Raw genomic sequence first — 55,711 nt, 5'->3', positions numbered from 1 at the left:
GCGGGTGGTCGCGATCTGCTGATCGGCGGCGCCACGCTCGTCGGCGGCCCGGGATCCGCCTTCGCCGCCGCCCGCGGCTGCTCGGTGGCCGTCACGCAGGCGCGCAGCGTGCTCGACCTGGGTGCGGCCGATTGGGACGGACTCGCCCGCATGATGCCCGAGTCCGGCGGCTACCTGCTGGAGCGCTGGACGGGCCCGGCCGGCGACGACCTGCTGCCCGCGCTGGCGGCGGTGCTCGACGGCATGAACGACGCGCCGCGCGACGCGGGCGTGGAGCCCAAGCGGCTGCCGGTCGGCCGGATACGCGCCACCGAGGAGCGGATGCGGCGGGACGGCGAAGACTGTTACAGCATGCTCGCCCGGCGTGCCTCCGACGGCGCGCCCGCCGGGATCACCCGCATTTACCTGGACGCCGGCCGCGCGAGCCGCTGGGGTCACCAGGGCGACACGACGGTGCTCAAGGAGCACCGCGGCCACCGGCTCGGCCTGCTGCTCAAGCTGTCCAACCTGTTCTGGCTGCGCGAGAGCGAGCCGCAGGTGGACCGGATCGTCACCTGGAACGCCACCACGAACCGGCACATGCTGGCGATCAACGAGGCCATGGGCTTCGAGGTGCTCGACGAGTGGTACGAGTGGCGGCTTCCGCTATGACCGGGCCTGTCCGCGGGCGCGGCAGAATGGGTGATGTGACGGAACGGACGGCGCTTCTTCGCATCGCCCCGGAGCTGCTGCTGTTCCTGCCCGCGAGCCGGCGGGAGCCGCAGCGGCCGATCGTCACCGACGGGTCGTCGACGCTGGGTCACCACGTGGAGTCCGCCGGCGTCCCGCTGACCGAGGTGGGGCCGCTGACGGCCGGCGGGCGCGCGGTGACGCCGGCGTACGTGCCGCGGCCGGGGGACGTGCTGGAGGTCGCGGCCGTGCCGCGGCCGCAGGCGCTGCCGGAGGAGCGGTTCCTGCTGGACGTGCACCTGGGGACTCTGGCCAGGCGGTTGCGGCTGCTCGGGCTCGATACCGCCTACCACAACGACATGGACGACCCGTCCCTGGTGGCGCAGGCGAACGCGGAGCGGCGGGTGCTGCTCACCCAGGACCGCGGGCTGCTGCGCCGCCGGGCGCTGTGGCTGGGCGCGTACGTGCGCGGGTCCCGTCCTGACGACCAGCTGCGTGACCTGCTGGAACGGTTCGCGCCGCCGCTGCGTCCGTGGACCCGGTGCACGGCCTGCAACGGTGAGCTGGTGGCGGTGTCCAAGGGCGAGGTGGCGCCGCTGCTGGAGGCGGGCACGCAGCGCAACTACGACGCGTACGGGCGGTGCCGCGAGTGCGGCCAGGTCTACTGGCACGGCGCCCACGGCGGGCGGCTGGACGAGATCGTCGAGTCGGCCCGCCGGTGGGCGGCGGGGTGACGGTCACACCGCGAGGAGCCGGTGGACGTCCTCGCCGTGCAGGTCCCCGGCGTCGCCGGTGCGCACGACCTGGCCGGCGTCGAGGATGACGAACCGGTCGGCCAGCCGGACCGCTATGTCGAGATACTGCTCGACGAGGAGCACGGCGAGCCCGGAGGCGTGCAGGCGTTCGATGGCCTCCTCGATCTCCAGGATGATCGACGGCTGGATGCCCTCGGTGGGCTCGTCGAGGATGAGCAGCCGGGGCCGGGTGACGAGCACGCGGGCGATGGCGAGCTGCTGCTGCTGGCCGCCGGACAGGTGCCCGGCCCGGCGTTTGAGCAGCGGCTTGAGCCCGGGGAAGAGGTCCAGCGCCGAGTCGACGGACTCCTTGCCGGTCCTGGCCGCCTCCATGGTCACCAGCAGGTTGCCCAGCACGGACAGCTGGGGGAAGCACTGGTGGCCCTGCGGCACGTACCCCATGCCGAGCCGGGCCCGCTCGTGGGTGGGCAGCCGGGTGACGTCGCGGCCGTCGAAGGTGACGGCGCCGGACGTCGCGGGCAGCACGCCCATGATGGTGTTGAGCAGCGTCGTCTTGCCGACGCCGTTGCGTCCCATGACGCAGACGAGCTGCCCGGGGCCGACGTCGAGCGAGACGCCGAACAGCACCCGGGCCCTGCCGTAGCCGGATTCGAGCTCATTTGCCGACAGCATCGCTGGGCCTCCTCCCCAGGTAGACCTCCTGCACCCGCGGGTCGGCGCTGACCTGCTCCACCGACCCCTCGACGAGCACCCTGCCCTCGTGCAGCACCGTCACGGCCGAGGCGTGCCGGCGCAGGAACTCCATGTCGTGCTCCACCACGATCACCGTGTGGTCGTCGGCGATCTCGGTGAGCAACTGCCCCGTACGGTCCCGTTCATCCTTGGACATGCCGGCGACGGGCTCGTCCAGGAGGAGCAGGCGGGGCCGCTGTGCCAGCAGCATGCCTATCTCCAGCCACTGGCGCTGGCCGTGGGAGAGAACACCGGCTGAACGGCCGGCGAGCGGTTCGAGTCCGGTCCTGGCCAGCGCCTCCGCGACGGCGTCCGACACGCCTCGCCGCCGCCCGGCCAGCGACCACAGTGGTTTCCTGAAGCAGGCGGCCAGGTCGAGGTTCTCCAGGACGGTGAGCTCCTCGAAGACGACCGAGGTCTGGAAGGTGCGGCCGACGCCGAGCCGGACGATCTGGTGCTCCTTCCGGCCGACCAGGTCGTACCCGCCGAACCTGACCCGCCCGGCGGCGGGCCTCGTCAGACCGGTGATCACGTCGATGAGCGTGGTCTTGCCGGCGCCGTTGGGGCCGATGAGGAAGCGCAGCTCGCCGTCGGCGACGGTGAGGTCCACGCCGTCGAGGGCGTGGAAGCCGTCGAAGACCACCCGCACGTCACGCAGTTCGAGCACGGCGCAACCTCCCCAGAATGCCGGCGATGCCCTTCGGCGCCAGGGTCATGACCAGGATGAACAGCGCGCCCTGGAGGTAGAGCCAGCCGTTGGCGAACTGCTCGCTGAACGTGGTCTGGGCGTAGCCCATGACGACCGCGCCGAGCACCGCCCCGGCCAGGACCTGCCGGCCGCCGACGGCGACCGCGACGACCAGCTCCAGGGACGGGACGACGCCGAGCAGGGCGGGCGAGATGATGCCGACGACCGGGACGAACAGGGCTCCGGCGAGCCCGGCCAGCCCGGCGGAGACGGCGAAGGTGACGGTCTTGACCAGGGCCGGGTCGTACCCGAGGAAGCGCACCCGGTCCTCGCCGTCGCGCACGGCGACCAGCAGCCTGCCGAACCTGCTGTTCACGAGCTGCCGGGTGGCCAGGTAGAGCACCCCGAGCACGCCCGCGACCACCAGGTACAGCACCCGCTGGGTGGAGTCGTCGGCCAGGTCGGCGCCGAACAGCTCGAAGAAGTTCGTCATGCCGTTGGTGCCGCCGGTCAGCCCTTGCTGCCCGACGAGCAGGATGACCATGGCGGCGGCGAGCGCCTGGGTGAGGATCGCGAAGTACGCGCCCCGTACCCGCTGCCTGAAGACCAGCGTGCCGAGCACGACCGCGAGCAGCACCGGCCCGGCCACCGCCATGGTCAGCGCGAACACCGGATTCGCGAACGGCGCCCAGAGCGCGGGCAGCTCCTCCACGCCGCTCCACACCATGAAGTCGGGCAGGCCGCCGCCGCTCTCGCTGAGCTTGAGGTACATGGCCATCGCGTAGCCGCCGAGGCCGAAGAAGACGCCCTGGCCGAGGGTGAGCATGCCGCCCTGTCCCCAGGCCAGCCCGATGCCGAGCGCCACGATCGCGTAGCAGAGGTACTTGGCGAGCAGGCTCAGCCGGAACGGCTCCAGCAGCAGCGGGGCGGCGACCAGGGCGATCACCGCGATGGCGGCGAACGGCAGGTTCCTCTTGATCATGTCAGCGCCCTCGATCTCAGGGCGACCAGCCCTTGCGGCCGCACCTGCAGGAAGCCGATGACGGCCGCGAACACGAGCACCTTGGCCAGGCTCGCGTCGGACCAGAACTCGGCGTACGAGTTGAGCAGCCCCAGCCCGACGGCGGCGAGCACGGCCCCGCGCAGCTGCCCGAGCCCGCCCGCGACCACCACCAGGAAGGCGTCGACGATGTAGTAGGTGCCGAGCGCGGGCCCGACGGGGCCGATGAGGGTGAGCGCCACCCCGGCCAGCCCGGCCAGCCCGGAGCCGATGAAGAAGGTCAGCATGTCGACCCGGCCGGGGTCGATGCCGCTGGTGGCGGCCAGCCGCCGGTTCTGCACAACCGCCTGCGTGCGCCGTCCCAGCCTGGTACGGGTGAGGTACAGCCAGATGCCGGCCACGCCCGCGACGGCGAGTGCCATGATGAACAGGCGGTTGTACGGGAGGATGCCGATGCCGCCGGACAGCCACGACGGCGCGGGCACCTGCACGTTCGGCGCGCCGAACAGGTCGCGGGCGAGCTGCTGCAGCACCAGGCTGACGCCCCAGGTGAGCAGCAGCGTGTCGAGCGGCCTGCCGTAGAAGTGGCGGATGGCGCCGCGCTCCAGCGCCAGGCCCATGAGCCCGGCGACCACGAACGCCGCGGGCAGCGCGAGCAGCAGGTCACCGAGCAGGAAGGCGGTGTACGCGCCCGCCATGATGAACTCGCCGTGCGCCATGTTGATCACGCCCATCTGGCCGAACGTGACTGTCAGCCCGAGCGCCACCAGGAGCAGCACGGCCGCGATGGACAGCCCGATGGGGAGCTGGTTGACGACGGCCGTCATCACTCCTCCGCCAGCCCGCCGGCCCAGGAGTACCCCTTGAGGTACGGGTCGGGCTTGATCGGCTCGCCGGAGTCCCACACCTGCTCGATCAGGCCGTCGGGCCGGATGACGCCGATGCGGGCGGTCTTGTACAGGTGCTGGTTCTCGCCGTCGATGGTGACCAGGCCCTCGGGGCGTTCCAGGGCGATCCCGCCGGCCGCCTTCTTGACGGCCTCGACCTCGGTCGTGCCGGCCTTCTTGACCGCCTCGGCCCACAGGTGGACGGCGTTGTAGCCGGCCTGCATCGGGTCGCTGGTGACCTTGTCCTCGCCGTACGCGGCCTTGAACGCCTTGACGAACGCCTGGTTGGCCGGGGTGTCGGTGGTCTGGTAGTAGTTCCAGGCGACCGGGTGGCCGGCGATGTTGTCCACGCCGATGCCCTTGACCTCCTCCTCGGCGACGCTCACCGACAGCACCGGCATCGCCTCGGCGCTCACGCCGGCGCTCTTGAGCTGCTTGAAGAAGGCGACGTTGGAGTCTCCGTTGAGCGTGTTGAAGACCGCGTCGGGCCCGGCCTGGACGACCTTGTTGACGAGGGTGGAGTACTCGGTGTGGCCGAGCGGGGTGTACTCCTCGCCGAGCACCTGCATCCCGTTCGCGGCCGCGTACGCTTTGATGATCTTGTTGGCGGTGCGCGGGAAGACGTAGTCGCTGCCGACCAGGAAGATCTTCTTCTTGCCCTGCTCCTTCAGGTAGTCGAGGCCGGGGATGATCTGCTGGTTGGTGGTGGCGCCGGTGTAGAAGATGTTCGGGGAGCTCTCCAGGCCTTCGTACTGCACCGGATACCAGAGCAGCGACTTGTAACGTTCGAAGACCGGCAGCATGGCCTTGCGGCTGGCCGACGTCCAGCCGCCGAACACGGTGGCCACCTTGTCCTGCCTGATCAGCTTGGTCGCCTTCTCGGCGAAGGTCGGCCAGTCGGACGCGCCGTCCTCGACGACCGGGACCAGCTTCTTGCCGAGGACTCCGCCCGCCTGGTTGATCTCCTCGATGGCGAGCAGTTCGGCGTCCCGTACGGTGACCTCGCTGATGGCCATGGTGCCGCTGAGCGAGTGGAGGACGCCGACCTTGATCTCGTCCTGGGCGTCGGCGGAGGAGCCGGACCCGGACGGCGGCGACCCGCAGGCCGCGAGGGTGGTGAGGAGAAGCGCGGAGACGAGGGCGCGGGGGGTTCGCACCAGCAGTTCCTTCCTGCCGACCTGCCATTGGAAGAAAGGTGACTCCCTCGCGTGTCACGGATAGATCCCGCGTGTTAATTGCCGATTGCCACGCCCTCACCGGAACGCCGGTGTTCGTCATCTGGGCCGCTCGGCAACGGAAACCGGCACGACATGCCCCGGCAACACCCGGGAAACGGCCGGTTCCTATGGTCCGGGCCATGCGGCTAACCCCACACGAGCAGGAACGCCTGCTCATCCACGTCGCCGCCGGGGTGGCGCGTGACCGCCAGGCTCGCGGCCTGCGGCTCAACCACCCGGAGGCCACCGCGGTCATCGCGTCGTTCCTGATGGAAGGGGCCAGGGACGGCCGGACGGTGGCCGAGCTGATGGAGTCGGGGCGCTCGGTGCTGCGCCGGGACGAGGTCATGGAGGGCGTACCGGAGATGCTCGACAGCGTGCAGATCGAGGCCACCTTCCCCGACGGCACCAAGCTCGTCACCGTGCACAGGCCGATCCCGTGATCCCGGGCGAGTACGCGCACCCCGAGGGCGCCATCCCGCTGAACCCGGGCCGGGCGCGGGTGACGGTGCGGGTCGTGAACACCGCGGACCGGCCCGTACAGGTCGGCTCCCACTACCATTTCGCGGCCGTGAACCCGGGGCTGGACTTCGACCGGGAGGCCGCGTGGGGGATGCGGCTGGACGTGCCCGCGGGCACCGCGGTCAGGTTCGAGCCCGGCGTGGCGCGCGACGTCACGCTGGTCCCGCTGGCCGGCCGCCGGATCGTGCCGGGGCTGCGGCCCGAGCGGGCGGGGGCGCTCGATGGCTGAGCTCTCCCGCGCCCGCTACGCCGCGCTCTACGGCCCGACCACCGGCGACCGCGTGCGGCTGGCCGACACCGACCTGTTCATCGAGGTCACCGAGGACCGCTCGATGGGCCCGGCGGGGGCGGGCGACGAGGCCGTGTTCGGCGGCGGCAAGGTCATCCGCGAGTCGATGGGCCAGTCCAGGACCACCCGCGCCGAGGGCGCCGCCGACCTGGTCATCACCGGCGCGGTGATCCTCGACCACTGGGGCGTGGTCAAGGCCGACGTCGGCGTCGTCGGCGGCCGCATCACGGCCATCGGCAAGGCCGGCAACCCCGACACCATGGACGGCGTCGACATCGTCATCGGCCCGTCCACCGAGATCCTGGCCGGCAACGGCAAGATTCTCACCGCGGGCGCGGTCGACTCCCACGTGCACCTCATCTGCCCGCAGATCCTGGACGAGGCCATCGGCTCGGGCGTCACCACCGTGATCGGCGGCGGCACCGGCCCCGTCGAGGGCACCAAGGCCACCACCGTCACCCCGACCTGGTATCTGGAGCGGATGCTGGAGTCGCTCGACTCCTATCCGCTCAACTTCGCGCTGCTCGGCAAGGGCAACACGGTCAGCTCGGAAGGGCTGCTGGAGCAGCTCAAGGCGGGCGCGTCCGGCTTCAAGCTGCACGAGGACTGGGGCACCACGCCCGCCGCCATCGACGCGTGCCTCACCGTGGCCGACGCGACGGGCGTGCAGGTGACGATCCACACCGACACGCTGAACGAGGCCGGTTTCGTCGAGTCGACGCTGGCGGCGATCGGCGGCCGGGCGATCCACGCCTACCACACCGAGGGCGCGGGCGGCGGGCACGCGCCCGACATCATCCGCGTCGCCTCCCACGGCAACGTGCTGCCGTCGTCGACCAACCCGACCAGGCCGCACACCGTCAACACCCTGGACGAGCACCTCGACATGCTCATGGTGTGCCACCACCTCAACCCGGCCATCCCGGAGGACCTGGCGTTCGCCGAGTCGAGGATCAGGCCCACCACGATGGCGGCCGAGGACATCCTGCACGACCTCGGCGCGATCTCCATCATCGGCTCCGACTCGCAGGCCATGGGCCGCATCGGCGAGACCGTGATCCGCACCTGGCAGACGGCGCACGTGATGAAGGCCCGCCGGGGCAAGCTCGGCGACGGCCCCGCCGACAACCTGCGGGCCCGCCGTTACGTCGCCAAGTACACGATCTGCCCGGCGGTGGCGCACGGGCTGGACGCCGAGCTGGGCTCGGTGGAGCCGGGCAAGCTGGCCGACCTGGTGCTGTGGGACCCGGCGTTCTTCGCGGTCAAGCCGACGCTGGTGCTCAAGGGCGGGGTGGTGGCCTGGGCCCAGATGGGCGACGCGAACGCCTCGATCCCGACGCCGCAGCCGGTGCTGCCACGGCCCATGTTCGGCGCCGTCCCCGTGACGGCCGCCGCCACGTCGCTGCACTTCGTGGCGCCGCTCGCGCTGGAGACCGGGCTCGCCGACCGGCTCGCGACGCGCCGCCGGCTCGTCCCCGTGGCCGACGTACGCCGGCGCGGCAAGGACGCGATGCCGCTCAACGACGCCCTGCCGCGCATCGACGTGGCGCCGGACACGTTCGAGGTACGCATCGACGGCGAACCCGTCGAGCCCGCTCCCGCCCCGGCCCTGCCGCTGGCCCAGCGCTACTTCCTGTTCTGATGCACCCGGCGATCCTCCTCCTCACCGACTCCCGCCTCCCGGCCGGCGGCCACGCCCACTCCGGCGGGGTCGAGCAGGCGGTCGCCCTGGGGCTGGTCCACGACCTCCCGTCCCTGTCGTCGTTCCTCCGGGGCCGCCTCCACACGGCCGGCGCCCTCGCCGCCACCCTCGCCACCGCCGCCTGCACCTTCGCCGCCTCCCCCGTACGCGGTGAATTTCGCCCAGACGTACCACGCCCGCCGGACGGATCCCCTCCTGCGGGATGCCCCTCGCACCCGAGAGACCTTGTCCGCGGAGAGGCCAGCCCTCACCCCACGGTCAGCGGCCCCAGCCCTGTGCGGGGCGAAGTCCCATCGGGCGGCTCCCCTCGTTCGGGGGACGGCACCGTACGGAAGGGCCTGTCGCGGGCATCCCCTTGCTCGGCGAGCGGCACCGTACGGGGAGATGGGGTTTCGCCGGTCGGTGGGGTGCGCTTCTCCTGGGAGCTGCTGGACGCAGAGGCCGATGCACGGACGGCGTCGCCCGCGCAGCGGGAGGCCGCGCGGTTGCAGGGGAGGCTGCTACTGCGGGTGGCGCGGCGACTGTGGCCGTCACCGGTGCTCGACGAGCTGGCCCGGGAGGTCCCGAGCCCGCACCACCCGATCGCTCTCGGCGCGGCGGCGCACGCGGCGGGAGCCACACCCGGGGACGCCGCACTGGCGGCGGCCTATCACGCGATCACCGGCCCGGCCACGGCGGCGGTGCGCCTGCTCGGCCTCGACCCGGTGGCCGTGCACGGCATCCTCGCCGACCTCACACCCGACCTGACCGCCCTCACCGAACCAGCCAGAACCAAGTTCCCCAAGCCGAACGGGACCACCCATCCCAAGCCGTCTGGGACGAAGGCTCCCGAACCGACCGACACCGGGCTCCTCCGGCCGCACGACATCGCCCAGCCCGAACCAGGTGCGACAGAGATTTCCGAACCTGCGGGTTCGAGGCTCCCCCAGCCGCAGGAGACCACCCAGCCCGAACCGGCCGCGATGGAGACTCCCGAACCGGCCGATGCCAAGCTCCCCAAGCCGAACGAGATCGCTCGTCACAAACCGGACGCGGCGGGGGCTCTCCAGCAGGCCGAGGCCGGGCTTCCTGAACCGCGCGGGATCGGAACTACCCAGCTTTCCGAGGCCGGGCTTCACGAGCGGGGCGGGATCGGGACTCCCGAGCCACCCGAGGCCGGGCTTCACGAGCCGGGCGGGATCGGGACTTTCCTGCCCTCCACGGCCGGGCTTCACGAACCCGGTGGGTTCGGGGCTGCTGAGGTGGACGGGGTGGGGGTCCCTGAGGTGGATGGGTGTGCGGCGCGAGGAGGCTGTGGATGTTCCGGGCTGGCGGGATACTCCGCTGATCCGGGGGTGGAGGAGGGCGGATGGGCGGCGCTGGGGGCGCCGTCCGCGCCAGGACTGGACCTGCTGGCCGAGCGGCACGCGCACGCGACGGTCAGACTTTTCGTCTCATAAGGAGGAACCCCGCGACATGGGCGCCAACCACGACGACCACCATCACGCCCCCGACGGCCACGGCAGGGCGCTGCGGCTCGGGGTCGGCGGTCCCGTCGGCAGCGGCAAGACGGCCCTGGTGGCCGCGCTGTGCCGGGCCCTCGGTCCGTCGCTGCAGCTCGGCGTGGTGACCAACGACATCTACACCACGGAGGACGCCGACTTCCTGCGAAGGGCCGGCGTGCTCGACGAGGAGCGCATCGCCGCCGTCGAGACCGGCTGCTGCCCGCACACCGCCATCCGCGACGACATCGCCGCCAACCTGGACGCCGTGGAGACGCTCGAACACCGCTTCGGCCCGCTCGACCTGGTCATCGTGGAGAGCGGCGGTGACAACCTGACGGCGACGTTCAGCCGTGGGCTGGCCGACCGGCAGATCTTCGTCCTGGACGTGTCCGGCGGGGACAAGGTGCCGCGCAAGGGCGGTCCCGGCGTCACCGCGGCCGACCTGCTGGTGGTCAACAAGACGGACCTGGCCCCGATGGTGGGCGCGGACCTGGGCGTCATGGACCGGGACGCGGCGGCGGTGCGCGGCGGCAGGCCGGTGCTGTTCACCTCGGTCAGGCAGGAACCCGCCGTGGCCGAGGTGGCCGCCTGGGTGACGGACCAGGTCAAGTCCTGGCGCCACGAGTACGCCTGACATGCGCGCCAGAGCCGCCATCGCCACCACCCTGGCAACGAGACCGTCCGATGGCCGAGCGGCCGGCGCGGGCGCTGCGGGATCGTCCGGTGGGCGGGGCGGCGGGGTGGTGGGGGGTGGGACCGTGATCTCGTTGTTGCGTTCCGATCCTCCGCTGACGTTGCGGCAGACCGGGGAGGCGGCCGTGCATCTGGTCTCCACGGCGGCCGGGCCTCTGGGGGGTGACGACCTGGCGCTCGATCTGGTCGTCGCGGCGGGTACCACGCTGGAGGTGGGGTCGGTGGCGAGCACGCTCGTCCTGCCGGGGCGGGGCGAGTCGTCGATGCTCATCACCGCCGTGGTGGGCGAGGGGGCGACGCTCCGGTTCACGCCGGAGCCGACCGTGCTGGCCGCCGGGTGCTTCCATCGCATGTCCGTACGGCTCAAGCTCGCGCCGGGCGCGCGGGTGCTGTGGCGGGAGGAGATCGTCTTCGGGCGGTACGGGGAGCGGCCGGGACGCTGCCATACCCGCTTCGACGCCACGGTCGGCGGCCGGCCGCTGCTGAGACAGGAGTTCACCGTGGGAGAGGAGGCGCTGAACTCCTCCCCCGCCGTCTTCGGCGGCGCCTCCTGTGTGGGCACGACGCTCATCACGGGCCCGGCCGCCCCGCCGGAGGCCCTGGTGGCGGATGGCGTCGCCGTGCTGCCCCTGGCCGGGCCGGGCACGCTGGTGTCCGCACTGGCCGCCGACGCGGTCGAACTGCGCGCCAGGCTGCGCTGGGGCGAGTCCACCGTGCTCAACGGCCCACAGGCCCCCGAGGAAGGCCGACCACGATGAACACCCACGAAACATCAACAGGTACGACCCCCCCGGGAGGACCCACGAGCACACCCGCCCACGACGCCCCGCAGAGGTGACAACCCAGAAGAGCACCCACGAGCGCACCCGCCCGCGACGTCCCACGAGGGCCGGTTGTGGAGATGTTCCGGGGAAGCCCGGGAAGAGGGCGGTCGGGATGGTGCCTGACGGTGACGAGTGGGTGGCGGTGCATGGTGCGGGTGCCCGGTGCGGCTTATCGTGATCGTGTGGCCGAAGCCAGGGCGGGCAGCCGCAGTTACGCGGCGGGGATCACGCTGGCCGGGGCGGTGCTGGCGTTGTGCGCGGTGCTGCCGTGGTCGGGGGTGCGGGCCAGCAGCGCCGTCATCGGCGGCGCGATCACCAGCGACACGCGCGGCATCGACGACCTGCTCGGCGTCTACGCCCTGCTCGCCGGGGTGGCGGCGATCGGCTGCGGCATCACCGGGATGCTGGCCCGGCCGAGGCTCGCGGCCGTGGCGGCGGTGCCGGGGGCGCTGGCGATGCTGGCGCTGGTGATGTTCGTGTCCTCCCCGCGCGGCCCGGCCGACCGGGTCTCGCTCGACGTGGGCGAGCTGCTCTCGGTCGAGCCGGTGATCCGCTACGGCTGGTACGCGGCGCTGGCGTCGGCGTTCGCGGTGGTCCTGCTGGCCGTCCTGACGCTGGTCCGCCGCGTGTGAAGCCGCGGGTGACGCCGGTTCAGGCGACCTTGGTCTCGGAGATGATCGTCCGCTTGACGAGGCGGTCGCCGTCCATCCAGTGCCAGGTGCGGCACTTGTGCCTGCCGTCGCGGGACAGCTGGATGAGCTCGTACAGGTAATTGTCGGGGTCGTCCTTGTACGACCACGTCAGCACGATCGTCAGGTCGTCCACCTGGCTCATCTCGCCGGTGATCCGCTCGGTGTCGAAGTAGGCGATCTCGTTCTCCACGCGCCCGCCGAAGTCGAACACCTCCTGGCGGCCGTCGTCCCAGGTGTAGGTGTTGGTCTGGATGAAGCTGAACGAGCCGTCCTCGGGGATCCTGCAGTACAGGTGGGAGGCGTGCCGGTCGACGATCTTGCCATCGGCGTCGACGTGGATGTACTCCCCACGCCACTCTCCGAGGTGCTTGTCCATGATCGGCATTCCGGGGACTCCTGCGCGCATGATTCCTCCTGGTCACAGCGGCGGTTGACAGGTAGATGGCGGCGAGCTTAGCGTGACAACTAGCCAAAATGGAACACTGTTCCGCAAACAGGAACAGCCTCGCTCCCCGGAGGGCATGTGACCGAGAACGACCGAGAGCCACTGGTCGAGGGGATCACCGCCGCGATCGTCGGCGTCACCGACTTCGGCCCGCACCTCGAACTCTTCCGCGACGTGCTGGGCTACGGGGTGGCCGGCGAGGGCGTGGTGCCCGGGTCGGTCGCCGGCCCGCTGTGGGGGTCGGGCCCCGCGGACGTCGAGGTGATGGCGCTGGCCGCGGCCGGGGCCGGCACCGGGCGGATCCACCTGGTGCGCGTGCCGGAGCCGCTCGCCCCCGCACAGCCGCCGCACAACCTCGACGTCGGCCTGGTCGGCATCGACATGTACGCCCGCGACATCGAGGCCGCGCACGCGGGCTTCGCCGCCTCCGGCCGCGCCTGGACCACCGCGCCGACCACGTACGGCGTCAGCGTCGGGGACCGCGAGGTGCAGGTCACGCAGGGCGTCTGCCCGGCGCCGGACGGCACGGTCGTGGTGTTCGTGCAGCCGGCCGCGGTCCGCGGCACCGAGGCGTGGGCCGCCGACCCCGCGCGCCCCTACACCGAGCTGACCTCCGTCGTCTGCCATGTGTCCGACCCCGACTCCGAGGTCGCGTTCTGGGGGCCTGACGGCCTGGGCATGGCCGTCTGGTACGACGTGGTCTTCTCCGCCCCCGGCTTCGACGAGGTGGCGGGCCTGCCGCCGGGCACCGAGATGCGGCTGGCGTTCCTGGCCGGGGAGAAGACCGCCAGGATCGAGGTCACCAGCGCCGCCACCGAGCACCGCGTGGACCGGCGGGCCACCCAGCGCCCGGCCCGCTCGCTGGGCCACACCGGCTGGTCGGTGCGGACCCGGGACCTGGAGGCCGCGCTGGAGAGCGTCCGCGCGACCGGCGGCACGGTGACGGCCTCCCCCGCCGAGACCGACGACCCGCTGCACGGGCGCGCCCTGGTGGCCGCCGCCGACACCCCGAACGGCATCTCCGTCACCCTCTGGCAGCCACGCGGCTGACTTCCCCCACTCCGACGTAAGGAAGAGACCATGCCCGTCCTCCGTGGAGGCGCCCCCCTGTCGATCGCGGGCGGGGTGCGCGAGTTCGCCCGCGCCACCCCCTCGGCGACCGCGGTGATCGACGGGGAACGCACCCTCACCTACGCCGCGCTCGACGAGCGCGCCAACCGTCTGGCGTGCGCGCTGCTGGCCCGGGGCCTGACGACCGGCGACCGGGTGGCGGTGCTGCTCGGCAACCGGCTGGAGTACCCCGAGATCGCCGCGGGCGTCGCCAAGGCGGGCCTGGTGATGGTGCCGCTGAACCCGAGGCTCACGGCGGGCGAGGCCCGCTACATCCTGGAGCACTCGGGCAGCCGCGCGATCGTCCTGGACGACGCCTGCGCCGCCACGGTGGGCGACGCGATCGAGGAGCTGCGGCTGACGGCGCTGTCCATCGACGGCGCGCAGGCCGGGCGGCCGTACGAGGAGGAGCTGGCCGCGGCCCGCGCGGCCGATCCCGGGGTGCGGGTGGACGAGCTCGACCCGTTCTGCATCACCTACACCTCCGGCACGACCGGGCGGCCCAAGGGCGTGGTGATCAGTCATCGGAGCCGGTCGCTCACCTTCTACTGCTCGGCACTGGAGTGGGGGCTGGGCGCCGGCCGGGTGTCGGTGGCGGTGGCCCCGATGTACCACGGGGCCGGGTTCGCCTTCGGGTACGCGCCGGTCTACACCGGCGGCACCGTCACCATGCTCCGCAAATGGGACCCGGAGGCGCTGCTGCACCTGGTGGAGCGGGACCGGGCGCGGTCGGTGTTCCTGGTGCCGACCCACGCGCAGATGCTCCGTACGATGGACGACGGCAAGCTCGCGGGCCACGACCTGAGCAGCCTCGACACGCTCTACTTCAACGCCGCCGCGCTGCCCTGGACGCTGAAGCAGTGGGTCATGGAGACGTTCCCCGCGTGCGGCGTGCACGAGCTGTACGGGTCCACGGAGGCCGGCATCGTGACCAACCTGCGCCCGGTGGACCAGCACCGCAAGCCGGGCTCGGTGGGCCACGCCTGGTACATGACGGAGCTGCGGGTGGTGGACCCGTCGGGTGCGCCGGCCGGCCCCGGCGAGCCGGGCGAGCTGTTCAGCCGCTCCCCCTTCCTGATGAACGGCTACCACGACGACCCGGCGGCCACCGCCGCGTGCACGACCGAGGACGGCTTCCTGACCTGCGGCGACATCGTCGTCCGGGACGAGGAGGGCTACGTGCACGTCGTGGACCGCAAGAAGGACATGATCATCTCGGGCGGCCTGAACGTCTACCCGCGCGAGATCGAGGACGTGCTGGCCACGCACGGGGCGGTCGCCGAGGCGGCGGTCGTCGGTTCCCCGTCCGAGCGGTGGGGCGAGGAGGTCATGGCCTACGTCGTGCTGCGCCGCGGCGTCGAGGCCGCGCCCGAGAGCCTCTTCCCCGAGCTGGAGGCGCACTGCCGGACGGGCCTGGCGGGCTACAAGGTCCCCAGGCGGTGGCAGGTCGTCACCGAGCTGCCCAGGAACGCGGCCGGCAAGATCGTCAAGCGGGACCTGAAGGCGCAGGCGGGAGCTTCCTAGGCCCTTGACCCGCAATACATCAGACAATTACTCTCGAATCGACTGAAGAAACAACGTTTCGCATACCGGAACAATCGGCTTCACGGTCGGTGGAAGGACAACCAAGTGCGCCCGCATGTCGAGCTGATCCAAGAAGATGACTACGTCTGGCACGGCGCCGAGCTGGTCGGCGGGGAAGGACGGGCCAGCGAGCGACGCCTGTCGGTGGACGAGGAGGACGGCTCCTCGTCGCTGCGGGTCGACTTCCACACCGACTGGGGCCGCGGCCCGGGCATCCACCACGCCAACAGCGAGTACTACGTGCTCGAAGGCTCGATGACGTACGGCGGCCGTCAGATCGGCAAGGGCGGATACGTGTACGCGCCGAAGGGCGTGCCGGCCGACGCGATCACGTTCGCCGAGGGCACCCGCATCCTGCACTACCGCGAGTACGGCGACGCCGGCTTCGACGCGGTCGACTCGCTCGCCGCCCCGCGCTGGGCGGACGCCCGCGAGGACGTCATCGTCATCGACAGCGACGCCATGCAGTGGGACGCGGTGCCGAACCCCGGCCCGATGCCCGGCCTGTTCATCAAGTATCTGCACGTCGACCCGGTGACCGGCTTCTACACCCGGCTGGTGCACGCCCAGGAGGGCTGGGCCGACCACCGCCTGGCCCACCACCCGTGCTACGAGGAGGCGTACACCACCCAGGGCCACATGGAGTACAACTTCGGCACCCTGGACCTCGGCACCTACTTCTTCCGCCCGGCCCGGGTCAAGCACGGCCACTTCACCTCGATGGAGGGCGGCGCGACCTGGCTGCTGCGCTCCGACGGCGAGCTGTTCAACTGGTACACCCAGAACGAGTGGGTGCGCTGGGGCGGCGAGGGCATCAACTACGGCCCCGGCGGCGGCGCCATGCGCTGGTCACAGTCCTCCCACGAGCTCGGCGGCGAGTCCCGGCGCAGCGACGAGGACATGGAGATGCTGCGGGCGTCGCTGGAGTACGCGCGCAGCCAGGGCGCCGACGAGGGCGACGTCGTGGAGCACGGCCTCGGCACCGACGCCAGCCTGATCGCCATCGCCAAGGCCCTCGACACCGCCCGGCTGCAGGGCGGCCACGGCGACCACGACCATGACCACAGTCATGACCACGACCACGACCACGGCGACCACGACCACGGGGTCCCGGAGGCCGACTGGGGCGCGGCCCCGGCCGACCTGGAGCACCCCGACCAGCGCACCGACGAGCACGCGCACAACTGGGGCGCGGGCCGCGTCTGGAAGCAGGGCGACCCCATCCCCGCGCCGATCCTCTCCAGCCTGCCCGTGCGCAGCCGCTCGCGCGGCCGCTGGGACGGCGACGGCATGTAGTCACGCCTGACACCTCATGAATCACCGTGTTGAATCAACGTGGCCGGGTCCCGAGGGACCCGGCCACACGCACTCCTACGGAGACTCACTCATGATCCTCGCCGCGCCCATCGAACCGGTTCATGGGCTCAACGCCTACAGTTTGGCGATCTTCCTGCACATCGTCCTGTTCGTGTACTGGCTGGGCAGCGACATCGGCGTCTTCTACTCCAGCCGCTTCATCCTCAAGTCCGACCTGCCCACCCCCGCCCGGTCGGTGGCCGCCAAGATCATGCACGCGGTCGACATGGCGCCGCGCATCTGCCTGGTGCTGTTCCTGCCCAGCGGCGTGACGCTGATGGCGCTCGGGCCGTTCGCCGAGGACTACTTCCCCTGGTGGTTCGTCGCCCTCGTCTGGGTGGCCGCGCTGTGCTGGCTGGCGCTGGTCGTCTACGACTACACCAAGGGCGCCACCGCGCTCGGCCGGATCGTGCAGCGGCTCGACCTGGTCGTCCGGTACGGCCTGGTGGTCGTGCTGGTCGGCATCGGCGCGTACATGATGGTCGTGCCGGAGCCGTTCGGCGTCCAGACGAACCCGAAGTGGCTGGGCGCCAAGCTCGCCGCCTACGGGCTCTGCATCCTCGCCGGCGTGATGATCCGCTGGCGGCTGAAGCCGTTCGGGCCGGCGTTCGGCAAGCTGGTCTCCGAGGGTTCCACGCCGGAGGTCGAAGCCAGGATCCGCACGTCCGTGCAGACGTGCCTGCCGTACGTGTACGCGATCTGGTTCCTGGTGCTCCTGGCGGCCTTCCTCGGCGTCGTCAAGCCCGGCACCACCGCCTTCGGCTGACCGGACGACCGAGGCCCCCTTCCCGGCCGGGGAGGGGGCCTCGGCATGGGACCCGTACACAACAGAACGTCCGGTACGGATCCGTACCGGACGTTCCGCTGGTGGGTGTCAGGCGGACTCTCGGAGCTGTCCCAGGTAGGCGGCCTGGACGCGGGGGTCGTCGCGCAGCTCGGCCGCGGTGCCCTCCAGCCCCACCGTCCCGTGGTCGAGCACGTAGCCGCGGTCGGCGAGCCGCAGCGCGGTGCTGGCCTGCTGCTCGACGAGCAGGATGGTGAGCCCGCGCTCCTCGTGCAGCCGCTTGAGATAGCCGAACAGCTCGATGACCTTCAGCGGCGCCAGCCCCAGCGACGGCTCGTCCAGCATGAGCAGGCGCGGGTCGCCCATCAGGGCGCGGGCGACCGCGAGCATCTGCGCCTCGCCGCCCGAGAGCGTGCCGGCGAGCTGGGTGCTCCGCTCGGCCAGCCGCGGGAACAGCTCCAGCATCTCCTCACGCCGCCGCTCGGTCTCGGCGCGCTTGCGCCGCACCGGGAAGGCGCCCAGGGTGAGGTTCTCCATGACGGTGTGCTCGGGGAAGATCTGCCGGCCCTCGGGCACGTGGCCGAGCCCGAGGGCGGGCCGCTTCCAGCCGGGCACCTTGGCCAGGTCCTTGCCGGCGAACGTGATCCGTCCCGCCACGGGCTTGAGCAGCCCGGAGACGCACTTCATGGTCGTGGTCTTGCCCGACCCGTTGGGGCCGAGCAGGACGACGAACTCGCCCTCGTCGACGTGCAGGTCGAGCCCGTCGAGGGCGCGCACGCCGCCGTAGGCGGCGCCCAGCCCCGACAGTTCCAGCAGTCTGCTCACGACTCGTCTCCCATGAGGTCCGGGCGGCCGAGGTACGCCTCGAGGACCGCCGCCGAGCTGCGCACCCGTTCCGGGTTGCCCTGCTCGATCACCTTGCCGCTCTCCAGGACGGTGATCTCGTCGCAGAGGTTCATCACGAAGTCCACGTTGTGCTCGATCAGCACGACGGCCAGCCCGCGCTCGCGCAGCGCCCGGCAGAGCCTGGCCAGGGCGTCCAGCTCGCCGGTCGTCAGGCCGGTGGCGGGCTCGTCCAGGATGAGCACCTTGGGCCGGCTGGCCACCGCGCGGACGACCTCCAGCAGGCGCTTCTGGCCGTGCGAAAGGGACGAGGCGAGCCAGTCGGCGCGGGAGGCGAGCCCGGCGAAGGCCAGCAGCTCCAGCGCCTCCTTCCGCTCCACCTGGTCCTGGCGGCGGTAGGACGGCGAGCGGAGCACGGCGCCGAGCCAGCTGTAGGACTCGCGCGTCCGCATGCCGGTGAGCACGTTGTCGAGCACGCTGACCCGCTCGAACAGGTGCGGGACCTGGAAGACCCGGGTGACCCCGGCCCGCGCCACGCCGTGCGCGGTCGCGGCGGCCTCCTCGCCGAACACCTTCACGATGCCCGCGTCGATCTTGTGATAGCGGGTCAGGCAGGACACCAGCGTGGACTTGCCGGACCCGTTGGGCCCGATGATGCCGTGCACGGTGCCGGGCATGATGCGCACGTCCACGCCGTCGAGCGCGTGCACGCCGCCGAAGTGCTTGACGATGCCGGTGCCTTCCAGCGCGGGCACGTCCGGCCGGGCGTCGCGCAGCTCGGGCACCACGTCGGGCACCTGTTCGGGCAGCTCCTCGTCCCTGGCCTCGGTCACCCGGTCGCGGCCGAAGCGCGAGTTCTTCCAGGTGCCGACGATGCCGCCGGGGATCAGCATCATGGCGGCCAGCAGCAGCAGGCCGAGGACGAGGGTGGTGTAGCGGGCCTGGTCCTTGATCAGCTCGACGATCAGGGCGATGAACCCGACGCCGATGATCGGCCCTGCCAGGGTGGCGCTGCCGCCGAGGAACAGGCCGACGAAGAAGATGATGCCGTTGTCGAGCAGGCCGACGTCCGGGTTGATGAACCCGAGCTGCAGCGCGTACAGGGCTCCGGACAGGCCCGCCATGCCGCCGCAGATGCCGAACAGCAGGAGCTTGGCCCGGTTCGGCGAGATGCCCATCGCGGAGGCGGTGTCGGAGGACTCGCGCACGGCCATCGAGGCGCGGCCGACGCCGCTGCGCACGAGGTTGCGCTGCACGATGTAGGCCAGGACGAGGAAGCCCAGCACCACGTAGTAGAAGACCTCCTTGGGCATGATCTCGCCGCCGGCGCCGGGCGCGATGCCGCTGATGCCGACGATGCCGCCGGTGACCAGCTCCCATTCGCGGCCGACCTCGACCACGATGAGGTTGGCGGCCAGGGTGATCATGCCGAAGTACAGGTACGTGGCCCGCAGGCTGACCGCGAGCACCATGAGGGCGATCACGGTGCCGACGGCGGTCGAGGCCACGATGCCGAGCAGCCACGAGCCGCTCGCCTTGACCACGATGTAGCCGGTGGCGTAGCCGCCCGCCAGTTGCAGGCCGCTGTGGAGCATCGACAGCAGGCCGCCGTACCCCATGCACAGGTTGAGGGAGATCGTCAGGATCGCGCTGATGCCGGCCGAGGCGACCAGCCCGTTGTAGTACGAGGCGTTGTAGCTGTAGTAGTCGGTGATGTACGGCCAGGCGAGCAGCACGCCGACGGCCACGATCGTCAGCCCGGCCAGGGCCACGGTGCGCCATCGGTGGTAGCCCGCGGAGTCGAAGAAGGAGCCGCCGCGCCCGCCGGCGCGGGCGGGGGTCGTTTCCACCGTTGCCATCAGTGCGCCTCCATGGGCTTGCCGAAGAGTCCGGACGGGAAGATGACGAGGATCACGGCGAGGGCGGCGAAGACGGCGAAGTTGCCGATGGAGCCGCCGACCAGGCTGCGCACGATCGTGTCGAGCAGGCCGACGATCATGCCGCCGATGAGCGCGCCGCGGGGCGAGCCGACGCCGCCGATGACCGCGGCGGTGAAGCCCTTGATGGTGAACACCAGGCCGGCCGCCGGGGCCACGAAGATCACGGGAGCGGCGAGCAGGCCGGCGACGGCGCTGATCACGGCCGCGATGACGAAGGAGAGCACCACGATGCGCTGCACGGGGATGCCCATCAGCACCGAGGTGTCGGAGCTGTGGGCGGTGGCCCGGATCGCCCTGCCGTAGGCGGAGCGGCGCAGGAACTGGTCGTAGAGCCCCATGACGGCCAGCGCGGCCACGATGGTCAGCAGTTCCTGCCACTGGATGGTCATCCCGGCGACCTCGAACCCGCCGGGGATGATCGGGCTGGGTCTCAGGGCGTCGACGTCGAAGTAGCCCAGGTTGAACACCGACTGGAAGATCAGCGCCGCGGCCAGCGTCGCGATGATCCAGGCGTTGCGCGATCCGGACAGCTTGATGGGCAGGGTGATCATGCGTTCCATGAGCACGCCCATGACGCAGGCCAGCACGATGGTCAGGCCGATCGCCGCGGCCCAGCCCAGCTTCTCCAGCGCGACGATCTGGTAGGCCACGGCGGCGCCGAGGATCAGCGCCTCGCCCTGAGCGAAGTTCATGATCCGGGTCGGCTGGAAGACGATCGCCAGGGCGAGTGCGACCAGGGCGTAGATGGAACCGGCGAACAGCCCATCGATGATGGCCTCGGGGCTCATCAGCACCGCTCCTCGGGGGTGTTACGGGTAGTGCCAGAGTCGTTCCACAAAACGAAACAGCGTTTCAATGGAAAAAGCTAGGGGTCGCCCAAGAACCCTGTCAATAGGTCTGATGTTTGAGCGACCCCTGGTTAACGCAGGTCAGTGGCGTGCGTAGCGGCCGGTGGGCTCGCCGACGGTCTCGCCGTCACGGAAGCGCACCTGCCCGCCGACGGCGGTCACGACGGGCCAGCCGGTGAGCTCGACCCCCTCGAACGGGGTGTGGTCCTGGCCCGACAGGCACACCTCGTTGGTGACCGGCTGCGCCAGCTCGGGGTCGACCACGGTCAGGTCGGCGTCGAAGCCGACCATGAGGCTGCCCTTGCGGCCCCACAGGTTGTAGGCGCGGGCCGGGTTGGCCGAGGCCAGCTCGGCGATCCTGGACAGCGACAGGCCGCGCTTGCGGTGCCCCTCGGAGAACAGCACCGGGTAGAGCAGGGCGGTGCCGCCGAAGCCGGGGCGGGCCGGCCAGAGCTGGTCGCCCTTCTCGGCCTCCATGCAGCAGGCGTGGTCGGAGGCCACCCAGTCGATGGTGCCCTCGGCCGCGTGCCGCCACAGCGCCTCGTTGTCGGCCTTGGTGCGGATGGGCGGGTTGACCTTGCCGCCGAGGCTGCCGGTCGCGTCCAGGGTGTCGTGGTCCAGGCACAGGTGGTGCAGGGTCGTCTCGGCGCGCAGGTCACCGCCGAACGAGCGGCGGGCCAGCGCGACCGCGTCCACGGCCTCCGCGCTCGACAGGTGGAGCAGGTTGAGGTTGGTGCCGGTGTGCGAGGCCAGCGTGGTGGCCTCGCCGATGGCGACCCGCTCGGTCAGCGGCGGGCGGCCCTCGTGGTAGGCGCGCAGCGTCTGCGGGTCTCCGTCGGCCCGTACGCGGTCGATGAAGACCCGCATGAGCTCCGACTGCTCGCAGTGCAGCGAGACCGAGAGCCGCTTGTCGGGGTTGGCCTTCTGGACCGCGGTGATCTGCTCCATCAGCAGATAGAGGTGGCCCAGGTCGTACTCGTCGCCCATGGTGAAGGAGCGCGCGTCGCGGCTGTTGGCCGCCAGGTCGAACCCCTTGTAGAACATGTAGTACTTGAACGACGTGACCCCGTGCTCCTCCACCAGCATGGGGATCTCGGCGATCTGGTCCACCGTCATCGGCGCCAGGTGGAACGCGTAGTCGGTCCAGGTGCGGCCCGCCACCGCGTTCAGCACCTCGGGGAAGATCTCCTTGTACGGTCCCGTACGGTCGAGGTAGTGGGAGCCGGTGCGGAAGTACGACAGCACCGTGGTGGCGCCGCCGACCAGCGAGGAGCGGGTCTCCTCGAAGGCGTCGAGCGCCAGGTCCCGGTAGATGCCGAGGTGGAAGTGGGCGTCGACGGCGCCGGGGAGCACCACCTTGCCGCGGGCGTCGACCACCTCATCGGCTTCGGCGGCCGGGATGTCGTCGGCCAGGGCGGCGACCTTGCCGTTGGAGACCGCCAGGTCTGCGCGGATTTCGCCGTGGAACGGCAGGACGACGGTGCCACCCTTGACGAGAAGGTCGTATCGAGACATGGAGATGGCCGGCTCCCCGAGGCTCCGGCCGTCACCCCCTTTCGGATGCGTTCCAGCCCATCTGGGCGGACAGTCGTGCGGTTGATTCGAGAAGCCTCGCGACGCATTCCCCGACCTCGGCGCGGAAGCGCTCCACCGGCCCGCAGACGCTGACGACCGCCACCGGCCTGCCGTGGTGGTCGAGGATGGGCGCCGCCACGGAGGCCGCGCCGGACATGCGCTCGGAGAAGGACTGGGCGTAGCCGCCCTCGCGGATCGAGGCCAGCTCCCTGCGGAGCCGGGCCTTGTCGACGATGGTGTTGCCGGTCAGCGGCTCCAGCGCGCCGAGCGACAGATAGTTCTCCATCTCCTCCTCGGTGAGGAAGGCGAGGAAGGCCTTGGACGAGGCGCCCGCGTGCAGCGGGTGGGCCACGCCGAGGTTCACGCTCATGATGACCTCGCGGGCCGGGGTCACCTGGTCCACGTATATCCGGTAGTTACCGGTGCGGATCGACAGGGTGGCCGTCTCGTCGGTGCGCTGGGAGAGCGTCACCAGCTCCGGCGCGGCGATCCGCCGCACGTCGATCCGGTCGAGATAGGCCAGGCCGAGCCGCATCGCGCCGACGCCGAGCGAGTAGCGCCGGGTCGACTGGTCCAGTTCGATCAGCCCGCGCACGCGCAGCGAGGCGAGGATCCGGTGCACGGCGGCCTTGGACATGCCCAGCGCCTCGGCGATCTCGGTCACGCCCAGCGTGTTCGAGGGGGTCTCGGCGAAGTGCATGAGCACGTCCGCGGCCCGCTCGACGGTGGCGATGGCCTGGCCGGAGTTCTCCCTCGCGGGCGCCTTCCCGCTGGTCGCGGTGCCGGCGTTCTTGGTCGGCATCTGTCCTCCAAGGAAACGATCAGAATCGGCTATCTACCTTGGCGGTGAAAACCGACGCGCGCAGGAAGATCGGTGACAATTCGCGTGTCCAGGAACTCCCACCACTCGTCCTGGCTGACCCGCTGGTTCTCCCAGCCGTCGTCCGCCTTGAGGGTGGACAGCGCCCTGCGGTACTCGCCCCAGGCCGCCTCGTCGTCGAAGGCCGCCCAGTTCTCCAGCGTGTAGACGTCGCCGACGGCGCTGTAGTACCAGCGGACCTCCCTGACCATCGGCAGATCCCGGTAGAACCAGCTCTCCCGGTCTTCCAGCCACTGCCAGAAGCCCTTCATGTCCTGCCGCGCCCGGGAACGCAGTTTCATCCGGTAGACGAGGTAGATCATTGCGAAGAGCTCCAGGTTGGCACTCAGGCGGGGTTGTTCCGCACACAGTAACGCTGTTTCAATATATTGGGAAGACCCGGTGCCGGACGCTGTCCTGCGGCGATTCGCGGCCCCGGGTTCCCGCCGCACCGTGCGGCGACGCGGGCACCGACTGGCCTGACGCACATCCAGCCATCTGAGGAGGCCGATTCCGTGGAGGCAGAGCAGATCGTCCCGAGGGACCGATCAGCGACCGACGACCAGCGCACCGCGCCGCCGGGTCCCCTGGCAGGCCTGGTGGTGGTCGACGCGGCCACCCTGTTCGCGGGCCCCCTGGCGGCGACGATCCTGGGCGACTACGGCGCCGACGTCGTCAAGGTCGAACACCCCGACCGCGGCGACCCCTCCCGCACCCACGGCGCGAGCAAGGACGGGATCGGCCTGTGGTGGAAGATGCTCGGCCGCAACAAGCGGACCGTGACCGCCAACCTGGGGCGGCCCGAGGGCGCCGACCTGCTCAAACGGCTGCTCGCCCGGGCCGACGTGCTGATCGAGAACTTCCGTCCCGGCACCCTGGAGCGCTGGGGCCTGTCCCCTGACACGCTGCTGGAGCTCAACCCCCGGCTGGTGATCGCCCGGGTGACCGGCTTCGGGCAGCACGGCCCGTACTCCAGGAGGCCCGGGTTCGGCACCCTCGCCGAGTCGATGAGCGGCTTCGCCGCGGTCACCGGCGAGCCGGACGGGCCGCCGACGCTGCCGCCGTTCGGGCTGGCCGACGGCGTGGCGGCGCTGACCTGCGTGAGCGCCGTCACGATGGCGCTGCACCACCGCGACAGCCCCGGCGGCACCGGCCGCGGCCAGGTCGTCGACCTGGCCATCATCGAGCCGCTGGTCACCCTGCTCGGCCCGCAGCCCATGGTGTGGGACCAGCTCGGCCGGGTCCAGCCGCGCACCGGCAACCGCTCGGTCAACAACGCGCCGCGCAACACCTACCAGACCAGGGACGGCCGCTGGGTGGCGATCTCCACCTCGGCGAACTCCATCGCCGAGCGGGTCATGCGCCTGGTCGGGCACCCCGAGGTGATCGACGAGCCGTGGTTCGCCTCCGGGGCCGAGCGCGCGGAGCACGCCGACCTGCTCGACGCGTACGTCGGCGGCTGGATCGCCGAGCGCGACCTGGACGAGGTGGTGCGCGAGTTCGAGGCGGCCCAGGCGGCGGTCGCCCCCATCTACGACATCCGCGACGTGTTCGCGGACCCGCAGTACCAGGCCCTCGACACGATCACCACGGTCGACGACGAGGACCTCGGGCCCCTGCGGATGCAGAACGTGCTCTTCCGCCTCTCGGCGACGCCCGGCTCCATCCGCTGGAGCGGCCGCGCCAGGGGCGCCGACAACGACGACGTGTGGGGCGGGCTCGGCGTGAACGCCGAGGATCTGGCCGCCCTGCGAGACAAGGGGATCGTGTGATGACCGAGACGAGCATGCGGCCGACGCTCTGGGAGCGCCTCGACGGTGCCAGGATCGTCGACCTCGCGCAGCCCATGCGGACGGGCATGCCGCAGTCACCGAGCCATCCGCGGTTCCGGATGGTCATCGAGCGCCGGCACGGCGACATGGTGCGCGAGGACGGCGGCTCGGCCGCCAACGAGGTGATCCTCACCGGCGGCCACGTGGGCACCCACGTCGACGCGCTCGGCCACGTCTCACAGGACGGCTACCTGTACGGCGGCGTCGAGGCCGCCGGGGTCCAGTCGCACCAGGGCCTGTCCCGGCTGGGCATCGACGCCTTCCCCCCGTACGTGGGACGCGGGGTGCTGCTCGACGTGGCCGCCCTGCACGGCGCCGACGTGCTCCCGCCCGGCTACGAGGTGACCCGCGCCGACCTGGAGGCCGCGCGGGACCGGGCCGACGTGCGGATCCGGCCCGGCGACGCGGTGCTCATCGGCACCGGCTGGTCGCGCGAGTGGGACCGGCCCGGCCGGTTCATCGGCGAGGAGGGCGGCGTGCCCGGCCCCGGTCCGGACGCGGCCCGCTGGCTGGCCGAGCAGGGCGTGCGGGTGGCCGGCGGCGAGACCGTCGCCTTCGAGCAGATCCAGGCGGGCCGCGGCCACTCCGTGCTCCCCGTGCACCGGATCCTCCTGGTCGAGTCAGGGGTGAACATCGTGGAGACGATGCGGCTCACCGAGCTGCGGGAGCTGGGCGTGCCCGAGTTCCTGCTCGTGCTCAACCCGCTGCCGGTCGTCGGCGCCACCGGCGCACCGGTCCGGCCGCTCGCGGTGCTGGCGTCATGACGATCGTCTCCGCTCTCGCCGAGTTCGCCGCGGCCGCCCGCGACGGGCTGCCCGAGCCCGTCATGGCCGACGTCACGGGCCGGATGCTCGACACGTTCGGCAACTGCCTGGCCGCCCAGGAGCTGACCGGCCCGCAGGAGCCGCACGAGGCGGTGCGGCGGCTGGCCGGGCGGTGGGGCGGCGCCGGCGAGTGCTCCGTGCTCGGCCGCGCGCTCGCGCTGCCCGCCCCCTCGGCCGCCCTGGTCAACGGCACGCTCGCGCACGCGCTCGACTTCGACGACACCCACCTGCCGTCGGTGCTCCACCCGTCCGCCTCGGTCGTGCCCGCCGCGCTGGCGGTCGCGGAGTCGGTACGGGCGAGCGGCGCGGCCCTGTGCCAGGCCATCGCGGTCGGCGACGAGATCACCAACCGGCTCGGCATGGCCTCCTACCTGCCCGAGCTGCGCAACTCGCTCTTCTTCGAGAAGGGCTGGCACGCCACCTCCATCTGCGGCACGGTCGGCGCGGCCGCCGCCTCTGCCCTGCTCATGGGGCAGGACGCGGCAGGCATCGCGGACGCCATGGGCATCGCCGCCAGCATGGGCGCCGGGGTCATCGAGGCCAACCGCACCGGCGGCACCGTCAAGCGCGTCCACTGCGGCTGGGCGGCGCACTCCGGCGTGGTGGCCGCCGCCATGGCGGCCGAAGGGGTGACCGGGCCGCCGACGGTCTTCGAGGGACGTTTCGGCTTCTTCCAGGCGTTCCTCGACGGGCGCTACGACGCCGAAGCGATCACCGCCGGGCTCGGGGAGGATTGGGAGCTGCTGCGCACGGTCTACAAGCCGTACCCGTCCAACCACTTCACCCACCCGGGCATCGACGCCGCACTCGCGCTGCGCGCCGAAGGGCTGCGTCCCGAGGACGTGGACGAGATCGAGCTCGGCGTGGCCGCGGCCCCGCTGCGCACGATCGGGGAGCCGTACGAGGAGAAGATCCGCCCGCGCACCCCGTACCACGCGAAGTTCTCCGGCCCCTACACCGTGGCCAGCGCGCTGGTCGGCGGCGGCGGGCTGGGCCTGCACCTGGACGACTTCACCGAGACCGCGTTCCGCGACGAGCGCCGGCTGGCGCTGGCCGCGCGGGTCCGGGTGGTGGCCGACGAGCAGTGCTCGGAGGAGTTCCCGCGGGCGTTCTCGGCCGTGCTGCGGGTGCGCACCCGCGACGGGCGGCGGCTGGAGCACCGCGTCCACAGCTCACGCGGCGGCCCCGAGCACCCGCTCAGCATCGACGAGCTGGAGCGCAAGTACGCCCTCAACGCCGCACGCGTCCTGTCCCCGGAGGCGGTCACGGCCCTCGCCAAGGAGGTCCGCGGCCTGGCCACCCGCACAGACGTCACGGGCCTCCTGGAACCCGCGCTGATCACGACCCCGTGAGCACCCGCGCAGGGTGGCACCCACGCCACCCTGCGCGGGTGCCACGCCTCCCGGGGTCAGGCGGTGGGCCAGAAGCGGGTGAGGAGGGGGCCGGGGAGGCCCGGGACGCCGGAGCCGTACGTCCAGGTGCGGGCCGTGAGGGAGAGCACCTCCACGTCGCCGCCCGACACGAGGCCCCGCGGCTCCTGGACACCGGACGCGGAGCCGCGGGCCCGGATGACGTCGTCCTCCACCCGCAGCGCCTCGGCGACGGGCCCGTGGACCACCCGCGGCGCGGGCCCGTCCGGCAGGCCGTCCTTCCAGGCGGGCGGGCCGGAGAACCAGGCGACGGCCAGGCAGCCGCCGGGGCCCGCGACGCTCGCCGTACGGGGCGTGGACGGCGGGAGATAGGCGTAGGTCCCGGCGGGGAAGTCTGTGCCGCTGACCGAGATCAGGCCGTCCAGCACCACGAACTCCTCCGCGCACGAGTAGTGCCCGGTGTCCGGCCTGCTCCAGCCGGCGGGGAAGCGGACCAGCGACACCGACGCCTCGCCGGCCGCGTGCAGCCGCACCAGCCGGACGGGTCCCGAGCTCGCGGGCATGACGACCTCCCGCCAGTCGAGGCCGGGACCGTCGAGGTCGACCACGCGCGTCATCAGTGCCACACCTCCGCCGTCGCGCCGGGCACCCGGCGTTCCTCGATCACCGTGACGCCTTCGAGCCGGCCGTCACGGAAGCGCTGCCAGAGCCGCGCCTTGTAGTCGTCGTCCACGAAGGTGATCAGCTCGACCACCTCGGTCCCCGGGTCGGCGGTCCACCGGTACGGGAACACCAGGAAGCGCCCCTCCACCAGCACCGCCCGCTCCTCGAACGACGGGTCGTCGAAGCGCAGCTCGCCGCCCTCGAAGCGGGCGCGGAAGTCCAGCACCTCGGGGTCGTGGCCGGGCCTCCGGTAGACGATCCGCTCGTACCAGCGGTCCCCCTCCAGACGGGTCTCCTGGCGCGACGCGTACGTGTCCCGCACCTCCCCCGCCGGGGACAGGTGCGTATAGCTGCCCTCCCAGACCCCGGTGACAGCGGCGAGCCGCTCCCGCAGCCCGCACGGAACGGCCGCGCTCATCGGGCCATGCCGAGGATGCGGCGGGCCTGGCGGACCACGGCCTCGTCGACCATCCGCCCGGCCGAGTCGAGCAGCACGCCCGACCCGCTCGCCTCGAACCGCTCGACCAGGTCCCTGGCCCAGGCGACCCGCTCGGCCGACGGGGTGAACACCTCGTTGACGACCGCGATCTGCGCCGGGTGGATGCAGGCCCGGCCCGCGTACCCGAGCCGGGCGATCGCCTCCGTGGACGCCCGCAGGGCATCGAGGTCGCGGAAGTCGGTGGACACCGGCCCGACCGGCGGGGAGATCCCCGCGGCGGCCGACGCGAACACGACCTGGGAACGGGCCCAGAGCAGCTCCCGCTCGTCCGGCCCGGTGGTGACGCCGGTGTCGGCGCGCAGGTCGGCCTCGCCCACCTGCAGACGGGCCACCCGGGGCCCGCGCGCGATCTCCAGCGCCTGGAAGATCGCCGAGGCGGACTCCAGCAGCGGCACCACCGGCACCCCGTCCGCGCCCAGCGCCGTGAGCAGGGCGTCGAGCTCGGCCAGCTCGGCGGCGCTCTCGACCTTGGCCACGACCAGCCCGGCCAGCGACGGCGCGGTGGCCACGGCGCGGACGTCCGCCTCGCGCAGCGGGCCGGGGTTCACCCGGACCCACAGCTCCACCGGCCCGGGATCGGTCTCCCGCAGCCAGCCGGCCACCGCCTCCCTGGCCGCGTCCTTGCCCGCGGGCGGGACGGCGTCCTCCAGGTCGACGATGAGCGCGTCCGCGCCCCTGCCGAGCGCCCTGCCCAACTTGTCCGGCGCGTCGCCCGGCACGTACAGGTGGGATCGGGCCATGCCGCTCACCCGACCTTGACGTCGCCGCGCGACAGCGACCTGGCCACCACCGTGCGCAGCACGTCGTTGGTGCCCTCGCCGATGCTCATCAGCACCGAGTCACGGTAGAGCCGCTCGACCTCGTACTCGGTGGAGTAGCCGTACCCGCCGTGGACCTTGAGCGAGCTGATCGCGGACTCCAGCGCGACCTCCGAGCAGAAGATCTTCGCCATGCCGGTCTGCGCGTCCGCGCGGCCCTTCCTGACCTGGTCGGCGGCCCAGTACGCCATGAGCCTCGCCGCCTGCAGCGTGGTGGCCAGGGAGGCGAGCTGGATCTGCACGGCCTGGAAGTCGCCGATCGGCTGCCCGAACGCCCTGCGCTGGCGGGAGTAGGCCAGGGCCTCGTCGTAGGCGCGCTGGGCGATGCCGACGGAGCGCGCGGCGATGTTGACCCGGCCCCACTCCAGGGCGGACAGCGCCTGCTGCATGCCGCGCCCCTCGACCCCGCCGAGCAGGTTCGAGGCCGGGACGCGCACGTCGTCGAGCACGATCTCGCACGACTCGGTGCCCTTGTAGCCGAGCTTCGGGATGTCCTTGGTGACCTGGTAGCCGGGGGTGTCCGCCTCGACGAGCAGGACGCTCATGCCCTTGTGCGCGGGCGTGGTGGCCGGGTCGGTCTTCACGAGCACCGGCAGCGGGTCGGCGTAGCGGGCGTTGGTGATCCACGTCTTGGTGCCGCTGACCACGTAGTGGTCGCCCTCAAGCCGCGCGGTGGTGCGGATGCCCTGCAGGTCGGTGCCGGCGTCCGGCTCGGTCAGGCCGATGCCGGTGCGGCGCTCGCCGGTGGCCAGCCCGGGCAGGTAGCGCCGCTTCTGGTCGTCGGTGCCGTGCATGGCGATCATGCGGCAGGCCAGGGAGTGGCTGCCGAGGATGCCGGCCACGCCCATCCAGCCACGCGAGATCTCCTCGAAGACCAGCGCGAACGACACCGGGTCCAGGTCGAGGCCGCCGTACTCCTCGGGGACGGTGATGCCGAACAGGCCCATCTCCTTGAACCCGTCGACGATCTCCGTCGGGTACCGGCCGGAGTGCTCCCAGTCGCGCGCGACGGGCACGATCTCCTTGTCGACGAACGCGCGCAGCAGGGCGCGGAAGTCCCGCTGCTCCTCGTTCAGCTCGAAGTCCATGATTACCTCTCGTGCCTTTCAAGGGGGACGAACACCGGCAGGGCGCGACCGTCGGGCAGCGGGCGCCAGTCCAGCCGGAGCGGGTCGCCGATCCCGACCGCGCCGGGCTCGTCGGTGACCACGTTGGACAGCAGCAGCACGCCTTCGGCGAGCCGCACCCTGGCGACGACGTACGGGGGAGTGAAGCCGGGCATCGCCCGCTGGACCACGGTGCAGGCGTCGACCGCGGCCTCGCCGGAGGCGTCGAGCCAGCCCAGGCCCTCGGTGGCGCCGCAGGCGGTGCAGAGCGCCCTGGGCGGGTGCTGGGCGTGCCCGCAGGAGCAGCGCTGCACGAGCAGCCGCCGTTCGCGGGTGGCCTCCCACCAGGGCAGGGTGACCTCGTCGGGTTCTGGCGCGTTCACCGGTCCACCCCCAGCAGGACGGTCGCGTGCGTGGACAGGATGCCGCCGGTGCCGTGGGCGAGCGCGACCTCCGCGCCCGGCACCTGCCGCTCGCCGCACTCGCCGCGCAGCTGGCGGACGGCCTCGACGAGCAGCAGCACCCCGTACTGGCCGGGGTGGCAGTACGACAGGCCGCCGCCCGAGGTGTCGAGCGGGAAGTCGCCGCCCGGGCGGATGCGCCCGCCGGCGATCCAGTCGAGCGCCTCGCCCCTGCCGCAGAACCCGAGCGCCTCCAGGGTGAGCACGACCGTGATGGTGAACGAGTCGTACACCTCGGCCACGTCCACGTCGGCCGGGGTGAGCCCGGCGCGGGCGAACGCGTCGCGGCCCGCCTCGACGGCGCCGGTCACGGTCAGGTCGCCGACGGCGGTCATCGACGTGTTCGTGGTGCGCTCGCCGTAGCCGAGCACGCGGACCGGCGGTCTGCGCAGGTCGCGGGCCCGCTCCAGCGAGGTGAGCACGATCGCGCCGCCGCCGTCGGTCACCAGGCAGCAGTCGGCCGAGGTGAGCGGCGTGGACACCATGGGCGCGGCGAGCACCTCGGCGGCGCTGAGCGGCCCGGCCCCGTGCCGGTAGGCGGCCGGGTTGAGCAGCGCCCACTCGCGGGCCGCGACCGCGACCTCGGCGAGCTGCTCGCGGGTGCCGCCGTAGCGGTGCAGGTACTGCTGGGCGGCCATGGCGTAGTACGAGATCGGGTACAGCGGCCCGTAGGGCGTCTCGAACTGCGCCTCGGGCGTGTGCGTCTCCACCACGCCGCCGAGCGACCTGGACCGCGCCGAGCGCTGGTTGGACGCGAACGAGACGACGACCGTGGAGCACTGGCCGGCCTCGATGGCCTGGACCGCGCGGGCGACGTACATCTCGAACGCCGACCCGCCCGCGAAGGTGGAGTCGGTCCAGGAAGGGCGCAGCCCGAGATACTCGGCGAGCTGGGTGGCCGAGAACCGGGACACCCCGGTGGTGGCCACGCCGTCCACGTCGGCGAGGGTGAGCCCGGCGTCGGCCAGTGCCCTGGTCACCGCCTGGGTCTGCAGCCCGAGTATCGACCTGCCGGTGACGCCGAGGTCGCTCTCGGCGGCGCCGGCGATGGCGACGGCGGTCATGAGGCCTCCCCGCCGAGCACGATCTCCGCTCCGGCCGGCTCGACCGCCACCCGCTCCGGCAGTTCGCCGTCGATGATGAGCACCCGCTGCTCGACCTGGACGACGCCGCCCTCGACGGCGGTCACCCGGCCGACGCAGCGGACGGTCTCGCCGGCGAAGACGAGGTTCTTGAACCGGAAGTGCAGGCGGCGCACGAACGCGCGCGGCCCGAGCCAGTCCTGCACCTGCTCGGCCAGGAGCGCCCCGAACACCTGCCCGTCCACGACCGGCGCCGGCAGCCCGCGCGGCGCCAGGTAGTCGGGGTCGTAGTGGAGCCGGTGCCAGTCCCAGGTGGCGCCGGCGTAGGCGACCATGGCGCGCAGGTCGATGGTCCGCTCCAGCGGCGGCACCTCCGCGCCGGGTGTGACCCGCGGTGCTGTCACCGGTCCTCCTTCCGCGCGACGTAGATGATGGTCTCCTCGTTGGTGCAGAGCAGGTCGCCGGCCTGGTTGGTGTAGGTGGCGACGGAGGAGACGACGAGCATGTCCTGCCCTCCGGACGTGCGGCGCTCGGTGGCGCCCTCCAGCCGCCAGGTGGCGGTGATCACGTCGTCCGGGCGGACGTGCCGGTGGAAGGTGTACGCGTTGCCGCCGCGCACCTTCCTGCTGCCCGGGATGTCGATGTGCCAGTCGTGGCCCGCGTACCCGTCGGCGTCGGGCGGCACGTCGGCGTACTGGTTGGTCTCGCAGATCAGCGTCGGCGGCGCGACCACGCCCGGGAGGCCGTGCTCGCGGGCGTAGGCGTCGTCGGTGTAGAGCGGGTTGTCGTCGCCGACGGCCTTGGCGAAGTAGCGGATGGCGGCCCGGCCCAGCTCCTCCGGCGCGGTGTAGGTGACCTCCGTGCCGATCATGGCGCGGAGCTCGTCGCTCAGCAGGCTCATGGCAGCACCGCCGTGGGGAAGACCTCCAGCAGGAACTCCGGCCGCAGCAGGCCGGCGCAGAGCGCGCCGGTGGAGGCCGGCCACGGCTCGCGCAGCCGCTCCTTGCGCACCCCCGCCACGCCCCGGTAGCCGGCCAGCCCGTCCGGGCAGACGAACTCGATCGTGGAGATCAGGTGCTCCGGCCCGGCCCCGGCGGCGGCCAGCACCTGCCCGATCGCGTCGTAGGTGACCTCGGCCTGGGCGACCACGTCGCCGGGGTGCAGGACCTCCTGCGTCTCCATGTCGAGCGAGGCGAAGCCGCTCATCCACAGCATGCCGCCGGCCTTGACGCCGGGCGTGTAGGTGAGCGTGTCGTAGCGGGACCAGCCGGGGTTGACGGCCTCCAGCGGGTGGCGGGAGGCGGTGACCTCCAGCGCGACGAGCACGCCAGGCCGGTGCAGCTCGCTCATCAGGATGCCGCCCGCGCCCGGGTAGACGCCCGCGCCGCCGAGCCGCTCCTTGCGCGCCCGATGGGTGCGCCGGTAGACGTCGCGGGTGGCGGGGGTGCTGTAGTCGTACGTGGTCACGGCGGCGTCGAGCGACAGCCCGGCGCCGCGCAGCAGCCGGTCGGCCTTGTCCAGGCAGTAGGCGTACTGGCCGACCAGGTCGCCCTCGTGCACCACCGCGCCGTGCTCGTCGACGGGCAGCAGGGTCGGCAGGAACACGGCGCCGTCGGCCGTCTCGGCCACCCCGCCCTCGGAGACGGCCTTGGGCCCGCCGGGGCTCGCGTGCACCTCGATCTCGATGAACGCCGCCGGGCGCAGCAGCCGCTCGACGATCACCGTGCTGACGGCGGGCCGGTGCTCGCCGAAGACCTCCTGCCGGACGGCCTCGGCCTCCGGGTAGTGGCCGAGGCCGTGGAGGGTGACGTTCTCGGTGATCTTGGTGACGTCCTGGAAGGTGAGTCCCGCGGCCTCCAGGATCCTCTCGATCTTCGCGTACGCGGTCCTGGCCTGGTCGGTCATGCCGCCCTTGACCACCATGCGGCCGCTCTCCGGGTCGTGCTCGCTGGCCGAGTGGCCGGACAGCCAGGCGTCGGCGCCGTGCGTGAGGCCGAGCGAGAAGGAGTACCCCTCGTAGCGGAACCAGGGGAAGTGGTCGGGACGGATGGCGTTGAGTGTCATGCGTTCTCCTCCGGGGCCGCGAGCCGGTCGGCGAGCGCGGCGATGGCGGTCAGGTCGGGCTCGGCGGCCAGCGCGCGGATCCGGTGGGCCAGCTCGTCCGCCTCCGGTGACGGCCCGCCCGCGTTGGCGGTGAACTTCGCGAGCAGCGCGGCCTCGCTCAGCGGGTTGCCCGGGCCGCCGGCGCTGCTCGGCACCCTGCCCTCGACCTCCCGCCCGCCGGCCAGCCGCAGCCGCACGTGGCCGGGCGCGTCGGCGGCGACGCCGGGGAACGGGGTGACCTCGGTGCGGACGCGGGCCGCGAGCGCGGCGACGTCGTGGCGGCGCAGCCTGCCGGGCTCGTACGTGCCGAGCGTGACCTCACCGTCCAGCAGCAGCGCCGCCACACTCCAGGGCAGCGAGAACTTCGCGTCGTACGGGGTTCGCGGCGCGACCTTGCGGTCGGCGGGCTCGCACACGATGGAGGCACTGTCGGGATGCACATACGCGATCACCTCGACCACCTCCTCACCGAGCCGGGCCGCGCGGGTCTCCCCGCCGGGCCGGTCCCCACGGGCCTCGTCGCCGGGCCGGTCCACGCGAGCCTCCTCACCGGGGCGGTCCACACTGGCCTCTTCGCCAGGCCGGGCCGCGCGAGCCTCCTCACCGGGGCGCGGCGGGCGGGTCTCCCCGTCGTGCGAGGTCGTACGCGGCTGGGCGGTCCTGTCGCCCAGAGTTGCTTCGCGGAGGGCGTCGGCGGCGGCGTCCAGGGTGGCGTGCATGAGCTGGCAGGCCGGGTACGGCTTGACGGTGATGCGGGTGGTCTCCCACGTCTCGCCCAGGCCGTCGGTGATGCGGGCGATGTCCGCGGGGCGGGCCGCCAGGGCCGCGTAGAGGCCGTGCGGGCCCTCGATCACGGTGTCGGGACCGCTGGCGCCGGCCGCCGCGAGCCGGGCGGCCAGGATGCCCGACGCCGAGGCCAGGCCGGGGTGCAGCTGCTTGGTGGACGCGCCGGTCGACAGGAACTCCAGCAGGCCCCCCGCCTGGCTGCCGGCGATGCCCAGCGCGTCCACGGCGGTGGCGGGGTCGAGGCGCATCAGCCGGGCCGCCACGACGGCGGCGGCCAGCACGCCGCACGCCATGGTGGCGTGGAGGCCGCGGGCGTGGAAGGCGTGCGGCGCGGCGGCGCCGAGCCGGCACACGGTCTCGTACCCGGCGATGGCGGCGGCGAGCGTCTCGGCGCCGCTCGCGCCGGTCTGTTCACCGACGGCGAGCGCGGCGGGCAGCACCGCGGCGGTCGCGTGCACCAGCCCGCCCGCGTGTGTGTCGTCGAAGTCGAGCGCGTGCACGAGCGTCCCGGTGGCCAGCGCCGCCGCCACCGCCGACCCGCGCCCCCCGGTCCCGGGAATCCCCGACTCGGGCGGCCCCCCGAGCCCGCGGGCGACGGCGATCGCGGGCGCCGCCGCCCCGGCCCGGCCGCCCGCGACGGCGGTGCCGAACCCGTCGAGCAGATGCCTGCACGCGGCCTCCCGCACCTCCTCGGGCGCGCCCGCCGGCCCGGGCCCGAGCGCCCAGGCCACGAGAGTACGCGCGACGGTCACGACCCCACCGCCCCCACACCCTCCGAAGCCCCCCCACCGGAGGCAGCCGCCCCGCCGCCGGAAGCCGGCGCGGCGTCCCCACCGGAAGCCGGGACAGCGCCGCCGGAAGACGGCGTGGTGTCGCCGTCGGGAAGCGGGCCGAAGGCGCCGGCGCTGGTGAGGGTGTCGATCCGGGTGTCGTCGTAGCCGAGGAGGTCGCGGACGACGTGGCCGAAGTCCTCGTTGCGGCGGGGCGCGCGGCGGTAGGCGGGACGGTAGGCGCCGACCCGGACCGGGGAGGCGACCTGGCGGACGGTGCCCCAGTGCGGGTGCTCGGTCTCCACCAGCAGGTCGCGGGCGAGGGTGTGCTCCTCCTTCATGGCCGCGGGCACGTCGTTGATCGGGCCGCACGGGATGGAGGCGGCGTAGAGCGGCTTCAGCCACTCGTCGACCGTGCGCCGCCGGAAGATCGCCTCCAGCAGGGGCAGCAGCACGTCCTTGTTGCGCCGCCGGTCGGCGAAGGTGGCGAAGCGCGGGTCGCCGGCCCACTCGGGGTGACCGATCACCACGGCGAGCCGCTGCCAGAACTTCTCCTTGGCGCAGCCGACCACCAGCCACCCGTCGGCCGCCTCGAACGCCTGGAACGGCACCAGCGACGGGTGCGCGGAGTGACGGGTGCGCTCGGGGACGAACCCGGCGTTGAGGTGCCAGACCGCCGGGTAGGTCAGCAGCCCTATGGCGGTGTCGTACAGGCTGACGTCGCAGTCCATGCCGACCCCGTCCCTGCGGGCCGCGTGCAGGCCGGCCAGCAGCGAGATCGCCGCCACGAACCCGCCGGAGTAGTCGACCATCGACAGGCCGGACTTGGTCGGCGGCCCCTCCGGGTCGCCGGTGAGGTCCATCCACCCGGCCAGGCCCTGGAGCACGTAGTCGTAGCCGGGCTCCTTGCTGCGCGGCCCGGTCATGCCGAAGCCGGTCAGCGAGCAGCACACGATGGCCGGGTTGAGGTGCTTGAGGTCGTCGTAGGTGATGCCGATCTTGGCCGGCACGTCGCCGCGCAGGTTGCTGTAGACGGCGTCGCTGACCTTGACGAGGTCCTCGAAGACCGCGCGGCCCTCCGGGCTGGACAGGTCCAGGGAGAGGCTGCGCTTGTTGCGGTTGAAGGTCTCGAAGAACAGCGAGTCCTCGCCCTCGGCGTACGGGGGCACGTAGCGGCCGACGTCGCCGCCGGCCCGCGGGTCCTCGATCTTGATCACCTCGGCGCCCAGGTCGGCCAGGTGCACGCTGCCGAACGGGCCCGCGCCGTACTGCTCGACGGCGATGATCCGGACGTCTTCCAGCGGTCTCACGCTCGTCCTCCCGTGATGTCGGCGATGAGGCGGATGATGGATCGCTGCGCCGCCCTGGTCTCGGCGGCCGGCAGGCCGTGCGTGGGCGGGGTCAGCTTGACGGAGCCGGCGAGGCCCTCGTAGGCGGCGATCCGCTCCCGTACCTCGTCGCGGGTGCCGGCGAGGGTGAGCGCGTCCACCATGCGGTCGGTCACCACGTCCCCGAGGTGGTCGGCGCCGCGCCCGCCGCGGAAGGCCTCGATCACGGTCTCCTGCTCGGCGGCCAGGTCGTGGAAGGCGAAGAAGTCGGCGTAGCTGCGCACGCTCGCGTAGAAGCCGACCAGTCCGGCGGCGCGGCGGCGGGCCAGCTTCGGGTCGTCGTCGACCGAGCAGGCGGCGGAGACGACGAGGTCGAGGTCGCCGCGCCTCTTGCCGCGCTCATCGACGTGGGCCTTGGCGAGCCCGGCCTCGATCTCCGGCAGGATGCGCTCGGCCAGGTAGGAGGGCGAGCACAGCTCGTGGGAGATCCAGCCGTCGCCGATCTCGGCGGCGAGCCTGGTCATCGCCGGGCCGACGGCCGCCAGGTAGATCGGGATCCGGGTGCGGACGACCGGGAAGGGGCGCTGGTAGCCGACGATCCGCATCGGCTCGTGCTCGCCTTCGAGCACCATCGGCTCACCGGTGCCGCAGTGCTCCCAGAAGTGGCGCAGGTAGCGGACGGTCTCGCGCAGGTGGCCGACCGGCTTGCCCCAGCGGGCGTTGTGCCAGTCCTCGTTGAGCCGCTTGACCCCGGAGCCGAGCCCGAGCACGAACCGGCCGCCGGACAGCTCGTCCAGGTCGAGCGCCTCCAGCGCGGTCACCATCGGGCTGCGGGTGAACGCCAGCGCGATCGCGGTGCCGACCCGGGCGGTGCCGGTGGCCTGGGCGAGCGCCGCGGCCGACACGGTCGCGCTGCGGTGCAGCTCGGGCACCCACACGACCTCCGCGCCCGCCTCCTCGGCGGCGCGGGCGGCGGCGGCCTGCTCCTCCAGGGTCTCGCCCCACGGGCCGTAGGTGATGCGCACTCAGTCCTCCAGGGCGAGCGGCTGTTCCGCTGTCGGGAACAGGCCCTCGATCTGCTCGGCGCCGCGCCGGTAGACGTAGAAGGTCCGCTTGAACGAGCAGACCTCCTTGCCGTCCTGGTTGAGCGTCCTGGTCTTCACGGTGACGATGCCGGCGTGCGGGCGGCTGCCGGACTCGCGCTTCTCCAGCACGATCGACTCGCTCCACAGCGTGTCGCCCGCGAACACCGGGTGGGTCATCCGGATGTCGGTCCAGCCCAGGTTGGCGAAGGCGTTCTGGGTGAGGTCGGTGACGCTCTGCCCGACGGCGATGGCCACCGTGAAGGTGGAGACCACGAGGGGCTTGCCGAACTCCGACTTCGCCGCGTACTCCGCGTTGAAGTGCATCTGGTTGGTGTTCATCGTGAGGAGCGTGAACCAGGTGTTGTCCGCCTCGGAGACGGTCCTGCCGAGTGGATGCTGATACACGTCCCCGACTTCGAAGTCCTCGAAGTACCGGCCCTGCCAGCCCGGTTTGACACTCATGACATTTCCTCGCTCTGGCCTCACGCTGACAGCCAGAGCCTAAACGTCAGACCATTCGAGGGTCAAGGCGGTGTTCCGCTCTACGCAACGACGTTTCGGCTAGTCGCCGTTCTGGCGTCGCTCCCTGTCGATGCGCGTGTAGGTCTCGCGCAGGTGCTCCAGATGCTCGCGCTGGGCCCGCTCGGCGGCCTCACGGTCGCCGGACTCGACGGCCCCGAAGATCTCCCGGTGGTCGCGGTCGACCCGCTCGAAGAAGTCGGACGCCGCCTCGTCGCGGGCGAACCTGCTCTCCAGCACGCCGAACACGGGCGCGGTCACGGCGGTCAGCAGCGGGTTGCCCGCCGCGGCGAGCAGCACCTCGTGGAAGCCCCGGTTGGCGGCGAACCCGCGCCCCCGGTCACGGCGCGGCTTGACCAGGGACCGCCGCAGGGCCTCCAGCTGCTCGGGGGACCTGCGCTCGGCGGCCAGCCCGGCGGCGGGCACCTCCAGCAGGCACCGGACCTCCAGCAGGTTGGCCACCGAGCCGGCGTCGGTGAACAGCGCGAAGCTGGAGCGCAGGTAGTGCTTGATGTGCTCGGGGTCGGGGTGGACCACGAAACTGCCCCCGGCCACTCCCCTGCGGGTGACCAGCAGGCCCTCGCTGGAGAGGACGCGCAGCGCCTCGCGCACCGTGCTGCGGCTCACGCCGTACATGGCGCACAGCTCCGGCTCCACCGGGAGCCGGTCGCCGGGCTTCAACTGGCCGGCGAGAATCTGCTCCCTCAGCCGGCTCGCCAGGTCCTGGTACGCCGGAGCAGCGGCGCGGTCGGTCGGCACGGCCACAGCGTAACCCGCCATACGGGATCACCACGACTCCGGATTCCCTCTAGCGAAACGGTGTTTCAACATGAAACCCTGATACTCCACGTGAAGGGAGCCCCCATGACCAGCACCAGCCCGTCCCCGGAGAGCGTGCGCAGGATCGTCCTGGCCCGCCGGCCGGAAGGAGTGCCCGCCGAGGAGGACTTCCGGCTGGAGACCGTGCCGGTGACCTCGCCCGGCCCCGGCGAGGTGCTGGTCCGGGCCGTCCACCTGTCGCTCGACCCATGGGTCCGCGGCGCCATGACCGGCCGCAACCTGGGCCACCCGCCGATCCACCCGGGTGACCTGGTGCCCGGCAGGGCCGTCGCCCGGGTGGTGGGCACCGGCGAGTGGGTGGTGGCCGAGACCGGCTGGCAGGAGTACGCCACCGTGCCCGCGGAGTCGCTCCGGCCGGTCGCCGTACCGCCCGGCGTCCCCCGTACGGCCGTGCTCGGGGTGCTCGGCACGCCCGGCCTGACCGCGTACGCCGCGATCACCCGGCTGATCCGGCCGGCGGTCGGCGACACCGTCGTGGTCTCCTCGGCCACCGGAGCCGTCGGCGGCGTGGCCGGGCAGCTCGCCCGCCTCGCGGGCGCGCGCACCGTGGCGATCGTCGGCGGGCCGGCCAAGTGCGAGCTGGCCACGGACTTCTTCGGCTACGCGGCGGCCGTCGACCGGCACGACCCCGGCTGGGCCGGCGCGCTCGCGGAGGCCTGCCCCGACGGCGTCGACGGCTACCTGCACATGGCGGGCGGCGAGGTGCTGCGCGGGGTGGCGGACCGGCTCGCCCCGCACGCCCGGGTGGCGCTCGCCGGCCTGCCCGACCACGCGAACGAGGTGGGCGAGACGGTCCTGCCCGCCGGGGCGGTCATGCGGGCGCGGGCGTCCGTGCACGGGCTGGTCGTGTACGACCACTTCGACCTGCGCCCGCGGTTCGCCGACCGGGTGGGGAAGCTGCTCACCGAGGGGCGGCTCCGCTTCCTGGAGGACGAGCACCACGGCCTGGAGTCGACACCCGCCGCCTTCGCCCGGCTCATGTCGGGCCTGAACACCGGCAAGGCCGTGGTGCACCTTGACCGGGATACATCAGACAATTAGGGTCTTCGAAACAGCGTTCCGAGTAGCGGAATGATCGGGGAGGCGGATCCATGAGAACACCGGTCGGCACGGCGGAGGCCATGCTCACCTCCGTCATCGAGCGGCGGCTGGAGGGCGTCCTCGACACCTTCTCCCCCGCCGACGACGCGTACGTCTTCGTCGAGGGTCCCCGCTGGACCACGCACGGCGGCGACCGGATCAAGGCCGGCTGGGAGGCCTACTTCAAGGCGCCCATCCGGATCCACGGCTTCCGCTGGGTGGAGGGCCCGTTCTGCTGGGAGAGCGACACGCTGGCCCAGGTCGCGGGCGTCATCGACTACGACATCGAGGGCGACGGCAAGAAGGGCCGGCTCCGCATGCGGATGACCTGGCTGGTGCGCCGCGAGGACGACACCTGGCGCATCGTGCACGAGCACGGCTCGCAGCCGCTGGCCGACCCCTACGGCGCCGGCGACTGGTGGCCGGAGGGCGAGAACCCCCTGCGATGAGCGACGTCCCGCTGGTGGAGGAGCTGGCCTGCGTCTGGATCGAGGTTGCCGGCCTCGACGCCACCGCGGAGCGCCTGCGGAGCGTCCTCGGCCTCGAATCCCGCGCGAGCGGCACACTCGCCGCGGAGGCCGGGCCCGGCGGATGGGCCGGGCGGCCGTGGGCGCTGCTGGGACCGCCCGGCTTCCCGTACGGGATGGTCTGCCTGGTCGAGGGCGAGGCGCGGCCGGTCACGCGGGCGCTGCCGCGCGGCTGGGACTCGGTGGAGCTGGTCGTCGAGGACGTCGACGCGGCCGCCGGACGGCTGGCCGGCTGGCCCGGCGTCCGGCCCGTGGCCGAGCCGTTCACCACCGACCTGTCGGAGCTGGGCAGCAACGTGCACCGCTCCGGCGTGTGGCGGATGCCCTGGGGCACCCACCTGATCCTGACCACCGGCCTCACCCAGCCGCAGGGCCGCAGCTTCCCCAGCGCCCGCCGGGGCACCGGCCCGGTCTTCGAGGTGCACCTGCGCACCGACGACCACGACACGGCGCGGCGGCTGTACGGCGGGAGCCTCGGCATGCCGGCGCTGATGGCCGCCGACTTCACCGAAGGCCCGGTGCACCGCGCCTGGGGCATCCACGGCGGCACCCCGGTCAGGATGAGCCTGCTCAAGAGCGGCCGCGAGGGCACCGGCCGGGGCGCGATCGAGCTGCAGGGCCACCCGGCGGCGAACCTCGACCCGGCAGGGCTCCCGGGCGGCACCGGCATGGTCAGCTACGCCTGCGCCGACCTCGACGCGGCGCACGCCGCCGTGCTGGCGGGCGGGCACCGCGCCACCGACCCGGCCGTGCCGGGGACCGGGCCGCTGGCCGGACGCCGGTCGTTCGTGGCGTACGGGTCCGAAGGAGAGCCGGTGCACCTCGTGGCGCGCCGGGAGGAAGGGAACACCCCGTGATCAGCGAACTGCGGGTGACCACCGTCGCCGTGTCCGACCTGGATCGCTCCCGCGCCTTCTACGCGGACACCTTCGGGTACGTCCCGCACGCCGAGGCGGAGGTGCGCGGCCCCGCCGCCGAGGCCGCCTGGCAGATGCCGGCCGGGCTCACCGGCAGGGCCGTGGTCATGGGGCCGGAGGGGGCGACGACCGGGCTGCTGCGCCTGGTCCAGTTCGCCGCCCCCGGCCGCCCGTACTGGGGGGAGTACGCCCGCCCGCAGGACTACGGCCACTACGCGCTCAACATCAGGGTCGACGACCTCCACGCCGCCGTGGCACGGCTGGTGGCGGCGGGCGGCCGGCAGAAGTCGCAGCCGACCCGCTGGACCGTGATGGAGGACCTGTCCGCCTGGGACTCGCTCTCCTACGACCCGGACGGCGTCGTGCTCGACGTGTTCCAGCTGGAGCCGGGACCGACCAGCCCGCTCGCCGGGTACGACGGCCGGCCGAGCGAGTTGCAGACCGTCGCGATCCACGTGAGCGACGCCCGCCGCGCCGCCGCGTTCTACACCGCGCTCGGCTACGAGGTGCTGTACGACAAGCTGATCGAGAACATGGAGTCGTTCTTCCGCCTGCCGCCGGGCACCGGGCTGCACAACATCAACCTGTTCATGCCGGGCGGTACGGTCAACGGCCGGGTGGAGATCGCCCAGTACGTCGGGTTCCCCGGCAGGCAGCAGCGCGACGCGGCCGTGCCGCCCAACCTGGGCATCCTGTCGGCCTCCCTGGAGACGGACGATCTGGCGGCCACGTCCGCGCTGGTCACGGGCCTCGGCGCGGAGCCCGTCTGCCCGCCCGTCGAGGTGGACCTGCCGCCGTACGGTGCCGCGCTCGTCCAGTCCTTCTTCGGGCCGGACGGCGAGGTCCTGGAGTTCTACCAGTGCCGGTGAGACGGGTCGCGCTGGTCACCGGCGCGGGAAGCGGGCTCGGCCGGGCCGTGGCCCTGGCCCTGGGCGCCGACGGCTACGCCGTGGTCTGCGCCGGGCGGCGGGCCGGTCGGGTGGCCGAGACGGCCGGGGAGATCCGGTCCGCGGGCGGCGAGGCCGTCGGCGTGCCGCTCGACGTGACCGTGACCGAGCGGGTGGACGCCGTGGTCGCCGAGGTGGCCGCCTCGTACGGGCGGCTCGACGTGCTGGTCAACAACGCGGGCGTCTTCCGCAAGGCCGAGATCGTGGACCTGGACGACGAGGCGTGGCGGGAGACCGTCGACGCGAACCTGACCGGCGCCTTCCTGTGCGCCCGCGCCGCCGCCCGGCAGATGACCGGCCAGGAGCCGGTGGCGGGCGAGCGCGGCCACATCGTCAACGTCAACTCCGGCGCGGGCCTGCGCGGCTACCCGACGGGGGCGGCGTACTCGGCCTCCAAGTTCGGCCTGCTCGGCCTGTCCGACACCCTCCGGCAGGAACTGGCGGGCCGCCACGTGAAGGTGACCGACCTGGTGGTGGCGGCCATGGTGAAGAGCGAGCTGTCGAACCGGGCCGATCCGGACCGGCTGGAGGCGTCCGTGGTGGGCGACCTGGTGCGCGACCTGCTCCGCCTGCGCGGCGCGGCCGTGGTCACCCGGCTCGACCTGGGACAGCTCCCGGCGTCCTGATCACCCGCCGTCGCGCAGCTCCACCAGCTCGTAGGAGGAGGACAGGCGGTCGGAGCGGAGGCGGATCAGCAGCCAGTCCCCGTCCGTGCTCGTCCACAGGTGTTCCTCGGCCCCGCCGTCGCTGGTCAGCAGGAAGTGCCGGGTGGGGAAGGTGCCGGCGGGCACGGTGATCGTCTCCTCGCCGACCAGGGTGGCGGTGAGGTCGCCCAGTTCGTCCGCGTACGGCCCGGTCGCCCCGTTGGGGCGGGGCGAGGAGCGGAACCCGCCCGTCAGCGGCTGCGGGCCGCCGGCGGCGAGGTCGTACGCTGGGACGATCCAGGCGTCGCAGCACACCGCGTGCGGCACGAAGAACGGCGGCGGCCCGGCCAGCGGGACCCGCTGCGACACCCTGCCCTCGTCCCTGAGCAGCAGCTCCGACTCCAGAGTGTCCTCGCCGAAGACGAACCATCCCTCGCCCAGGAACGCGCCGCCCACCCGGTGGCTGACGAAGGACCGCAGCGGACGGAACCCGGCGGACGCGGTGTGCACGACGTCCCGCTCGATGTCCGTGTCGAACATGCGGCAGTGGGCGCGCAGCGTGCGGGTGCCGTCCTCGGCGGCGGTGAGCGTCCACTCCTCGCGGCCGCGCACCCCCACCCCGTCACCCATGTAATGGATCACTCCGTGCCGGTAGCGGCTGCTCAACGGTGCACTCTCCTTCTCGCGGACGCGCCGGCTCACCCGGCCGCGTCGTCCAGGGCTTTCAGCAGGGAGGCGACGCCGCCCGTCCCGTCGTGGCCGGGCACCGCGCGCACGGCCCCGGCCGTGAACGGATCCCAGACCGGGTCGGCGGCGACCACCGGCACCGGCGGCTCGCCGGGCCACGCGGCGGCGGCCCTGAAGGCGGCGGCGTAGGTCCGCCAGGACCTTGCGAGGTCGAGCGTCCTGCGGTGCAGCTCGGCCAGGTCCGGCCGGCCACCGGGCAGTTCGGGCGGGCCCGTGGCCAGCCCGCCGTCCCGCACCAGGTGCCAGGCCCTGAGCAGGTGCGTGCCGTGCTCGTCGGGCACCAGGTCAGGGGTACGCGCGCGTGCCTCACTCTCGGTCAGCACGGCCGGGTCAGGCAAGCCGCCCAGCGCCAGCGCCCGCACCCGCCCGTTGCCCAGCCGAGCGACAGCGACGGCCACCACCGCACCGGCTCCGATCCCGTAGATGTCGGCACCGTCGACCCCGAGCGCGTCAAGAGCATCCCCGACAGCCAGCGCAATCCCGTCGCGCAACCCGGACCCGGCTTCGGCGGCCAGATAGGACCCGCCGGTCCCCGGCAGATCATCGCGCGGGCCGGATCCAAGCCTGGCCGCCGGGCCTGAGCCGCCGGTCCCCGGCAGGCCGTCGCGCGGGCCTGATCCGGGCCAGGCGGTCAGGTCCGATCCGCCGGTTCCCGGTAGGTCGAGGGCAAAGGCCGGGCGGTGGCGGCCCGCCTCGGCGAGCAGGTCCGTGACGGCCCGGCCGGAGGCGGGGGCCGGGGGCAGGATCACCAATGGCCGCCCTGACCTGTCGGCCGGTCCGGCCGCCCTGACGAGCAACTGCCCAAGCCGGGTCGGTATGTACCGATGGCTCACGCCTTCTACGCGCCCGGCCGTACCGGGCGGGGCCGCATCGGACGGCACCGCACCGGTTGGTGCGTGGGATGTCGCGTGGGTGTGGATGCGGGACGCCAGTGCCGGGGTGCCGGAGGCGGAGGTTTCCAGCTGGAGCCGGTGTGCGGGAAGACGTGCCAGGTGGGCGTGGAGGGGGTCGGCGGGGGATGCCAGGACCAGGGTGGGGACGGTCAGGCGGGCGAGCAGCGGGACCGGGTCGCAGGTGAAGGCCGCGCGGTAGGCCAGCGGGTAGTTCGCCCCCGCCTCCAGCAGCCCCGTGGTCACCTCGTGCAGGTACGAGGCCGGCGGCGGGGCGGCGGCCAGCCGGGAGGCGGCGCGCTCGTCGTACCAGGGCCAGTACAGGAACATGTTGCGCACCTGGTGCCACGCCGCCACCAGATGGCCGCCGTCGCTCCGCGGCTCCACCGGCGGAAGGTAGTGGGCGAGCTGGTCGGCCCGCTCCTCGGGAGTGGACACCCCGACCCCGTCGAGGACGAGCGAGGCCACCAGCTCCGGCCGCGCGGCCGCGAGGGACAGGGCGATCTTGGCCCCCGTGTGCGTCCCGTACAGATGGACCCGTTCCAGCCCGAGCGCGGTCAGCGTCTCGCCGAGGGCCGCGCCGTAGCCGGCCATGTCCGGGTCCGGCGCCGGGAGCGGGTCGGAGCCGCCGTGCCCCGGCGTGTCGAGCGCGTACACCGTGAACGAGCGGGCCAGCTCGGCGGCCAGCTCGCGCAGCGGCCGCCAGTCGCCGGGAGAGGCGTGGAGGAGGACGACCGGCAGGCGGGCAGGTCCGCCATGCCCGGCGCGGGCGTAGTGGACCTGCCGGCCGTTCACCGTGACGAAACGGCGCTCCATCCGGTCACTTGCCGATTTCGACCGTGTGCCAGCCGTCGGCGTCCTTCTTCCACTGGTAGACGTGGATGTCGTCGATGCCGAAGAACTCGTGCTTGTCCGGGCTGATGGAGTTGCCGGAAGGCGTCTCCTGGTCGGAGATCTCGATCGAGTCGAGCGTGGCCGCGACCTTGTCCGGCTCGATCGACTGGGCCTGCTCGGCGGCCTTGGCGTAGGCGAGCACACAGTCCGCGGCGATCTCGGCCGCCTTGGGCGACTCGGCACCGGTCTTCGGGCCGGTGTTCTTGCCGAACCGCTTCTCGATCTCCTCGATGTGCGTGCGGTAACCGGGCTTCCAGGTGTCGCGGCCTTCCTTGCCCGGGTACGGGTAGTAGGTGGCGCTGAAGATCGCGCCGTCCGCGGCGTCACCGGCCGCCTCGACGAAGGAGATGTTGCGGGCGCCGGAGCCGCCGACGATGAGCCCCTTGTAGCCGGTCTCGCTGGCGGCGGCCATGGTCTTGGCGCCGCCGGCCGAGTTGGAGATCCAGATCGCGCCGGCGTCCTTGAGGTTCTCGACGTACGCGCGGTGCGACTGGTCGTCGTTGCGGGTCTCCTGGAAGCCCGCGAAGGTGAGCCCGGCGGCCTCGGCCTGCTTCTGGATCTCGGCCGCGGTGCCCTTGCCCGCGTCGTCCCCCTCGTACACGATGCCGACGGACGTGATGCCCTCGGTCTTCAGGTGCTCGATGATCTTCTGTACGTCCAGGGAGACGGGGTCCTGGGCCCGGTAGCCGTACTTGACCGAGGTGAAGTCGCCGGTGGCGACCATCGGCTGGCAGTTGATCTTCTTGGCGTTCTCCAGGACGGGCTTGGCGGCGTTGTAGAACGCCGACAGCGCCGGGCCGATCACCAGCCCCACGCTGTCGTCACCGGCGAACTCGTTGGCCGCCTGCACCCCCTTGGCCGGGTCGAGCGCGGTGTCGCGGACGACCAGTTCGAACTTGGCGCCGCCGACGCCGCCCTCGGCGTTGAGCCGGTCGATCTCGACCCTGACCGAGTTCTCCATGGAGATGCCCGCGACGGCGAACGCGCCCGTCACCGGGCCGATGAGCCCGACCTTCACGACCGGCATGCCGGCGCTCCAGCCGCTGCCGGAGGCCGCCTGCTCGACTCCGGCTCGTTCTTCCTTGCTCGCGCAGGCGGTGAGCAGCAGGGTGGCGCTCGCCAGCGCCAGCAGCTTGCGACCAGTGGTGACCGTCATCACGGGGGTCTTCCTCTCAGGGGCTTTCAGGTGGCTCAGGACTGAGGTGTGACTTCGGTGACGAACCAACCGTCGGCGTCCTTGTCCCACTGATAAACGTGGATGTCTTCCATGTGGTAGAACTCATGGTCCGCCGGCTTGATCGCGTTGCCGGAGGCGGTCTCGGTGTCGGGGATGTTCAGCTGCTCCATGGCGGTGGCGAGCTTGTCCGCGTCGAGCGACTTGGCGCTCTCGGCCGCCGCGGCGAAGGCGACGATGCAGTCTCCGGCGATGGCCGTGCCCTTGGGCATCTTGGCCCCCGACTTCGGCCCCTCGACCACTCCGTACTTCTTCTCGATGGCTTCCACGTGGGCGCGGTAGCCGGGCTTCCAGGTGGCGCGGTCGCGGATGTTGAACTGGACGTTGCCGGCGGAGAAGACGGAGCCGACGGCCATGTCCTGGGCGGCGTCGAGGAAGGAGACGTTCTGCAGCCCTGAGGTGCCGGCCATCACGCCCTTGTAGCCGGACTCCGCGGCGGCGGCCATCGTCTTGGCGCCGCTGGCGTTGCTGGAGACGATGATCGCGCCGGCGTCCTTGAGCGCGTCGACGTAGGGCCGGTGGGACTGGTCGTCGTTGCGGGTCTCCTGGTAGCCCTTGTACTCGACGCCGTACTTGGGGCCGTACTCCTTGAGGTACCCGTCCATGGCCTTGCCGGTGTCGTCGGCCTCGTAGACCAGCCCGACCGAGCTGACGCCCTTGGCCTTGAGGTACTCCACCAGCTTCTCGACGCTCAGGTTGTTGGGGTCCTGCGAGCGGAAGCCGTACTTCAGCGAACCGAAGTCGCCGGTGCCGACGCCCGGCTGGCAGTTGAGCTTGCCGTTGGTCTCGAAGATGTTCTTGGACGCGTTGTAGAAGGCCGACAGCGAGGGCCCGACCACGAAGTGCACCTGGCTGTCGCCGACCAGTTCGTTGCTGGCCTGCACCGCCTTGGCCGGGTCGAGCGCGGTGTCGCGGACGACGAGCTCCAGCTTGGCTCCCCCGATGCCGCCGGCCTCGTTGACGCGGTCCATCTCCACCCTGATGGAGTTCTCCTGGAGGATGCCCAGGATCGCGTACGCGCCGGTCATCGGGGCGATGAGCCCGATCTTTATGGTGTCGGCGCCCGCGCTCCAGCCGGCGTTCCCTGTTTCGCCGGTGGACTGGGCGCGCTCTTCCTTGCTCGCACAGCCGGTGAGCACCAGCGCGCTGACGGCAGCCGCAGAGATCCAGCGAAGTCCGGTCCCACGCATGTGCCACCTCCTTGTTCTCATGCCCCCGAGCCAGTAATTCCAATGTGCGGAACAGCGTTACATGGAGCCTAGAAATGCGGCTGTCCCGATGTCAACGGATAAGTCTGATGTTTAACGATCCGAAACATGTCCCGGCTGCCACAGCTCCACGTGGACGCCGTTCGGCGTCTCCACCATGGCCAGCCGCGATGTGCCGTGCAGCGGTGTGGTCGCGGCGAACGGCCGGCATCGGACCCGCCCTCCCGCACCGGCGGCGCGGGCCACGGCCTCGTCCAGATCGTCCGTACGCGCGGACCAGGCGGTGTGCCCGAGCCCGTGTGCGGGCCGCTGAGCGGAACGCCGATCCACTCTGCGCCGGTCGGCCCGGATCATCTCGATCCGGGTCGTACCGCCGTCCGGGCCCGCCAGGAAAGCCAGCCTGAGCCGGGTGCCCGGCGGCAGGTCGGCCATGGTGTCCAGGCCCGGCGCGGCGAACGTCACGTCGTACCCGGCGGACATGCCGAGCGCGGCCCAGAAACGCAGCTCGGCCTCGAAGTCGGGCACGTGGCAGACCACGGAGGTCAGCTCCGTGTGCCGCCGCTCCGGGTCCGCCAGCCACGCGGCCGTGGGACGCGGACCGGCCGGCTCGACGAACACCACGGGGACTCCACCGGGCCCGAGGCAGTAACCCTCCACGACCTGGACGGTCCGCTCCCCCACGGGCACGTCGTACGCCTGCGGTGGGCTGATCCACGGATGACCCGCCGCCCGCAGCCGCTCGTACGAGGCCGCGATGTCGCGGGTGTAGAGGTTGATGCCGGCCACGCCCAGGTCCAGCGTGTGCGGGTGGACGGCGGGCGCCGCCGGGTCGTTCACCTTGAGCAGGTGGATGCGGCCGGTGGCGGCGCCCGCCGCGGCCAGCGAGCGCACCTCCACGTCGCCGGCGCCCTCTCCCCACAGCCGGTCCGCGGTGGCGGCCTCGACCACGCCCTCGGCCGCCACCGCGTACCCCAGCTCGCCGCAGTAGAAGTCCAGGTGCGGCCCGAAGTCGGCGACGCCGAGCACCGCCGCCGTGATGCTCCCGATCGGCGCGCTCATCGGCCCGCCCCCAGCCTGGCGCCCAGCTCGCGGCCGAGCGTCATCGCCGGTGTCACGCTCATGCCGCCGACGTAGTTGTCCCCGGCGAACACGTTGTTGCCGAGGATCTCCCCGACCGCGTAGAGCCCGGGGAGGGGTGCGCCGGATTCGGTCAGCACCTCCAGGTCCTCGTTCACGCGCAGCCCGTCGCGGCTGAGGATGGAGGCCCCGACCGTGGTGATCCCGTAGAACGGCGCCCGCTCGATCGGCGCCGGCAGCGTCGTGCGGCCGAAGTCGTCGTCGCGGCCGGCCCGCACCGCGGCGTTGTACCTCTCCACGGTGGCCGCCAGGCCCCCGGGCGCGACGCCGAGCTTCGCGGCCAGCTCCTCCAGGGTGTCGGCGACGGCGATCCACCGGCCGCGCTCCAGCTCGGCCAGCATCCGCTCGCGGGTCCAGTCGCCGGCGCCGTTGCGGATCAGCGGCTCGGCCGTCTCGGCGATCGCCCGGTCCCACACGACGTGCATGGCGATCCGCGGCTGTGCCAGCAGCGCCCGCTCGCGGTGCTCCGGGCTGGCGCCGTCCTCCGCGACGAACCGCTCGCCCCGGTCGTTCACCCAGATCTCGTACGGGGTCCGGTACGCGGGCGCGACCTCGATGAACGCCTCGCGGTAGTCGACCGCGAAGCCCTCCTGACCCGGGTCCGGGATCAGCCCCATCACGGGGATGAAGTAACCGTCGCGGCTCACCTGCGCGCCGAGCCCCATCGCCAGCTCCAGGCCGTCACCGGTGGCATGCGGCAGACAGCCGATCAGCGCGCTCTCACAACCGACCGGCAGGAAGCGATTGCGCAGGCCGGGGTTGGCGTCATAGCCGCCAGTGGCCAGCACAACGGCACCGCCGTGCGCGACGACCTCACCACCGGCATCGCCTGCACCGGTCGCGGCGGTCGCGGTGTTCGCGCCATTCGCGGCGGTGGCCGCGCCGGCCGCTCCGGCCGCTCCGGCCGCGCTGGTCGCGCTGGTCGCGGTGGCCGCGCTGATGCCGGTGACGCGGCCGTCGGCGTCGACGATCGCGCCGGTGAGGCGGGTGTTCAGCAGCAGCCGTACGCGGCCGGCCTCGATCTGCTCCTCCAGCCGCCGCTTCAGCGGCTTCACCACCGACAGGCCGCTCTTGACGCCCCAGTACGTGCGCGGCACCGAGTACACCTCGTGCCCGTGCACCAGGCCAGGGGTGTCGGGATGGAAGTCGAAGCCCTGGCCGTCGAGCCAGTCGACGGTCTCGCCCTGCGCCTTGACCGACTTCCAGGCCAGCTTCTCGTCCACCTTGCTGTGGGAGAGGCGCAGCACGTCCTCGAAGTGGCGCTCGGGGCTGTCGTCGATGCCGCGCTCGCGCTGGCGGCGGGTCCCGGCCCCGCTGAACTCGCCGTTGGCGATGTGCAGCATCCCGCCGATCCGGCTCTGTTTCTCCAGCACCAGCACGCTCGCGCCCGCGGCGGCGGCCTCGATCGCCGTGCACATCCCGGCCCCGCCCGCGCCGATCACGATGACGTCGTAACGCCCCAGATCCTCCGCGTTCCCCGCGCCGTTCGCGCCACCGTTCCCCGCGCCGTTCGCGCCACCGTTCCCCGCGCCGTTCGCGCCACCGTTCCCCGCGCCGTTCGCGCCACCGTTCCCCGCGCTCATCACGCGCCTCCGGTCAGCTGGATCGCCAGCCCAGCGGGACCGCGCACCAGCAGCTCGCCCAGCCGCTCGCCGCCGTGACGCTCCAGCTCCGCGGCCGTGGCCACCGGGTCGTCCGCGGCGAACACCACCCGGCGCAGGCCGAGCGGCCGGTCCGACAGGTCGGCCGCGTCGACGCCGGTGAAGGACATGATCTCCAGGCGGGCCGGAGCCTGGTCGGCGGAGACCAGGAACGACAGCCGCAGGCTCGCGTCCGCCGGCATGCCGGTCATCCGGTCGAACGGCGGGCCGCTCATCTCCCCGTCGAACAGCACCTTGAGCCCGCCGCCGGCGGTGAAGAAGGCCAGCGCGGCGTCATGGTCCCGCGGCACGATGACGGCGGTGTGCAGCTCGCCGTGCAGACGGCCGGGGTCGCGCTCCAGCGCGGGGCTGGGCCGGTGACCGGCGCCCGCCTGCGGCAGCGTCCACCACACGCCGTCCGCGCCCAGGGCCACGGCCTCGGTCAGGGACGCGGCTCCGTACGGGTAGGTCACGATCTCCCTGGACCTGCCGCCCGCCTCGTCGATCAGCCGGGTGGTGCGCGTCAGGTCACGCGAGTACATGCCGAGCAGGCGGGGGCCGACGTCCCAGAGCTGAGGGTCGGGCGCGTCCGCGCCGGGCACGAGGCGGATCCGGCCGGTGTCCACACCCTCGACCCCGAGCAGCGCCTCCCGCCCGTCGTCCGCCAGCACGTCGAGCCCGAAGGCCCTGGCATGGAAGGCGGCCGACGCTCCGACATCCCTGCAGGCGATGACCGCCTCGACGATCGCTCCCAGCGACAAGCCGCACCTCCGCAGATCCAGACTGTTCCGTCCCTCGAAACGGTGTTTCAAACTAAGGCGGGATGTCGCTGACTGTCAATGATGTCGCAGGTTGGACGGTTCCCTGCTCTTGCGCGGCGCGCTTCCTATAGTCCAACCTGTAGAAACCAGAAACGCCGTTTCATGGAGTGGAACAGGAGCATCGGGTGTCCCAGGATCCGCCCGCGACCGCGTACCGTGCTGTCGCCCTGCAGACCGCCTGTCATGCCGTCAACCGCGCCGAGAGCGCGGCCGCCGCCCGCGACCAGATACGGGCCGCCGTCGACCGCGTGCACGAGCAGGTCACCGCGACCAAGCGGTTCGTCGGCCCCGGCGTGCGGCTGGTCGTCCTGCCGGAGTACCTGCTGACCGGCCACCCCATCGGGGAGCCGTTCCAGGAGTGGTGCGACCGCGCCGCCCTGGCGCCCGGCGGCCCGGAGTACGCCCGGCTCGCGGACATCGCGAGGGACGCGGGCGTCTTCCTGTGCGTCAACGGCTACGAGACGGACGAGCACTTCCCCGGCGTCTACTTCCAGGCGTCGGTCGTCTTCGACCCGGCGGGCGAGACCGTGCTCCGCTACCGGCGGCTCAACTCGATGTACGCCGTGACCCCGCACGACATCCTGGACCGCTACCTGGCCGTCTACGGCGAGGACGCGCTCTTCCCCGTCGCCAGGACCGAGATCGGCACGCTCGCCGCGATCGCCTCCGAGGAGATCCTCTTCCCCGAGGTGGCCCGCTGCCTGGCCATGCGCGGCGCGGAGGTGTTCCTGCACAGCTCGTCGGAGGTGTGCAGCGCGCTGCTCTCGCCGAAGAACGTGGCCAAGCTGGCCCGCGCCGTGGAGAACGGCGCGTACGTGGTCTCCGCCAACACCGGCGGCCTGTACGGCACCGGCATGCCCGCGGCCTCCGGCGACGGCGGCAGCCAGATCGTCGACCACCGCGGCCTCGTGCTGGCCAAGGCCGGTCAGGGCGAGACGATGGCCGCCAACGCGGAGATCGACCTGGCCGCGCTGCGCCGGGCCCGCAGGACCCCGGAGATGATGAACCTGCTCCCCCGCCAGCGGTTCGAGCTCTACGCGGCCAGCTACGCCCGCACCTCTTTCTACCCGCCCGACACGGTGCGGCCCGGCGAGACCGGGCGAGAGCACTTCGTGACCACCCAGCGTGCCGTCATCGAACGGCTGGCCGGCGACGGCCTCATCTGAGGAGGCGACATGCCCAGGGAGATCCACGTCCGGAACCCCCGCACCGGCACCCCGGACCACACCATCGTCGCCGCGGGCGACGACGAGATCATCGCCGCCGCGGGCGCGCTGCGCGCCCGCCAGAGCGCGTGGGCCGCCCAGCCGGTCGAGCGGCGCGCCGAGGCGCTGCGCGCGTTCGGCGACGCGGTCACCCGGCACCGCGACGAGCTGGTCGCCCGGCTGGAGACCGACACGGGACGCCGCTGGGTCTCGCAGCTGGAGGTCGACTCGGTGCTGACCAGCATCGAGCGCACCTGCCGGTACGCCGAAGCCGCCTTCGCCCCGGAGGATCCGGCCCCCACCGCCGACCCCGACGTGCACGTCACCGGCGACCTGGTGCCGTACCCGGTCGTGGCGGTGATCTCGCCGTGGAACTTCCCGTTCCAGCTCGCCCTCATCGACGCGGTGCCCGCCCTGCTGGCCGGGTCGGCGGTGCTGCTGAAGCCGAGCGAGGTGACGCCGCGCTTCATCCCCGTGCTGCGCGCGTGCGTGGCCGAGGTCGAGGAGCTGGCGGGCGTCCTCACCGTGGTGGAGGGCGACGGCGCCACCGGCGCCACCATGGTCGCGGTGGCCGACGCGGTGTGCTTCACCGGCAGCGTGCGCACCGGCCGCGCGGTGGGCCGCGCGGCCGCCGAGCACTTCATCCCCGCCTTCCTTGAGCTGGGCGGCAAGGACCCGGCGATCGTCACCGCCTCGGCCGACCTGGACGCCGCCTCCTCCGCCATCCTGTGGGGCTCGACGATCAACTCCGGCCATTCCTGCATGTCCATCGAGCGGGTGTACGTGGACCGCGCGGTGGTCGAGGAGTTCACCGAGGCGCTGGTGGCCAAGGCCGAACAGGTCGAGCTCGCGTACCCGGACATCGGCGACGGCCAGATCGGGCCGATCATCAGCGACGCCCAGGTGGACGTCATCCGCGAGCAACTGGAGGAGGCCGTCGCCAAGGGCGCCGTGATCCGGACCGGCGGCACGATCCAGTATCTCGGCGGCGGCGCCTATCTGCGGCCCACCGTGCTGACCGGCGTCGACCACTCCATGCGGGTGATGCGCGAGGAGACGTTCGGCCCGATCATCCCGATCATGCCCTTCGACGGCGAGGACGAGGCCGTCACGCTCGCCAACGACACCGAGTTCGGGCTGAGCGCGGCCGTCTTCGCCGCCACCGCCGAGCAGGCCGCCCCGGTCGCGCACCGGCTGGAGGCCGGGGCGGTCAGCGTCAACGACGTCTGCCTGACCGGCATGTTCCCCGAAGCGGAGAAGAACTCCTTCAAGTCGTCCGGGCTCGGCGCGTCCCGCATGGGGCCGCCGTCCGTGCGGCGCTTCCTCCGCCGCCGCGCCCTGCTCATGCGGGGCAGCGCCGGCATCCGCCCCTGGTACTACGACGGCACCCCCACCCAGACGGAGGAACGATGACCATCGCCGACATCCTGCGCGACATGTCCGGAGTGTGGGAGGGCACCTACACCGTGCTCGCCCCCGACGGCACCGTGCTGGAGCGCTACCCCAGCCGTCAGGAAGGCCGGATGGAAGGCACCGACTGGACCGAGAAGGTCGTCTACCTGCGCGAGGGCGCCGAACCGGCGGTGCGGCACTACCGCGCGATCGTCGACGGCGACTCCGTCCAGTTCGTCGACACCGAGATGTGGGGCGCCACCGCCCGCGCCGGCGACCAGGCCATCGTGTTCACCTTCGGCTGGAACGACCGCCCGCGGGAGCGCATCGTCGAGATGTCGATGCCCACCGGCGACTATCGCACCCGCCTGTGGCAGCACTTCGAGGACGGCGCGCTGAGCCGCCTCACCGTCATCGAGGAGCGCCGCGTCCCCGGCGCCGAGCCCGAACGCTGGTACGTGCCGGCCGGCGCCTGACCGTACCCGAATCTCAGGAGAATCACTGGTGGAACTGGACTACGACCTCGTGGTGGTGGGCGCGGGCACCGCGGGCATCCCGTGCGCGGCGGAGGCCGCGCACGGCGGCGCCCGGGTGCTCCTGGTGGAGAAGGACCACCGCGTCGGCGGCACGCTGCACATCTCCGGCGGCCACATGGCGGCCGCGGGGACGCGGCGGCAGGCCGAGCGCGGCATCGCCGACTCCGTCGAGGCGCACCTGGCCGACATCCGCCGCATCAGCGGCGGCACCGTCCGCGAGGACCTCGTCCGCACCGTGGTGGAGAACGCCGCCGAGACCGTCGACTGGCTCGACGGTCTCGGCTTCCGCTTCGCGCCGGAGACGCCGC

Annotated in this window: 58 protein-coding genes (1 of these 58 cut by a window edge); 25 read left to right on the top strand and 33 right to left on the bottom strand. The window is 72.4% G+C overall.

Features of this window, described 5'->3' with window-relative positions; translation table 11 throughout:
• Together KME79_RS34150 and KME79_RS34145 are read left to right on the top strand one after the other, a co-directional pair.
• A protein-coding gene (locus KME79_RS34150; RefSeq protein WP_219549215.1) for a GNAT family N-acetyltransferase crosses the window boundary here: on the top strand, nt 1-651 show its 3' portion. 330 nt of this gene lie to the left of the window's left edge; 651 of the gene's 981 nt are visible here — the last part of the coding sequence; its start codon lies off the left edge, out of view; it ends in the stop codon at nt 649-651.
• A 35-nt stretch (nt 652-686) separates the two neighbouring features.
• Nucleotides 687-1,403 carry a Mut7-C RNAse domain-containing protein gene (locus KME79_RS34145; RefSeq protein WP_308249160.1) on the top strand — a complete coding sequence of 239 codons (717 nt, stop codon included), beginning with the start codon at nt 687-689 and terminating at the stop codon, nt 1,401-1,403.
• 3 nt (nt 1,404-1,406) lie between these two features.
• Here the strand turns inward: KME79_RS34145 and urtE are convergent, their stop codons facing one another.
• The 5 genes from urtE to urtA are packed head-to-tail and all read right to left on the bottom strand — an operon-like array spanning nt 1,407 to nt 5,888.
• Nucleotides 1,407-2,096 carry an urea ABC transporter ATP-binding subunit UrtE gene (urtE, locus tag KME79_RS34140; RefSeq protein ID WP_219549211.1) on the bottom strand — a complete coding sequence of 230 codons (690 nt, stop codon included), beginning with the start codon at nt 2,094-2,096 and terminating at the stop codon, nt 1,407-1,409.
• Entirely contained in the window at nt 2,080-2,823 is a 744-nt protein-coding gene (urtD, locus tag KME79_RS34135; protein ID WP_148033433.1) for an urea ABC transporter ATP-binding protein UrtD, read from the bottom strand. The genes urtE and urtD overlap by 17 nt, the downstream gene beginning before the upstream one ends.
• Nucleotides 2,807-3,826, bottom strand: a complete 1,020-nt coding sequence (gene urtC / locus KME79_RS34130; RefSeq protein WP_219549209.1) for an urea ABC transporter permease subunit UrtC — start codon at nt 3,824-3,826, stop codon at nt 2,807-2,809. Before urtC ends, urtD begins: the two co-directional genes overlap by 17 nt.
• The gene (gene urtB / locus KME79_RS34125; RefSeq protein WP_219549207.1) at nt 3,823-4,671 is read right to left on the bottom strand and encodes an urea ABC transporter permease subunit UrtB; all 849 of its coding nucleotides are present in this window, start codon (nt 4,669-4,671) and stop codon (nt 3,823-3,825) included. The genes urtC and urtB overlap by 4 nt, the downstream gene beginning before the upstream one ends.
• Nucleotides 4,671-5,888: an urea ABC transporter substrate-binding protein gene (urtA, locus tag KME79_RS34120; RefSeq protein ID WP_219549205.1), complete on the bottom strand. Its 1,218-nt coding sequence runs from the start codon at nt 5,886-5,888 to the stop codon at nt 4,671-4,673. The genes urtB and urtA overlap by 1 nt, the downstream gene beginning before the upstream one ends.
• 200 nt (nt 5,889-6,088) lie before the next feature.
• Between urtA and KME79_RS34115 the strand changes: the two genes are divergently transcribed.
• From KME79_RS34115 to KME79_RS34085, 7 genes are all read left to right on the top strand, one after another.
• Nucleotides 6,089-6,391, top strand: a complete 303-nt coding sequence (locus KME79_RS34115) for an urease subunit gamma (protein ID WP_148033436.1) — start codon at nt 6,089-6,091, stop codon at nt 6,389-6,391.
• Entirely contained in the window at nt 6,388-6,699 is a 312-nt protein-coding gene (locus KME79_RS34110) for an urease subunit beta (RefSeq protein WP_148033437.1), read from the top strand. The genes KME79_RS34115 and KME79_RS34110 overlap by 4 nt, the downstream gene beginning before the upstream one ends.
• On the top strand, nt 6,692-8,401 hold the full coding sequence (locus KME79_RS34105; protein WP_219549203.1) for an urease subunit alpha: 1,710 nt from the start codon (nt 6,692-6,694) through the stop codon (nt 8,399-8,401). The genes KME79_RS34110 and KME79_RS34105 overlap by 8 nt, the downstream gene beginning before the upstream one ends.
• Before the next feature lie 467 nt (nt 8,402-8,868).
• Nucleotides 8,869-9,900, top strand: a complete 1,032-nt coding sequence (locus KME79_RS34100; RefSeq protein ID WP_308249159.1) for an urease accessory UreF family protein — start codon at nt 8,869-8,871, stop codon at nt 9,898-9,900.
• Nucleotides 9,901-9,916: 16 nt separating this feature from the next.
• The gene (ureG, locus tag KME79_RS34095; RefSeq protein ID WP_148033440.1) at nt 9,917-10,579 is read left to right on the top strand and encodes an urease accessory protein UreG; all 663 of its coding nucleotides are present in this window, start codon (nt 9,917-9,919) and stop codon (nt 10,577-10,579) included.
• A 124-nt stretch (nt 10,580-10,703) separates the two neighbouring features.
• Nucleotides 10,704-11,396: an urease accessory protein UreD gene (locus KME79_RS34090; RefSeq protein WP_308249158.1), complete on the top strand. Its 693-nt coding sequence runs from the start codon at nt 10,704-10,706 to the stop codon at nt 11,394-11,396.
• 248 nt (nt 11,397-11,644) lie between these two features.
• On the top strand, nt 11,645-12,094 hold the full coding sequence (locus KME79_RS34085) for a hypothetical protein (RefSeq protein ID WP_219549197.1): 450 nt from the start codon (nt 11,645-11,647) through the stop codon (nt 12,092-12,094).
• A 19-nt stretch (nt 12,095-12,113) separates the two neighbouring features.
• On the opposite strand, the gene KME79_RS34080 is transcribed toward KME79_RS34085, so the two are convergent.
• Entirely contained in the window at nt 12,114-12,560 is a 447-nt protein-coding gene (locus KME79_RS34080; RefSeq protein WP_219549195.1) for a hypothetical protein, read from the bottom strand.
• 117 nt (nt 12,561-12,677) lie between these two features.
• Between KME79_RS34080 and KME79_RS34075 the strand changes: the two genes are divergently transcribed.
• From KME79_RS34075 to KME79_RS34060, 4 genes are all read left to right on the top strand, one after another.
• Nucleotides 12,678-13,649, top strand: coding sequence for a VOC family protein (locus KME79_RS34075; protein WP_219549193.1), 972 nt, complete (start codon nt 12,678-12,680; stop codon nt 13,647-13,649).
• A gap of 30 nt (nt 13,650-13,679) precedes the next feature.
• On the top strand, nt 13,680-15,233 hold the full coding sequence (locus tag KME79_RS34070; protein WP_246640878.1) for a class I adenylate-forming enzyme family protein: 1,554 nt from the start codon (nt 13,680-13,682) through the stop codon (nt 15,231-15,233).
• 105 nt (nt 15,234-15,338) lie between these two features.
• Nucleotides 15,339-16,589, top strand: a complete 1,251-nt coding sequence (locus KME79_RS34065) for a DUF4437 domain-containing protein (protein WP_219549191.1) — start codon at nt 15,339-15,341, stop codon at nt 16,587-16,589.
• 91 nt (nt 16,590-16,680) lie between these two features.
• Nucleotides 16,681-17,415, top strand: coding sequence for a hypothetical protein (locus KME79_RS34060; protein WP_219549189.1), 735 nt, complete (start codon nt 16,681-16,683; stop codon nt 17,413-17,415).
• Between the two features lie 108 nt (nt 17,416-17,523).
• Here KME79_RS34060 and KME79_RS34055 read toward each other — a convergent pair whose 3' ends face one another.
• The 6 genes from KME79_RS34055 to KME79_RS34030 all read right to left on the bottom strand — a co-directional run bounded on the left by KME79_RS34055 (nt 17,524) and on the right by KME79_RS34030 (nt 23,821).
• On the bottom strand, nt 17,524-18,258 hold the full coding sequence (locus KME79_RS34055) for an ABC transporter ATP-binding protein (RefSeq protein WP_219549188.1): 735 nt from the start codon (nt 18,256-18,258) through the stop codon (nt 17,524-17,526).
• Nucleotides 18,255-20,135: a branched-chain amino acid ABC transporter ATP-binding protein/permease gene (locus tag KME79_RS34050; RefSeq protein ID WP_219549187.1), complete on the bottom strand. Its 1,881-nt coding sequence runs from the start codon at nt 20,133-20,135 to the stop codon at nt 18,255-18,257. The genes KME79_RS34055 and KME79_RS34050 overlap by 4 nt, the downstream gene beginning before the upstream one ends.
• Nucleotides 20,135-21,004, bottom strand: coding sequence for a branched-chain amino acid ABC transporter permease (locus KME79_RS34045; protein ID WP_219549186.1), 870 nt, complete (start codon nt 21,002-21,004; stop codon nt 20,135-20,137). Before KME79_RS34045 ends, KME79_RS34050 begins: the two co-directional genes overlap by 1 nt.
• A gap of 141 nt (nt 21,005-21,145) precedes the next feature.
• The gene (locus KME79_RS34040) at nt 21,146-22,579 is read right to left on the bottom strand and encodes a dihydroorotase (protein WP_148033449.1); all 1,434 of its coding nucleotides are present in this window, start codon (nt 22,577-22,579) and stop codon (nt 21,146-21,148) included.
• Between the two features lie 31 nt (nt 22,580-22,610).
• Entirely contained in the window at nt 22,611-23,441 is an 831-nt protein-coding gene (locus KME79_RS34035; protein ID WP_148033450.1) for an IclR family transcriptional regulator, read from the bottom strand.
• Nucleotides 23,442-23,470: 29 nt separating this feature from the next.
• Nucleotides 23,471-23,821 carry a ferredoxin reductase domain-containing protein gene (locus KME79_RS34030; RefSeq protein ID WP_219549185.1) on the bottom strand — a complete coding sequence of 117 codons (351 nt, stop codon included), beginning with the start codon at nt 23,819-23,821 and terminating at the stop codon, nt 23,471-23,473.
• A 192-nt stretch (nt 23,822-24,013) separates the two neighbouring features.
• Between KME79_RS34030 and KME79_RS34025 the strand changes: the two genes are divergently transcribed.
• The 3 genes from KME79_RS34025 to KME79_RS34015 are packed head-to-tail and all read left to right on the top strand — an operon-like array spanning nt 24,014 to nt 27,506.
• Nucleotides 24,014-25,270: a CaiB/BaiF CoA transferase family protein gene (locus KME79_RS34025; RefSeq protein ID WP_443684587.1), complete on the top strand. Its 1,257-nt coding sequence runs from the start codon at nt 24,014-24,016 to the stop codon at nt 25,268-25,270.
• Entirely contained in the window at nt 25,270-26,094 is an 825-nt protein-coding gene (locus tag KME79_RS34020) for a cyclase family protein (protein ID WP_246640877.1), read from the top strand. Before KME79_RS34025 ends, KME79_RS34020 begins: the two co-directional genes overlap by 1 nt.
• Entirely contained in the window at nt 26,091-27,506 is a 1,416-nt protein-coding gene (locus KME79_RS34015; RefSeq protein WP_219549184.1) for an MmgE/PrpD family protein, read from the top strand. The genes KME79_RS34020 and KME79_RS34015 overlap by 4 nt, the downstream gene beginning before the upstream one ends.
• Before the next feature lie 56 nt (nt 27,507-27,562).
• Here the strand turns inward: KME79_RS34015 and KME79_RS34010 are convergent, their stop codons facing one another.
• From KME79_RS34010 to KME79_RS33945, 14 genes are all read right to left on the bottom strand, one after another.
• Nucleotides 27,563-28,141: a cupin domain-containing protein gene (locus KME79_RS34010; RefSeq protein WP_219549183.1), complete on the bottom strand. Its 579-nt coding sequence runs from the start codon at nt 28,139-28,141 to the stop codon at nt 27,563-27,565.
• Entirely contained in the window at nt 28,141-28,605 is a 465-nt protein-coding gene (locus KME79_RS34005; RefSeq protein ID WP_219549182.1) for a DUF3598 family protein, read from the bottom strand. Before KME79_RS34005 ends, KME79_RS34010 begins: the two co-directional genes overlap by 1 nt.
• Nucleotides 28,602-29,426, bottom strand: coding sequence for an HpcH/HpaI aldolase/citrate lyase family protein (locus KME79_RS34000; RefSeq protein WP_219549180.1), 825 nt, complete (start codon nt 29,424-29,426; stop codon nt 28,602-28,604). The genes KME79_RS34005 and KME79_RS34000 overlap by 4 nt, the downstream gene beginning before the upstream one ends.
• Before the next feature lie 5 nt (nt 29,427-29,431).
• Nucleotides 29,432-30,592, bottom strand: coding sequence for an acyl-CoA dehydrogenase family protein (locus KME79_RS33995; protein ID WP_219549178.1), 1,161 nt, complete (start codon nt 30,590-30,592; stop codon nt 29,432-29,434).
• 2 nt (nt 30,593-30,594) lie between these two features.
• Nucleotides 30,595-30,993, bottom strand: a complete 399-nt coding sequence (locus tag KME79_RS33990) for a Zn-ribbon domain-containing OB-fold protein (RefSeq protein WP_148033458.1) — start codon at nt 30,991-30,993, stop codon at nt 30,595-30,597.
• Nucleotides 30,990-32,135 carry an acetyl-CoA acetyltransferase gene (locus KME79_RS33985; protein ID WP_219549176.1) on the bottom strand — a complete coding sequence of 382 codons (1,146 nt, stop codon included), beginning with the start codon at nt 32,133-32,135 and terminating at the stop codon, nt 30,990-30,992. Before KME79_RS33985 ends, KME79_RS33990 begins: the two co-directional genes overlap by 4 nt.
• Nucleotides 32,132-32,557, bottom strand: coding sequence for a MaoC/PaaZ C-terminal domain-containing protein (locus KME79_RS33980; RefSeq protein WP_308249157.1), 426 nt, complete (start codon nt 32,555-32,557; stop codon nt 32,132-32,134). The genes KME79_RS33985 and KME79_RS33980 overlap by 4 nt, the downstream gene beginning before the upstream one ends.
• On the bottom strand, nt 32,554-33,054 hold the full coding sequence (locus KME79_RS33975; protein ID WP_219549174.1) for an FAS1-like dehydratase domain-containing protein: 501 nt from the start codon (nt 33,052-33,054) through the stop codon (nt 32,554-32,556). Before KME79_RS33975 ends, KME79_RS33980 begins: the two co-directional genes overlap by 4 nt.
• Nucleotides 33,051-34,217 (bottom strand): RidA family protein, encoded by a 1,167-nt coding sequence (locus KME79_RS33970; protein WP_219549172.1) that lies wholly within the window; start codon nt 34,215-34,217, stop codon nt 33,051-33,053. The genes KME79_RS33975 and KME79_RS33970 overlap by 4 nt, the downstream gene beginning before the upstream one ends.
• Entirely contained in the window at nt 34,214-35,794 is a 1,581-nt protein-coding gene (locus KME79_RS47210; protein WP_219549170.1) for an MmgE/PrpD family protein, read from the bottom strand. The genes KME79_RS33970 and KME79_RS47210 overlap by 4 nt, the downstream gene beginning before the upstream one ends.
• Nucleotides 35,791-37,122: a CaiB/BaiF CoA transferase family protein gene (locus tag KME79_RS33960; RefSeq protein ID WP_219549168.1), complete on the bottom strand. Its 1,332-nt coding sequence runs from the start codon at nt 37,120-37,122 to the stop codon at nt 35,791-35,793. Before KME79_RS33960 ends, KME79_RS47210 begins: the two co-directional genes overlap by 4 nt.
• On the bottom strand, nt 37,119-38,165 hold the full coding sequence (locus KME79_RS33955; protein ID WP_219549166.1) for an LLM class flavin-dependent oxidoreductase: 1,047 nt from the start codon (nt 38,163-38,165) through the stop codon (nt 37,119-37,121). Before KME79_RS33955 ends, KME79_RS33960 begins: the two co-directional genes overlap by 4 nt.
• Nucleotides 38,166-38,687 carry a MaoC family dehydratase gene (locus KME79_RS33950; RefSeq protein WP_219549164.1) on the bottom strand — a complete coding sequence of 174 codons (522 nt, stop codon included), beginning with the start codon at nt 38,685-38,687 and terminating at the stop codon, nt 38,166-38,168.
• A 99-nt stretch (nt 38,688-38,786) separates the two neighbouring features.
• Nucleotides 38,787-39,524 (bottom strand): FadR/GntR family transcriptional regulator, encoded by a 738-nt coding sequence (locus KME79_RS33945; protein WP_148033465.1) that lies wholly within the window; start codon nt 39,522-39,524, stop codon nt 38,787-38,789.
• 84 nt (nt 39,525-39,608) lie between these two features.
• On the opposite strand from KME79_RS33945, the gene KME79_RS33940 reads away from it, so the two are divergent.
• From KME79_RS33940 to KME79_RS33920, 5 genes are read left to right on the top strand one after another with little or no spacing between them, the layout of a single operon-like run.
• Complete coding sequence (locus KME79_RS33940; RefSeq protein ID WP_219549162.1) at nt 39,609-40,625, top strand: MDR family NADP-dependent oxidoreductase; 1,017 nt, start codon at nt 39,609-39,611, stop codon at nt 40,623-40,625.
• A gap of 50 nt (nt 40,626-40,675) precedes the next feature.
• Complete coding sequence (locus KME79_RS33935; RefSeq protein WP_219549160.1) at nt 40,676-41,113, top strand: YybH family protein; 438 nt, start codon at nt 40,676-40,678, stop codon at nt 41,111-41,113.
• Nucleotides 41,110-42,048, top strand: a complete 939-nt coding sequence (locus KME79_RS33930) for a VOC family protein (protein ID WP_219549158.1) — start codon at nt 41,110-41,112, stop codon at nt 42,046-42,048. The genes KME79_RS33935 and KME79_RS33930 overlap by 4 nt, the downstream gene beginning before the upstream one ends.
• The gene (locus KME79_RS33925) at nt 42,045-42,977 is read left to right on the top strand and encodes a VOC family protein (RefSeq protein ID WP_219549156.1); all 933 of its coding nucleotides are present in this window, start codon (nt 42,045-42,047) and stop codon (nt 42,975-42,977) included. Before KME79_RS33930 ends, KME79_RS33925 begins: the two co-directional genes overlap by 4 nt.
• Nucleotides 42,968-43,681, top strand: coding sequence for an SDR family oxidoreductase (locus tag KME79_RS33920; RefSeq protein WP_219549154.1), 714 nt, complete (start codon nt 42,968-42,970; stop codon nt 43,679-43,681). Before KME79_RS33925 ends, KME79_RS33920 begins: the two co-directional genes overlap by 10 nt.
• Here KME79_RS33920 and KME79_RS33915 read toward each other — a convergent pair whose 3' ends face one another.
• The 7 genes from KME79_RS33915 to KME79_RS33885 all read right to left on the bottom strand — a co-directional run bounded on the left by KME79_RS33915 (nt 43,682) and on the right by KME79_RS33885 (nt 52,210).
• Nucleotides 43,682-44,329, bottom strand: a complete 648-nt coding sequence (locus tag KME79_RS33915) for a DUF3108 domain-containing protein (protein WP_219549152.1) — start codon at nt 44,327-44,329, stop codon at nt 43,682-43,684. It lies immediately after the preceding gene.
• Between the two features lie 68 nt (nt 44,330-44,397).
• Nucleotides 44,398-46,152 carry an alpha/beta hydrolase gene (locus tag KME79_RS33910; RefSeq protein WP_219549150.1) on the bottom strand — a complete coding sequence of 585 codons (1,755 nt, stop codon included), beginning with the start codon at nt 46,150-46,152 and terminating at the stop codon, nt 44,398-44,400.
• Between the two features lie 4 nt (nt 46,153-46,156).
• On the bottom strand, nt 46,157-47,386 hold the full coding sequence (locus KME79_RS33905; protein ID WP_219549148.1) for an ABC transporter substrate-binding protein: 1,230 nt from the start codon (nt 47,384-47,386) through the stop codon (nt 46,157-46,159).
• Nucleotides 47,387-47,421: 35 nt separating this feature from the next.
• Nucleotides 47,422-48,654, bottom strand: coding sequence for an ABC transporter substrate-binding protein (locus KME79_RS33900; RefSeq protein WP_219549147.1), 1,233 nt, complete (start codon nt 48,652-48,654; stop codon nt 47,422-47,424).
• A gap of 111 nt (nt 48,655-48,765) precedes the next feature.
• Nucleotides 48,766-49,731, bottom strand: a complete 966-nt coding sequence (locus KME79_RS33895) for a VOC family protein (protein WP_219549146.1) — start codon at nt 49,729-49,731, stop codon at nt 48,766-48,768.
• A complete protein-coding gene (locus KME79_RS33890) occupies nt 49,728-51,392 on the bottom strand; it encodes an FAD-dependent oxidoreductase (protein WP_219549145.1) in 1,665 nt (554 codons plus the stop codon). The genes KME79_RS33895 and KME79_RS33890 overlap by 4 nt, the downstream gene beginning before the upstream one ends.
• Nucleotides 51,392-52,210: a VOC family protein gene (locus KME79_RS33885; protein WP_219549144.1), complete on the bottom strand. Its 819-nt coding sequence runs from the start codon at nt 52,208-52,210 to the stop codon at nt 51,392-51,394. Before KME79_RS33885 ends, KME79_RS33890 begins: the two co-directional genes overlap by 1 nt.
• Before the next feature lie 185 nt (nt 52,211-52,395).
• Here KME79_RS33885 and KME79_RS33880 point away from each other — a divergent pair, with 185 nt between their 5' ends.
• The 4 genes from KME79_RS33880 to KME79_RS33865 all read left to right on the top strand — a co-directional run.
• Complete coding sequence (locus KME79_RS33880) at nt 52,396-53,436, top strand: nitrilase-related carbon-nitrogen hydrolase (protein ID WP_148033477.1); 1,041 nt, start codon at nt 52,396-52,398, stop codon at nt 53,434-53,436.
• 9 nt (nt 53,437-53,445) lie between these two features.
• On the top strand, nt 53,446-54,888 hold the full coding sequence (locus KME79_RS33875; RefSeq protein WP_148033478.1) for an aldehyde dehydrogenase family protein: 1,443 nt from the start codon (nt 53,446-53,448) through the stop codon (nt 54,886-54,888).
• Nucleotides 54,885-55,343 carry a DUF3598 family protein gene (locus KME79_RS33870; RefSeq protein ID WP_219549143.1) on the top strand — a complete coding sequence of 153 codons (459 nt, stop codon included), beginning with the start codon at nt 54,885-54,887 and terminating at the stop codon, nt 55,341-55,343. The genes KME79_RS33875 and KME79_RS33870 overlap by 4 nt, the downstream gene beginning before the upstream one ends.
• A 28-nt stretch (nt 55,344-55,371) precedes the next feature.
• Nucleotides 55,372-55,711 (top strand): FAD-dependent oxidoreductase (locus KME79_RS33865; RefSeq protein ID WP_219549142.1); only part of this gene is annotated, 340 nt, incomplete at its 3' end.

This window comes from Nonomuraea harbinensis, assembly GCF_019396385.1.
Lineage (GTDB): Bacteria > Actinomycetota > Actinomycetes > Streptosporangiales > Streptosporangiaceae > Nonomuraea > Nonomuraea ferruginea.
This window is presented reverse-complemented; position numbering and strand designations above follow the sequence as displayed.

Coding starts and splice junctions, on each gene's coding strand:
- urtE (WP_219549211.1), bottom strand. CDS start 2,096: ATGCTGTCGGCAAATGAGCTCGAATCCGGCTACGGCAGGGCCCGGGTG.
- urtC (WP_219549209.1), bottom strand. CDS start 3,826: ATGATCAAGAGGAACCTGCCGTTCGCCGCCATCGCGGTGATCGCCCTG.
- urtB (WP_219549207.1), bottom strand. CDS start 4,671: ATGACGGCCGTCGTCAACCAGCTCCCCATCGGGCTGTCCATCGCGGCC.
- KME79_RS34115 (WP_148033436.1), top strand. CDS start 6,089: ATGCGGCTAACCCCACACGAGCAGGAACGCCTGCTCATCCACGTCGCC.
- KME79_RS34105 (WP_219549203.1), top strand. CDS start 6,692: ATGGCTGAGCTCTCCCGCGCCCGCTACGCCGCGCTCTACGGCCCGACC.
- ureG (WP_148033440.1), top strand. CDS start 9,917: ATGGGCGCCAACCACGACGACCACCATCACGCCCCCGACGGCCACGGC.
- KME79_RS34080 (WP_219549195.1), bottom strand. CDS start 12,560: ATGCGCGCAGGAGTCCCCGGAATGCCGATCATGGACAAGCACCTCGGA.
- KME79_RS34070 (WP_246640878.1), top strand. CDS start 13,680: ATGCCCGTCCTCCGTGGAGGCGCCCCCCTGTCGATCGCGGGCGGGGTG.
- KME79_RS34060 (WP_219549189.1), top strand. CDS start 16,681: ATGATCCTCGCCGCGCCCATCGAACCGGTTCATGGGCTCAACGCCTAC.
- KME79_RS34050 (WP_219549187.1), bottom strand. CDS start 20,135: ATGGCAACGGTGGAAACGACCCCCGCCCGCGCCGGCGGGCGCGGCGGC.
- KME79_RS34045 (WP_219549186.1), bottom strand. CDS start 21,004: ATGAGCCCCGAGGCCATCATCGATGGGCTGTTCGCCGGTTCCATCTAC.
- KME79_RS34040 (WP_148033449.1), bottom strand. CDS start 22,579: ATGTCTCGATACGACCTTCTCGTCAAGGGTGGCACCGTCGTCCTGCCG.
- KME79_RS34035 (WP_148033450.1), bottom strand. CDS start 23,441: ATGCCGACCAAGAACGCCGGCACCGCGACCAGCGGGAAGGCGCCCGCG.
- KME79_RS34030 (WP_219549185.1), bottom strand. CDS start 23,821: ATGATCTACCTCGTCTACCGGATGAAACTGCGTTCCCGGGCGCGGCAG.
- KME79_RS34020 (WP_246640877.1), top strand. CDS start 25,270: ATGACCGAGACGAGCATGCGGCCGACGCTCTGGGAGCGCCTCGACGGT.
- KME79_RS34015 (WP_219549184.1), top strand. CDS start 26,091: ATGACGATCGTCTCCGCTCTCGCCGAGTTCGCCGCGGCCGCCCGCGAC.
- KME79_RS34010 (WP_219549183.1), bottom strand. CDS start 28,141: ATGACGCGCGTGGTCGACCTCGACGGTCCCGGCCTCGACTGGCGGGAG.
- KME79_RS34005 (WP_219549182.1), bottom strand. CDS start 28,605: ATGAGCGCGGCCGTTCCGTGCGGGCTGCGGGAGCGGCTCGCCGCTGTC.
- KME79_RS34000 (WP_219549180.1), bottom strand. CDS start 29,426: ATGGCCCGATCCCACCTGTACGTGCCGGGCGACGCGCCGGACAAGTTG.
- KME79_RS33995 (WP_219549178.1), bottom strand. CDS start 30,592: ATGGACTTCGAGCTGAACGAGGAGCAGCGGGACTTCCGCGCCCTGCTG.
- KME79_RS33985 (WP_219549176.1), bottom strand. CDS start 32,135: ATGACCGCCGTCGCCATCGCCGGCGCCGCCGAGAGCGACCTCGGCGTC.
- KME79_RS33975 (WP_219549174.1), bottom strand. CDS start 33,054: ATGAGCCTGCTGAGCGACGAGCTCCGCGCCATGATCGGCACGGAGGTC.
- KME79_RS33970 (WP_219549172.1), bottom strand. CDS start 34,217: ATGACACTCAACGCCATCCGTCCCGACCACTTCCCCTGGTTCCGCTAC.
- KME79_RS33950 (WP_219549164.1), bottom strand. CDS start 38,687: ATGAGTGTCAAACCGGGCTGGCAGGGCCGGTACTTCGAGGACTTCGAA.
- KME79_RS33945 (WP_148033465.1), bottom strand. CDS start 39,524: ATGGCGGGTTACGCTGTGGCCGTGCCGACCGACCGCGCCGCTGCTCCG.
- KME79_RS33940 (WP_219549162.1), top strand. CDS start 39,609: ATGACCAGCACCAGCCCGTCCCCGGAGAGCGTGCGCAGGATCGTCCTG.
- KME79_RS33935 (WP_219549160.1), top strand. CDS start 40,676: ATGAGAACACCGGTCGGCACGGCGGAGGCCATGCTCACCTCCGTCATC.
- KME79_RS33930 (WP_219549158.1), top strand. CDS start 41,110: ATGAGCGACGTCCCGCTGGTGGAGGAGCTGGCCTGCGTCTGGATCGAG.
- KME79_RS33915 (WP_219549152.1), bottom strand. CDS start 44,329: ATGGGTGACGGGGTGGGGGTGCGCGGCCGCGAGGAGTGGACGCTCACC.
- KME79_RS33910 (WP_219549150.1), bottom strand. CDS start 46,152: ATGGAGCGCCGTTTCGTCACGGTGAACGGCCGGCAGGTCCACTACGCC.
- KME79_RS33905 (WP_219549148.1), bottom strand. CDS start 47,386: ATGACGGTCACCACTGGTCGCAAGCTGCTGGCGCTGGCGAGCGCCACC.
- KME79_RS33900 (WP_219549147.1), bottom strand. CDS start 48,654: ATGCGTGGGACCGGACTTCGCTGGATCTCTGCGGCTGCCGTCAGCGCG.
- KME79_RS33895 (WP_219549146.1), bottom strand. CDS start 49,731: ATGAGCGCGCCGATCGGGAGCATCACGGCGGCGGTGCTCGGCGTCGCC.
- KME79_RS33890 (WP_219549145.1), bottom strand. CDS start 51,392: ATGAGCGCGGGGAACGGTGGCGCGAACGGCGCGGGGAACGGTGGCGCG.
- KME79_RS33875 (WP_148033478.1), top strand. CDS start 53,446: ATGCCCAGGGAGATCCACGTCCGGAACCCCCGCACCGGCACCCCGGAC.
- KME79_RS33870 (WP_219549143.1), top strand. CDS start 54,885: ATGACCATCGCCGACATCCTGCGCGACATGTCCGGAGTGTGGGAGGGC.